The sequence below is a fragment of the Rhizobium sp. Root1203 genome, from assembly GCF_001424945.1.
In the GTDB taxonomy this organism is placed as follows: domain Bacteria; phylum Pseudomonadota; class Alphaproteobacteria; order Rhizobiales; family Rhizobiaceae; genus Rhizobium.
The window spans coordinates 334232-390460 of record NZ_LMCW01000001.1 but is presented as its reverse complement, the minus strand read 5'-3'; the positions used below and the strand labels follow the sequence as shown (position 1 = coordinate 390460).

The following is a 56229-nucleotide window of genomic DNA, read 5'->3' as shown; positions in this document are numbered from 1 at the left end:
GTCTGCACGTCGCCGGATTTCTCCAGCTGCGGCCCGGCAGGCATCTGCGTCGCCTGTGAAGGCACGAAGCCCGTCAGAAGCATCAGCGACGATGCAATCGCAATAACTGCCTTTTTAAATGATCTGACCATACAAACTCCCAATTCGGATCGGAATAAACGTAGCATGAAACGGACAGCGCGCGAGATTGTTCCGATTCGCTTTTTTTCGCGCCGGTGGGTGGCTTTCTATTTATGAGCAATGCCAGATTAACCGGACATTAACCAGTTTTCACCAGGCTCGTTTCATGAAGCGATACCGTGGAAATCTCATACTCCGCTTTCTGCTTCTGGCGCTCGCTGCCGGAGCGCCACGGTATGCCGGAGCCAACGACACGCTCCCCTGGAACAATCCCGCAAATGCCATCGTGGTCGATGCGTACGAGCTGAACGAGATCGACTGGCTATCGCTGCTATCCGACAAGCGGATCGGCGCCTTCATTTCGAAAGCCTCGGACGGGCTGCCGGAGAGCTTTGCCTGCACCGGCGATCATGCCGGCGATACCGTCGGCCACTGCAAGACCATGTGGCGCAAGTATGCCGTAAGCCGCGAACTGTTCCAGACTCGGCGGCTCGTTGCACGCGCAGCCGGTCTGCTCTGGGGTGCCTATCATCTGGCAAGGCCCGGCAATCCGATCGACCAGGCGAACCACTTTCTGGAATATGCCGATCCGAAACCCGACGAGATGATGATCCTCGACCTGGAGGGCGTCGATCCTCGGAAATACATGTCGCTGGAAGATGCGCAGATCTTCGTCGGCCACATCAAGGCGCGCACCGGCCGCTACCCCGTGCTCTACACCAACCATGACACGGCCCGCTACATCGCCGCCTACCGCAACGACTATCCGGTACTGGCGCGCCTGCCGCTCTGGTATGCGCGCTACAAGCCTGAGGTAAAGGGCGTCTTCCCGATGGGGAACTGGGACAACTACCTTCTCTGGCAATTCTCCTCCGGGATCAATTGCAGCAAGCGCCGCTGCCCCTACCGCGTTCCCGGCACGCTCACCGATATCGACGTCAACGTCGCCCCGATGGGCAAGGCGGAACTGGCGAAGATCTGGCCCCAGGGCAATCTTCTGCCCGCCCGCGAGCCGGATCCGCCGCTTATCCTGGCGAAAATCGAGATGGAGCCGCGGGAAACGCCGCCGGCGGCGGTGGCGTCGCTTTCTCCACAGCGGCCCCTGCCAGATGCAATGGTCACGTCGTCAGTCCCGCAACATGAAGTCAACGCGCTGAACTATCAGGATTTCTGAGCGAAGAGGCAAAAAACGACGCCGCCTTGCGAAGAAGACGGCGCCGCTTTTTCTGGATATCGGAGCAGGTCAGGCGACGACGGAAAGCTTGGCCTGGTCGCCCTGCAGGCGGTTGACCATGAAATTCCCGTACCATTCCAGGAACTGCATCACGCCGCCTTCGTGCAGCGCCGAATACGGACCGGGCTCATAGGCGGGCGAATGAATGCCGAAGGCGTTTTCCTCCACGATCCGGCGGTCCTGATCGTTGGTCTCGGTCCAGACGTGGGTGAGTTCCTCGAGATTGTAGTCGACGCCTTCCACTGCATCCTTGTGGACCAGCCACTTGGTCGTCACCGCGGTCTCGTTGGCGCTGAGGGGCAAGACGCGGAAGGAGATCGCGTGATCGCCGAGGATGTGGTTCCACGTCGTCGGATAGTGAAACAACAGCATGGCGCCGATCCGGTCGATCGTCACGTCGTCCGACAGGGGACGGCCGACAGCGCGCTTGCCGGACATGGTGTAGCTCTCCGCATCCTCGATCAGCGGCATGCGGGCAGTACGGAACTGGCCGTCCGGAGAGATCTGGAACTTGCTCGGAAGGCCGGCGGCCTCGCAGCGTGCCCAGTGGCCGGCGATTTCAGGGTCATCGGCGCCGCCATCGGTGCCGGTGACGCTCGGTGCTTCCGGGTATGTCCGGCACAGCTCCGGGTGATTGGCGGCACAGTGATAGCACTCGCGGTTGTTTTCCCAGACGAGCTTCCAGTTGCCCTTCTCGATGATCGTGCTCTGGAAGGCGACCTTCGCATCCTTCAGGTGATGCGGCATCATATAGGGAGATACCATGTCGCGAACGGGCTGGAAGTCGGGCGCCTTCTCTGCGAGGCAGATGAAGATATAGCCCGCGAAGCTCTCGCAATGGACAGGCTTCAGGCTATAGCCGCTCTTGTCGAAGTCATCGCCCATATGGCGGGCGAACGCGAGCTTGCCATCGAGATCGTAGGCCCACTGGTGATAGGGACAGACAAGGCGGACCGACGAGCCGTGGTCCTTGGTGCACACACGCGAACCGCGATGGCGACAGCTGTTGTGGAAGGCGCGGATGACATTGTCCCGGCCGCGAACGATGACAACCGGATACTGGCCGATCTGCACCGTGAAGTAGGCACCGGGCTTGGGGAGTTCGCAGTCATGGCCCATGAACAGCCAGTCGCGATAGTAGATCATCTCCATATCGAGCTTGAAATAATCCTCATCGATATAGAAGGGCTGCTCCAGGCTAAAACCTTCGCGGCGGTTCTTGAGCTGCCGCAAAACGTTGCTGCGAATATCCATCTGCACATCCTCGTCTATTCGGGCGGTCGCTTGCTGGAAGACGAAAGCCGCGGGAAGCCTATACTCCCTCCCGTCAGGAGACATTCTTCATGATTTGCATTTAACCACCGCCCACGCCGGTGCCTTGGTTTTAAAGCGACATCGGCTTCGAAAATGACGACAGGCACCGGACCACTGCAAAAAGGAGGCTCTACGCGCCCGCTGGCAAACGGTGCAGCGCAATTATCGCTGATCGCGACACGGCTAAAACCCAATGGCTTTATCAGTCTGCGAACGCTTCTCGGCATCCATATCCTGTTTGCGACATTCGCCGCTACAAGTTTTCATTCCGGTGCAACCACACCCGGCGCTTAATCGGTCCTTAAGCATGAACTGCCTATCCTTCTGTCATATTATCAGTATGCGGAATGCGAGACATGGCGAAACTTCGTTACTTCGACGCAAGCAAGGGTCCGGACGGACAGAACGCCGAGCCGATAGCCCCGCATTCCGAATTCTTGCGAACCGGCAAGATCACGCGGCATCGGGCCCATTGGCTCGCTGCCGAACGCCGCTACCTGACCCACGAGGAGGTGGCCGACAAAACCGGCCGCAAGCTGCAGTCCGCGGGGGAAAAGACGCATCACAACATCAACGCCTTTCACCGCACGATCCAGTTTCCGAAGATGCTGTTTCATCGGACGCTGAAGGACAGCCCGCATCTCGGCTACTGCCATGTCACCGCAGCGCGGACAAAGTTCGCGCATTACGAGGACGTCAGCTGGGCCTTCTACATCGCCAACTTCTACGCTGACATCGGCGACAACGACAACTTCTTCGAACGCATCGACGTGCAGTATTCGCGCATGTATTTCGCGGTGGCGATCAGGCCGGGCGAACACACGCCGGAGAAAATGACGATCGACCGGACGGTGCGCGGCAACGGCCTGCTGTTCCGCACTCACGACCCCCAGATCGCGATCAAGAACGTGCTGCTGCTTGGAGCGCGCAACGAACAGCTTCGCGAGATCATCCGTCAACTCTGATCGGATCACTGGCCAACTCTGATCGAGATCATGCTCGCCGCGATCGAGATCTTCCGGCAGCTCCGATATTGATCGGAGCGCGCGGAAGGCATAAGGACTGCCTGAAAGAAACCCGGGCGGGACATGGCTGAAATCATCGACATCACGAAGGACAGGCGGCGGGCGATCGAAGCCGGCTGCGCCGTGCTTGGCGACGGCTTCCCGATCGCCATTCCGACGGAGACCGTCTACGGACTTGCGGCCGACGCCACCAACCCGGCTGCCATCGCGCGAATCTACGAGACCAAGGGCAGGCCGCGCTTCAACCCGCTGATCTGCCATATGGCCGATCTCGAGATGGCCGAGGAGTATGCCGCGTTCGACCCGATCTCGCGCGCATTGGCAGAAGCCTTCTGGCCCGGTCCCCTGACCATCGTGGTGCCGCTGAGGCCGCACAGCGCGATCCACGGGCTTGCAACCGCCGGGCTGGATACGGTCGGCATCCGGCTGCCCAGGGGCTTTGCCGGCGACCTGATCCGTGCCTTCGGGCATCCGCTCGCAGCACCCAGCGCCAACACGTCCGGCAAGATCAGCGCCACGAGCGCGGCTCATGTCGAGGCCGATCTCGGCGACAAGATCAGGTTGATCCTCGATGCTGGGGCGAGCGCGGTCGGCGTGGAATCGACCATCGTCAAGGTCGAAGCCGGCCGGTTGAGGCTTCTGCGCCCGGGCGGGCTGGTTGCATCCGAGATCGAGCGCGTTGCCGGCCGCAGATTGCTGCGCTCCGGCAAGGCGTCTGCCGCGATCGAGGCGCCAGGAATGCTCGCCTCCCACTATGCGCCGGGTGCAGCGGTTCGCCTCGATGCGACCCACATCGATGAAGGCGAGGCATTGATCGCATTCGGCGCGGCTCCGATTGCCGGGTCGGAACATGCCCGGATCGTCCTCAATCTCAGCCGGAACGGCAATCTTGCCGAAGCGGCCGCCAATCTGTTCGACTACATGAAACAGGCCGACGCCAGCGGCGCTGCGACGATCGCGTTTTCCGCCGTTCCCGACGAGGGCCTCGGCGAAGCCATCAACGACCGGCTGCGGCGCGCCGCGGCACCACGAGAGTGATTTAAAAGGATCAAGGCTTCATGAGCAGCGTTTCACCCGAACTTCTCGACCGTTTCGCAGCCATTGTCGGCGACAAGTATGCCTTGCGTACCGAGGCCGACCTCGCGCCGCACCTGATCGAGAACCGCGGCCTCTATCATGGCGCCTCGCCGCTGCTGCTGAAGCCTGCGAATGTCGAGGAGGTGTCCGCCATCCTCAAGCTTGCCAGCGAGACCGGCACCGCTGTCGTACCGCAGACCGGCAACACCGGCCTTGTCGGCGGACAGACGCCGCGCGAAGGCCACTCCGATATCATCATTTCGCTCGAGCGCATGAACAAGATTCGCGATGTCGATCCCGTCGCAAACGTACTTGTGGCGGACGGCGGCGCGATCCTTGCCGAAGTCCAGAAGGCTGCGGAAGCCCATGGCAGACTCTTCCCGCTCTCGCTCGGCTCCGAAGGCTCGTGCCGGATCGGCGGGAATCTGTCGACGAATGCCGGCGGTACGGCCGTGCTGGCCTACGGCAACATGCGCCACCTCTGCCTCGGGCTCGAAGTGGTGTTGCCCACCGGCGAGATCTGGGATGGCCTGCGCCGCCTCAAGAAGGACAATACCGGCTACGACCTGCGCGATCTCTTCATCGGCGCGGAAGGCACGCTCGGCATCATCACCGGCGCCGTCCTGAAGCTTTATCCCCAGCCGCTCGGCAAGCAGGTCGCCTTTGCCGGCCTCAACTCGGTCGAAGAGGCGCTGGCGCTCTTCAACCTCGCCTCCAGTCTCTGCGGCACGTCGCTGACCGGGTTCGAACTGATGCCTCGTTTTGGCGTCGAGATCACTGCCCGCCACATCGACGGCGTTCGCGATCCGCTGGAATCGGAGCATCCCTGGTATCTGCTGATCGATATCTCGACGTCCGATTCGGCCGAGACGGCGGAGCGGATGATGACAGCCCTGCTGGAGCAGGGTTTCGAAGCCGGCCTGGTGCAGGACGCGGTGATCGCATCCTCCGTCGCCCAGCAGAAGGCGCTGTGGCATATGCGGGAAAGCATGTCGGAGGCACAGAAACCGGAAGGCGGGTCGATCAAGCACGATGTGTCCGTGCCGGTCTCGACGGTACCGCAGTTCATGCTGGAGGCCGGCGAAGCGGTGATGGCTGCCATGCCCGGCGCCCGCATCTGCGCCTTCGGCCACATGGGAGACGGGAACATCCACTACAACATCTCCCAACCGGTCGGGGCCGACAAGCAGGCATTTCTCGACCGCTGGCACGAGATGAACGCCATCGTTCACGGCCTGGTGCTGTCTCACGGCGGCTCGATCTCCGCAGAACACGGTATCGGACAGCTGAAACGCGACGAACTCGCCGCCATCCGGCCGCCGATCGAAATGGATCTGATGCGCAGGATCAAGCGTGCGTTCGATCCCGCCGGCATCATGAACCCTGGCAAGGTCGTCACCGTCGAATAGCCGCTGGTCCTCTTGTTTGACCGCTTTCGAAGAGCGCCTCGTTCCGGCAAGAGGCGCGCGTTTCCGCTTGTCCCCGCAATGCTATTGCAATGTTCGCGCTTGAGAAGGGTTCGCATCACGTGAGCGGAAAGAAGGCGGATGCGGAAAACTCCCATCCGCTTGTCTTAGGAGAGGACAGGCTTGATGCACCTAAAACTAATTGTCTTATTAGCTCATATCCCGCTTGCGGCAGTTCCGGCCTCGCCGACAGCATCGACAGCCACCGTAGCCTCGGGCGTGCATGCTCAATTGATTCGCGATCGATATGATCCCTGCACGGACGGACGGGTCACCGACGGGCGGCCCCACACTTGCGCCGAGGTGCGAGAATGGCTGGACGACGACTATGACGATTATTTGCGCTTTTCGAGCCGCCGTCGCTACACGCGCGAGCCATTTCCGTGCAACGATGGGCGATCTCGTCCATGCTGGCATCGTCGCCAATGGCTCGATGGCCGAGACCGGTATTGAATTTACATGATCCAACATTTCGTAACGAACGGAATGCAATCGCAAGCCGAGGCACCTCCCACCCATGAAATATCTAGCTTCACTAATCCTTTGGCCGGGCCTGTATTTCGGGGGACTATTGAGCACCTATTTTGCTCTGTCGACCTCGAGGCCGATCCTCTGGTTCAATGTCATCTATTTCGTGATTGTGGCGCTTCTGGCTGTCTTCGAGCGCCTCATGCCTCATTCGACCGACTGGCTTGAACCGGATGGCGAGACGATCAACAATATTGCTCACACCCTCCTGACCAAGGGCCTCGTACAGGCAGCGGCGATGATCGGCGCATCGTTCCCAATGGTGCTGGCTTTGGTCGCCTTGCCGCCCGTTCCGGATGCATCATCGCTTTGGCCGCACGCCTGGCCGATGCCGGTTCAGGTGTTGTTGGCACTCGTCATCGCCGAGTTCGGACTCTATTCCGCCCATCGGCTGGCGCATGAACACCTTGCTCTCTGGCGGTTCCACGCACTGCATCACAGCGTCACCCGACTATGGGTCGTCAACACCGGCCGGTTTCACTTTTTGGACTCGCTGTTCAAGATCGTGGTCAGTCAAGCGCCGCTCTATCTTCTCGGCGCCCCCCTCGACGTCTTTCTCTGGGTCGGCGCGGTCACGGCATTTACGGGGCTCTTGACTCACTGCAACGTGGAAATGCGGACGGGGATTCTAGACTATGTGGTGAGCACACCCCGCTTGCACCGATGGCACCACTCGATAAATCTTGAAGAGGGAAACAAGAATTACGGAGAAAATCTCGTCGTCTGGGATCTGTTGCTTGGCACCTATTTCAACCCAAACCGTCCTTCATCAACGACGATCGGCATAAGTGGCACCGTCGCAACCAACTTTTGGGGACAGTTGCGACAGCCCTTCACTCGGAAGGGAACGCGCGAACTCCTCGGCAAGCGACCCAAGGTCGAGCAAAAACGACGTGAACCAGAGGTATCAGGTGACGTGGGTCGCACGACCGCGACGGTGGGCAGCGGCAACCCGCTCGGCACCGTGAGCATCAAGCAGAACCCCTCCGGCTGAGGGGCTGCGCTTTTCGGTTCTTCCAAGCGCCCTGGAGTATCCGCTTCTCTTCGAATTGCGAAGACACTCCGTCTTTTTGATCTACGCAACTGCGGGCGGCAAAAGCCGCGACGCAGTTTGCTGGAGCTGTCAGGATGTCCCGCCATTGGTGAGGATGCTCAAGGCGGTCGAGGTGCCGCCATTGTTCGCGAGATCGTACATTGCGGTGAAGCGCTTCATCAGCTTGTCCACCTTTTTCGGATCCTGCAGATCGTCGAGGTTGACGAACTTCTTCAGCAGATCCACCTGCTTGTCGACATCCATGCTCGAAATACCCTTTGGCAGGCTGTAGGTGGTGGAGATCACCTCAAACAGCGCCTTGTCGCCAAGGATCGTGTAGAGCGAGGTGATATTCGGAGCCTTGCGGGAGAAATAGAGTGCGAGGCGAACACCATCGTTGCTTTGGCCCTCCTGCGTTTCGAGCGTCTGCTGGAGGAAGCTCTGCTGGGTGCGATCTTCGGCGCCGGTATTCTGGATCGTTCCGATCTTGGCGCGGGTGAGCTCGCCCTTCGTATCGAAGTTGAAGTCGGCGACGATTTCCTTGAACTTGGATTCCGCCTTCGTGTTCAGGTAGCTCTTCTTGTCTGCGGGATCCGAGGTGAAAATCTTCCTCAGCGTGTCCACGTCGTATTTCTTCGGGTCGAGGCCATTTGCCTTCAAGACGAGGCTCGTCAATTTGTCGTTCGACAGGAAGTCGTCGAGCGATTTCACTTCGGCCATGCCTTTTGCAAAGGCGTCGACGGCAGCGGTGGCATCCTTGGACGCCTTGTCCTTGAGGGCACCGTCGGTCATGCCCATCAACGCACGCGACTTATAGTCCGTCGCATACTTCGCTAGGACTGCCGGAGACAAAGCCTGGACTTCCGATGCTATCTTGCCATCGCTTCCGAAATTGAAAGCCCGGACGAGGTTGGTGATCCGCTCGTCCTTGAACGAGGCGACATAGCCTTTCGGGTCGTAGGGATCGCTCTGCAGGAGTTTGCGCATCACCGAGCGCGGCACGTCCTGTTCCGTCAGGCCATAGGCGCGGAGTGCGACCTGGTAGGGGTCGGGCAGCTTGTCGTTCTTCGTGTCGAGATCGGCGGTGGCGTTCGTGCGCAGAAAATCGTTGATCTTCTTGATGTTCCCGTCGGTCATCCGCTTCTTGTAGTTGGCGACCGTATCGTCGATTTCCTGCTGCTGCGCATCAGCGTAGCGCTTGTCGTAGAAGTTGACCGTATCCATGAGTTGCGGGCTCGTCTGCGGGCCGGAGGCCGGCACGGAAGAGCCATCGGCGGCGAAGCTGAACGCCGCGTTGACGTTGCTGAAGCCGTTTGCCGCGGCAAAGGTCGGATCGGTCAGGATGCTCTTCAGGTCCGCATCGCTGATATTGACCGGCATCCCATAAGTGGATTTGAGGAAGCTTGACAGCTTTTGATCCGAGATCAGCTGATCGACGTTCGAGACAGTGCTGATCGTGTTCTGGAAATAGTCCAGATTTGCGCTTGTCTGATAACCGGTGGTTCGGGCCTGGCTTGCCGACTGCGCGTTGACGTCAGCCGGAACGCTGCCGTCGGGAAGGAAATTGAAAGCCGCGTTGACGTCGTCATAGCCAAGAAGGGCGGCATAGCTCGAATCCGTCAGAATGCTTTTCAGGTCCGTGTCGCTCAAGGTCAGCGGCATGCCGAATGCGTTCTTGATATAGCTGGTGAGACCCGAATTTGCGATCAGGTCGTCGACATTGGTGATCTTGACGATGTTGGTCTGATAGTAGCTGTCAACTCCCTTGGCCCTGTCGGCCATCGCGGCCATCTGGTCGGAGGTCTGCGTGCCAAAGGAGGCGGCAAGCCCGCCCGTGGAAGTGAAGTTGAAAGCCTCGTGCAGGCTGCTGAAGCCCATCGTGGCGGCGGCGTTCGGATCCGTCAGGATCGTCTTCAGGTCGGCATCGCTCGTCGTGGACGACACGCCGTAGGCGTTTCGCAGATAGCTGTTGACGCGCGTGTCGGCGAGCAACTGGTCGACATTGCCGAAATCGCCCACGGCTGCGCTAAAATAGGATCCGTTCGAGCCCACCTTCACGATTGTCGCGTTGAGCTGCGTGTCCGACTGGACCTTCGGGCCGGTCAAGGTGCCATCCGCCTGGAAATTGAAGGCGGCGTTGATATCGCTGTGTCCGACGCTGGTCGCATAGGCCGCGTCCGTCAGGATGCTTTTCAGATCGGCATCGCTGAAATCAGGGGCCAGTCCATAGGCGTCCTTGATGAAGGCCGTGGTTTTCTTATCCGCGATGAGGTCGTCGACCGTTGTGATGGTTCCACCGGCGATCTTGTTGGCGTAGTCGCTTGACTTGCTCGTTCCCTGCGCGACAACCCTGTCTGTTTGAGCGGCTGTCTGGGGACGCGCCGTCGACCCGAGCGAGCCATCCGACTTGAAGTTGAACGCCTGGTAGACGGCGTCGAAATCCAGCGACTGGGCGGCGTAGGTCCGGTCCGTGAGCACTTCTTTCAGTGCAGCGTTGCTGAAATCCGCGCCCATGCTGAAAGCTGTCTTGATATAGGATGTCAGCCTCTTGTCGGCCAGCAGGTCGTCGACGCTGGTGACCGCTCCGATTTTGGACAGGTAGTAACTCTTGTTGTAATCGGCGGCAGCCTGCGTGACGACCGACGGAACAGTGAGCGTATACTGCTCCATGACCGCGTCCTTCTGCGTCGCAGTTTGAGCCGCACCCGTTACCGTGCCATCGGCGTTGAAGCTGAACTGTGCCGCCAGCGCCTTGTACTTGGCGTTTCCGTTGACGTTCACGAAGCTGGCGGGATCGTTGAGATCGCTGGTCAGCACCTGCGTCAGGAAATCCTTGGAAACATAGGTGGGATCGATGCCGTAGGCCTTCAGGACGAAGGTGCGAAGGCGGGTGTTACCGACGAGTTCGGCGACGTTCTGAACCTTGTCGATGGCGGTACCGTAGTATTTGGTCTCCGCATCGGCGTTCTTGCCCTCGTCGGCAAACGATTGCGTGTACAGGCCGATCAGATCGTCTTCCTGGGCATCGCTCTGCGCATCGGCGGCAGGCGTAGAGAAGTTGAAGGCAGCCGCGAATTCCTTGTAGCGCGAGTCCGACAGCTTGTTCGCGAAACTGTTGGCATCCGTCAGGTCGCTCTCGAGAACCTTTTTCATGAAGGCCTTGGCATAGGTCATGTCATCGAGACCATAGGCCGTCATGGCGTAGCTGTAGAGGCGATAGTTCCCGAGGAAGTCGTCTACGTCTTTGACCTTGTTGATGTTTTCTTCGTAATACTCGGCATCGCGCTTGACCGTGGCTTGGGAAGCGACGCGGTCGAGACTCTTCTGCATGTTCCCCGACACAATATTGTAGGCAATCGAAGCAGAGATCATAACACGCCCTTTTTCGGCAAATTCTTTAAAGAATGACAGACTGGCTCTGCGTCATTTTGCAATAAAAAGCTTACCCGAGACTTACCCGGGTTGTGTCGCACAATGGCACACCGCGCGTTCACCCTCCGGAAACCTTGCCGCGTTCGCTTTTGATAACCATCCACGCAGGCAAAGTTTTCTTAACCGCAATTTTTAAGCTGTCCGGAAGTGCCGGCGCCTATTGTCGAGCCATAGAGGGCGAAAAAGCCCCGAGGAGAAGACCGGAAACCGGCTCTCAGGTAAGACAAGGGTAGAATGAACATGAGCAACACCGTTATGAAGCCCGCATGGGCTGGAACGACACTGCGTCTCGATCCGTCGCGCTTTCCCCAGCAGGTCAGCTACGCCATCCACGACTCCACAGCTGACGTCAGCATAACGATCGACGAACGCGGCGCCATACTCCGCAAGATCCTTCCCTCAAGCGGCCTGCCGCTTTCGATTGCGTTGCCGAAGCGGGCCTTCAAAGGCGTCGCGGCACGTGCCATCGACCACGGCAACGGCGAAGTTACCGTCACGCTCGAACTGCACCATGAAGACCCCGAGCTCTGCGTGCCTTTGCTGGTCGCCCACGACCTCTCCGACATCGCCGCCGACTGGCGGGGCTGGTCGGAAGCTTTCCGCATTCCGATGCTGATGGTGGAGGCCGATGGCGTCGCACGTCCGCTGGAAGAACATCTCGGCGATCTGCGCACAAGCTCGCTTAAGCCGCGCCGCCGCCATTCCTACTTCGCCAATCGCCGCCCGCGCTTTCTGGTGCGCCGCTCCACGGGCACCCTCGGCGTGGCGATGAAGATCGAGGGCAAGGAAATCATCGCCCGCAAATAGCGCGCGAACGTTTGCTGACGAAGAGCCCGGCCACGCGCCGGGCTTTTCCGTTTCAGCCTACGGCAGGACGAAAAGCAGGGAGAGGAAGAGACCGGCGAAAATGATCAGGCCGACGCGATTGTTCGACTTGAACAGTGCAAGGCACTGATCTGCATCGTCAATATCGAGCGTCACGATCTGCCATGCGAACATGCCGGCGGCCACGAGCAGCCCGAGATAGGCCAGCAGGCCGACGCCCGCCGCCAGAAAGGCGCAGAACGCGAGGACAAGGGTGAGCCCATAGAGCCCGACCAGCCACTGCCGTGTCTTGTCGCCGAACAATCGTGCGGTCGAACGGACGCCGATCAGCTCGTCGTCCTCCTTGTCCTGGTGCGCGTAAAGCGTGTCGTAACCGATCGTCCAGACCACCGAGGCAAGGTAGAGGGAAACCGGGGCAATGGAGAGGCTGCCGAAGACCGCGGCCCAGCCCATCAGCGCACCCCAGGAGAAGGCAAGGCCCAGGAAGAACTGCGGCCAGTCGGTGAAGCGCTTGGCAAAGGGATAAACGACCACGATGCCCAGCGACACGACGCCCAGGAAGACCGTGAACCAATTGAACTGGAGAACGACCAACAGCCCGACCAACGCCTGCAGAACAATGAATATCTTTGCCTGCATCCGGGTCACCCGGCCGGACGGAAGCGGGCGCGAGCGAGTGCGGGCAACTTCCATATCGATCTGGTGATCGACCAGATCGTTGTAGGTGCAGCCTGCGCCGCGCATGGCAACGGCGCCGACGAAGTAGAGCAGCAGATGAAAGACGAGCTGCGTGCCGGAAAACTGGCCGACATGGGCAGCCGCATTTGCCGCCATCGCCGCCGACCAGAAGCAGGGCCACATCAGAAGCTGCCAGCCGATCGGCCTGTCCCAGCGTGCAAGCTGCGCATAAGGCCAAAGCCACGGGGGCAATACCCGGTAAACCCAGTTGTTCGAAGGCGCATCCGCAACGCGCCCGTTCATTCCGCCGATCTGCTCCATGCAACCATCTAGCGACGAGCCGAGGGGCGGGTCAAGGTGTCACGCCATCGCCCGGCCAAACTCCTGCGAATCCCGTTCCCCGGAAATGTATACGCGTGCAAGGACAACCGCGACATAGCTGACGCTGGCGGCCTGCAGGAATACGGCGGCCGCCGAGACGGCAAGCATGAGGATGTTCGGATTGCCATCGACCAACAGGAGTGCCGAGGTCTCAAACTGAGACACGACCAGAATGAGCAGCACCGCAAGGACCAATGGCAAAACAATGGCCACAAAGAGCCGACCGAACGTTGGGAAAAAGCGGACCGTGCCCCGCCGGAGTGCATCGACGAGCGATGTCCCTTGTCCCGTGATGTTGGATGTCGGCCAGGTTCCCAACAGAGACAGAACCAGGACATAGGCGATCAGCGCAGTGGCAACGAAGACGAACACGCCGGCCGACATCCCTTTCGCCACCGGAAAGACCAGGAAAACAGGCAGCGAGATGACGATAGCCGCCAGAAGAAGCGCCGCCGTCTTGAGGAAATAAGGAAAGCTTCTCGCGAAACCCGAGCGCTTTCCTGCTTCACTGAAGGTTTCGGAGTGGATGACTGCGCCCTGGACGCACATCGCGATATAGCTCCATACGAAGGATGTCGCTCCGCCGGACGTCGTTCTGCCCGAGTGTTCATCGAATATCGCAAGCGCGATCAAAACAACCACCACCGTCAAATAGACAGTCCAGTTTCTGCAAATAATAACGAAAGTCTCGCGCAGCATCCCGCTCTCCTTGGCACAGGCTTGCATCCTGTCCGATTCGATACTGCGCGTCAAAGTAGTGTTTCTGCTAGGTGACATTCCACCTACGGATGACCGTCTCCGTCAGATCATGCTCGTATCCGAGCACGCTGACGCTCGCGGTGTCCAAGATGAAACGCGCGCCGTCTTCGGGCGGCAGTCCGAGCCATCGCGCGGCGAGGACGCGCAGGAAATGCGAGCTGGAGAAGATCAGGATAGGGCTGTCGGCTTGGCGCAACTCGGCAACGATGTTGTCGGCCCGGGCGCCGACGTCGGCCGCCGCTTCCCCATTCGGGCATCCGTCCCGGAAGAGATGCCAGCCGGGACGCCCGGCCAGGATCTCCTTCGTGGTGATGCCCTCGTAGGCGCCGTAGTCCCACTCCGCCAGATCGGCCTTGACCAAGGCGCCGGCGTCGAAGCCCGCGAGCCTGCAGGTGCTCCTGGCGCGTTGCGAAGGGCTCGACCAGACTGCCGAAAAGGATCGGGCCTCGAGGCGTGGCGCAAGTTTGCGGGCGGCCTCCTCGCCGTTCGGCGTCAATGGAATGTCGCTGCGTCCGGTGTGCCGGCCGGAAAGGCTCCATTCCGTTTCGCCGTGCCGGACGAGCCAGATCTCGGGGAATGCACTGCCCATGACGATGCCTTTCCAGAATGAAGAAGACGCGGTCGATGCCGCGCCCTCCTTTTTGCCGGTCAGAGTATGACCTTGTCCAGCGGTGGACGCGTCGCTTCGAATTCCTTCAGCTTCGCCTCGTTCTGCGCAATGTAGTTGCGATTGTCCGGGGTCGAAAACTGGTTCTTGGAAATCTGGATCTGCATGACGAAAAGCTCGTCCCAGCGGAAACCGATTTCCGACCCAGCCAGATAGAATTCCCACATACGGAAGAAGCGCTCGTCGTAAAGTGCCACCGCTGCGGCCTTGTTCGCCACGAAGCGCTCACGCCAGTGGCGAAGCGTATGGGCGTAATGCAGCGGCAGGATTTCGACATCCCTGACGAGCAGGCCGGCCCTCTCGATCGGCGGAAGCGCCTCCCCGATCGACGGAACATAGCCCTGCGGGAAAATATACTTCTCGATGAAGGCATTCGTTGCAAAGCTCGGTTTCGGCCGGGCGATGGAATGCAGGAGCATCACGCCGTCGTCGGCCAGCAACTCGTGCACCTTCTTGAAATATTTGTCGAAATTGCCGATACCGACATGCTCGAACATGCCGACGGAGACGATGCGGTCGAACGTCCTGCCGGTCATCGTCCGGTAGTCCTGCAGCTCGAAGCGGACGCGGTCGGCAAGGCCACGCTTGCGGGCCCGCTCGCGCGCGATCTTCAGCTGCTCTTCGCTCAGCGTGATGCCGGTGAACTCGAGACCCGGCGTCGCTTCCGCCAGATACATGCCCATTCCGCCCCAGCCGGAGCCGATTTCGAGAACCCTCTGGTTCGGCTCCAGCAGAAGCTTGGCCGCGATGTGGCGCTTCTTGGCAAGCTGTGCCTCCTCCAGGCTGATGCCAGGCGGATTGTAATAGGCGCAGGAATATTGCCAGTCCTCGTCGAGAAAGAGCTCGAACAGGCGCTCCGACAGATCGTAGTGGTGAGCGACGTTGCGCTTGTTGCGATTGACGGGCAAGCGGCTTTTGACTTGCTGAATGGCGATGCGTCCGATCAGCAGTGCCGCCATCGGGATGTCGAAAATCTCGTTGATGGTGTTCTGCTTCACCGTCTCGAGGAAATCGTAGATGTTGCCCTGTTCAAGAATGAACCGGCCTTCCATGTACATTTCGCCGAGCTTCAGTGTGGGATCGCGGCGGATAAGCCTCTCGGCCTCCTCGTCGGCAATGCGCACGACGACGAGCTCGCCGGTGCCGTCGCCGATCGTATGAGTCTCGCCATCGGCTAGCGTAAGTTTCAGATTACCCTTGCGGATGATCTTTCGTACAAGCGACAAGAAGGTCGACGCCATACCGAGGCCTCGCAATGTGACAGGATAGCTCATTCAACTTAGTCGCTATCAGTCGCCTTACAAGCGCCGTATTTCGCACCTCGGCAACAAGGCTGCCAAAGTGTGACATTTCTGCAATTTCGGCCTCTAAGCCGTTATTTTCGTTTCATGGCCTCGGCCAGAGCCGCGCCAAACGCCCCCTGCGCTTCCTGCTTGGCAGGAGCGGGCCGACGGTCCGCCTGGGCGCGAGGCGGCGGATTGCCGCGCGATTCGCCGCGAGGCGCCGGCGCGGACGAGCCATCGTCCTTGCGCATCGACAGCGCGATGCGCTTGCGCTTTGCATCGACCTCGACCACGCGCACCTTCACGACATCGCCCGCCTTCACAACTTCGTGCGGGTCTTTGACAAAGCGATCGGCAAGCTGGGAGACGTGAACCAGTCCGTCCTGGTGCACGCCGATATCGACGAACGCGCCGAAGGCGGCGACGTTGGTGACCGTGCCTTCAAGCATCATGCCCGGGGTGAGATCCGAGATTTCGTTGACGCCTTCGGCGAAGGTTGCGGTCTTGAAGCTGGGGCGCGGATCGCGGCCGGGCTTTTCAAGCTCCGAGAGAATGTCCCTGACGGTCGGCAGACCGAACTTCTCGTCGATGAACTGGCGCGGATCGACAGCCTTCAGCGCAACGCTGTCGCCCATCAGCGAGCGAAGGTCGCGGCCGCAGGCGGCCACGATTTTCTTGGCGACGCCGTAGGCTTCGGGATGCACCGACGAGGCATCGAGCGGTTCCTTGCCGTCGCGGATGCGCAGGAAGCCGGCACATTGCTCGAATGTGCGCTGGCCGAGCCGGGCAACCTTCAGGAGATCGCGGCGGGTCTGGAAGCGTCCCTCTTCGTCGCGATGCTTGACGATCGCCTCGGCAATCGACGCGCCGAGACCTGAGACGCGCGACAGCAGCGGTGCCGAGGCGGTGTTCAGATCGACGCCGACGGCGTTCACCGCGTCCTCGACGACGGCATCGAGCGAGCGCGACAGCTTCTGCTGGTCGACGTCGTGCTGATACTGGCCGACGCCGATCGACTTCGGCTCGATCTTCACGAGTTCGGCCAGCGGATCCTGCAGGCGGCGGGCGATTGAAACCGCACCGCGCAGCGACACGTCAAGGTTCGGGAACTCGGCGGCAGCGGCAGCCGACGCCGAATAGACCGAAGCACCGGCTTCCGAGACGATCACCTTGGTCGGCTTGGCGCCCGGCAGATCGGCCAGCATGTCGGCGACCAGCTTTTCCGTCTCGCGGCTGCCGGTGCCGTTGCCGATCGAGATCAGCTCGACATTGTGCTTGCGGATCAGCGAGGCAAGCTCCACCTGCGCGCCGCGCACGTCGTTCCTGGGCTGGAACGGATAGACGGTGGAGGTGGCGACCACCTTCCCGGTGGCATCGGTGACGGCAACCTTGACGCCGGTGCGGATGCCCGGATCGAGGCCCATCGTGGCGCGCGAGCCGGCGGGTGCTGCGAGCAGCAGGTCCTTGAGATTGCGCGCGAAGACATGGATCGCCTCTTCCTCGGCGCGTTCACGCAGTTCGCGCATCAGGTCGAGCGAGAGCGACATCGAGAGCTTCACGCGCCAGGTCCACGTCGCGACGTCCATCAGCCAGCGGTCGCCGGGGCGGCTGTTGCCGATCTCGCAGGCGGCGGCGATCATGCGTTCGACGGGCTTGTTCGGAGAAGCGGTCTCGGCATCAGCCTCGATGGTCAGTGTCAGCACTTCCTCGTTCCAGCCGCGCAGCATGGCCAGCGCGCGATGACCCGGCGCCGTTGCCCAGCGTTCCGAGTGATCGAAATAGTCGGAGAACTTCTCGCCTGTCGCCTGCTTGCCATCGACGACCCTGGCCTTGAGAAGGGCGGCGCCGCGCATATGGGCGCGCAGCCTGCCAAGCAGGTCGGCATTTTCGGCGATACCTTCCGCAACGATGTCGCGTGCGCCTTCCAGCGCCGTCTTCACATCGGGCACGTCGGCGGCGATGTAGCCTTCCGCCAGCGTCGCGGGCTCCTTCGAGCGGTCGGCAAGGATCGCCTCGGCGAGCGGCGCAAGGCCACGTTCGCGGGCGATTTCAGCGCGCGTGCGGCGCTTCGGCTTGTAGGGAAGATAGAGATCCTCGAGCTCGGCCTTGGTGGCAGCACCGGTAATCTTGCCCAGCAGCTCGTCGGTCATCTTGCCCTGGGTCTTGATGGATTCGACGATCGTGTCGCGGCGGGCTTCGAGCTCGCGCAGGTAGACGAGGCGTTCGGCCAGATTTCGCAGTTGCGTGTCATCGAGCCCGCCGGTCGCTTCCTTGCGGTAGCGGGCGATGAACGGCACCGTCGCGCCCTCGTCGAGCAGCTCGATCGCAGCCTTGGCCTGATCGGGCCTGGCGCTGATTTCGGAAGCGATGACGGCGGCAAGCGAACGAAGATCGGCGGCCATGGGAATTCCTGCGTTTCACAAAAGTTGGCGGACAATAGCGGCGAAAAGCGGCATGGCAATGCCCAAGCCGGCTATCGACTGTGGAAGCTGGGGATTTCGTCGATGTTGTACCGGGCGTCCCCTCATCAGGCTGCCGCCACCCTCTCCCCGAGCGGAGAGATGAATCGCCGCGCCCGCCCGCTCTCTCAACCCTCAATGCTTCAGATGACGCAAAACCGCGCCGCACGTCTCTTCCCCCCGGGGAAACGGTGCCGGCAGGCGGATGCGGGGGCGGCACGGCACACCACCAACCGCATTGCGCCACTTCCACCCCTCCATCCGCTTTTTGCGGTTGTGCAGATGCGTCATTCTTTGCTAGCAGAGGCGACCGTTTTCAGACCCGCCTTGGTGGCGCCTTCCCCGGAGAAGGCAAGGAAAGTGACATGCCAGACCTGCTCCTAGAACTCCGCTCCGAAGAGATCCCGGCCCGCTTGCAGCGCAAGGCCGCCGGCGACCTGAAGAAGCTCGTCACCGACGCGCTTGTGGAGGCAGGACTTTCCTACGAGGGTGCCCGCGAATACTGGACGCCGCGCCGCCTGACGCTCGATATCCGCGGCCTGACGGCCCGCTCCGCCGACGTGCGCGAGGAGCGCAAGGGACCGCGGACCGACGCCAACGAAAAGGCGATCGAAGGCTTCCTGCGCGGTGCCGGCCTTTCCTCGATTGCGGAGGCGCAGGTTCAGAGCGACCCGAAGAAAGGCGACTTCTACGTTGCCGTCATCTCCAGGCCCGGCCGCAGCGCCGAAGAGATCATCGCCGCCGCCCTGCCCGGCATCATCCGCGATTTTCCGTGGCCGAAGCCGATGCGCTGGGGCAAGGCGTCATCGCAGCCAGGCTCGCTGCGCTGGGTCCGCCCGCTGCAATCGATCGTCTGCGTATTCGGCACCGAGCATGAGGAAACGACGGTCATTCCGTTCGAGATCGGCGGCATCGTCGCCTCCAACGTGACCTATGGCCACCGTTTCCACGCGCCTGCCGCCATCACCGTGAAGCGCTTCGACGACTATGTCGCCAGCCTCGAAAAGGCCAGGGTGATCCTCGACGCCGAGCGCCGCAAGGACATCATCCTGCACGACGCCCGCGACATCGCCTTTGCCAACGGCCTGGAACTGGTCGAGGACGAAGGGCTTCTCGAGGAGGTCTCCGGCCTCGTCGAATGGCCGCAGGTGCTGATGGGGAGCTTCGAGGAGGACTACCTTTCGATCCCGTCCGAGATCATCCGGCTGACGATCAAGACGAACCAGAAGTGCTTCGTGACCCGCAAACAGGGCGACGAGACGCTTTCCAACAATTTCATCCTCATCTCCAACACAGAAGCCAGCGACGGCGGCAAGGAGATCATCCACGGCAACGGCAAGGTGGTGCGCGCCCGTCTTTCCGACGCGCTGCATTTCTGGAAGCGCGACCAGGGCGATCTGCCTGATCTCGAGACCCTCAAGGCTTCCGCCGTCAAATTCGGTCTCGACCTGAAGAAGCCGCTCGACCAGCGCATGGCCAAGCTCGACGCGCTTGGCGTGACATTCCATGCCAAACTCGGCACGCAGGGCGAGCGCGTGGAGCGCATCCGCGCCATGGCTGCGAAGGTCGCCTTCCCGGTCGGCGCCGATTACAAGCTGGTCGATCGTGCCGTCGTGCTTGCGAAGGCTGACCTGCGCACCGAGGCTGTCGGCGAGTTTCCGGAACTCCAGGGCGTCATGGGACGCAAGTATGCGGCTCTGCAGGGCGAAGAGGCTGCGGTCTCAACCGCTATAGAGGATCACTACAAGCCACAGGGGCCATCCGACCAGTTGCCTGAGGACAAGATCGCGATCACTGTCGCATTGGCCGACAAGCTGGACACGCTGATCGGCTTCTGGGCCGTCGACGAGAAGCCGACCGGCTCGAAGGATCCGTTTGCGCTGCGTCGCGCGGCCCTCGGCGTCATCCGCATCCTCCTTGAGCGGCGCGTTCGCCTGACGCTGCTGCCGCGCATCGAAAGCCACATGGGCCGCATCGATGCAGACATCGCAGAAAAACAGAACGGCGAAAAGGCAAGGCAAGGCGGAGACTATCTCACCTCTCACAGCCAAGCCGGCGATGACCTGTCGCGTCAGCTCGACCTCCTCTCCTTCTTCCACGACCGCCTGAAGGTCTATCTGCGCGACCAGGGTGCGCGCCACGACCTCATCGATGCCGTGCTGACGCCCGAGACCGACGACCTGCTGATGGTTGCGCGCCGCGTCGAGGCCCTGACGGCGTTCATCACCTCGGAGGACGGCAAGAACCTCCTGGCCGGCACCAAGCGCGCGACGCAGTTGCTGGCTGCCGAGGAGAAGAAGGGCACCGTGGTCGCGGATGGCGTTTCGGCAGCCCTCTTGAAGCTCGATGCCGAAAAGGAGCTCTTCGCGGCGATCACCAAGGCGTCCGCCGAGGCTTCGGAGGCGATTGCAAAGGAGGACTTCCGTTCGGCGATGGAAGCGCTGTCCAAGCTGCGTGCCCCAGTCGATCGCTTCTTCACCGACGTTCTCGTCAACGACGAGGATGCGGCGATCCGCGCCAACCGCCTGGCCCTGCTGCGCCTCATTCGCGAGGCGACGGGCACCGTCGCGGACTTCTCGAAGATCTCCGGCTGATCGACATCGGGCCGGCCGGACGTCAGCCCACAACGCCTGCGGTCGCGGTCGCCAGAACCGCGTAGCGCGCGGTCTTGGCGATGGTGACAAGCAGCAGGAAGGTCGCAAACGGCTCCTTGAGCACGCCCGCCACGACAGTGATGGGATCGCCGATGATGGGCACCCAGCTTGCCAGCAGCGACCACTTGCCGTAGCGGCGATACCAGCCCTGCGCCCTGTCGAGCGCATCGGCGCGAATCGGAAACCACCGCTTCCCGCGGAAGCGCTCGATGCCGCGACCCAGCAGCCAGTTCAGCACCGAACCCAGCACATTTCCCGCGCTGGCGACGGCAACCAGCAGCACGGTGGAATATTCCCCACTGAGGATGAGGCCGACCAGTCCGGCCTCCGACTGCATCGGGAATATCGTGGCCGCCGCAAACGCCACCATGAAGAGCCCCGCATAGGCCGCAAGATCCGCCATTCTATGTTCTGTTCTCGATGATCGGCATCACAGGAGCTCTCGAGGGGCGCAATGGCGCGGATTGTCCGATGCCACCCCATGACCATGATCATGCTGCCGGCGCAAGTGTCTTTCAGGGGGATTGACATGCGATATCAGAGGACGAGAGACCGGCAACGTACGATGCGCTCGGTGCTGCTTCCGGATGAGGAGACGTGCGCCCGTCTGGCGGTTGCGGCCATCTGAGCTGGAAACCCGCGCTCCGACACGCTATTCCGAGCACATGAAGAAGATTCTCGTCAGCGCCTGCCTCATGGGCCATGCCGTTCGGTATGACGGCAGGTCCAGGCCGCTCGTGCATCCGGCCATCGACCGGTGGCGCGAGGAAGGGCGGCTGGTGACGATCTGTCCGGAGATGTCGGCCGGCATGCCTGTGCCGCGACCGCCTGCGGAAATCGCCGGCGGCGCAACAGGCAAGGACGTGCTCTCGGGCGGCGCCCGGGTTATCGAGATCACCGGCGGCGACGTGACTCACGCCTTCCGGCAGGCGGCGGAGAACGCGTTGCGGCTCGCCACCGAAACCGATTGCGGCTTCGCGCTCCTGATCGACGGCAGCCCTTCCTGCGGGTCCGGCTTCATCCATGACGGCTCGTTTTCGGGAACGCGGCGGAGCGGGCGCGGCGTCACGGCCGCGCTGCTGAGGCAGGCCGGCATAACGGTCTATTCCGACAAGGAGATCGACGCATTGGCGGCACGGCTTTCGGCGTGCGACGGGATTTCGGAATAGCCCGCGCTCGCTGCAGGCACCATGTCCGCGAAACGTAACGAATACGGCCGCCGGATTGCTCCGGCGGCCGTATTCGTTGTCCCGGCTGTCGGAGCTTACGCGGCGCGGCGTTGCTGGCCTGCCGTATGATCCGAGCCGCTGACGCGGAAGCCGCGGATCAGGTTCAGCAGTTCATCGGTATCGCTCGCGAGCGATTCCGCCGAAGCCGTGGTTTCCTCGGCCATGGCGGCGTTCTGCTGCGTCGCGGCGTCGAGCTGGTTGATCGAGGTCGAAATCGAGCGCAGCGTCGAATCCTGTTCCGCCGCGCCGTGGGCGATCTTCGAAACGATGTCGTTGGCAGCCTTGATCTGATCGGAAATCCGCTTCAGCGCTTCGCCTGCTTCTCCGACGAGGCGAACACCCTGATCGACCTGACCGGACGAGCGGGCAATCTGGTCCTTGATCTCCTTGGCGGCAGCGGCGGAGCGCTGTGCCAGTTCACGGACTTCCTGCGCGACGACGGCGAAGCCCTTGCCGGAGTCGCCGGCGCGGGCGGCTTCAACGCCGGCATTCAGCGCCAGCAGGTTGGTCTGGAAGGCGATGTCGTCGATGACGCCGATGATCTTGCCGATCTCGTCGGACGACTTCTCGATACCGCTCATGGCCTCGATCGCCTGGGTCACGACGGCATCGCTGCGCGTGGCCTCCGTGCTGACGGCATGAACGCGCTTGCTGGCCTCATGCGCGCCTTCGGCGGTATGGCGGACAGCGACGCTCAGCTGGTCGATGGCGGCGGAGGTTTCCTCCAGGCTGGCCGCCTGGCGCTCGGTGCGCTGCGACAGGTCGTTGGACGCACGACGGATCTCGTCCTTGCTGACGCTGATATCACCACCCTTGGCGCTCACCTTAGACATCGCCGCCTCGAGATGAGAGAGGGCGTCGTTGAAGTTGTCGCGCAGGGCCGCATAGGTCTGGCCGAGATCAGCGCAGCGAACCGTGAGGTCGCCGCGGGCGATCTGCTCGAGCGCCTGGCCGATGGTCGAGACGACCCGTGTCTGCACAGCGGCTTCGTCGCGCTGCATGCGCTGACTGCTTTCGCGTTCGCCGTCGAGCGCCATCTGTTGGGCGACTTCGCGCTCGGACATGGCGTGCCGCTCCCTGACCTTGTCCTGCAGCGACTTGGTCGCCTTTGCCATCATGCCGATTTCGTTGCTCAGCTCGGTATTCGGAATAATGGTCGTGACATTTTCGTCGGCAACCGCTTCCAACGCGCGATGGACGTCCTGCAGAGGCCTGGTGATGCTGCGGATGAAATAGAGGCCTGCGGCGATACCGGCGGCGGCAATGATACCGCAGGCGATAAGGGCCTCCCAGATGGCCGTATTGATCTGCTTGTCGAGGTCATCGAGATAGACGCCGCTCGACACGACGAGCTGCCATGGTTCGAAAGCAGCCGAATAGGAGCCCTTATGGAAGCGCTGATCTTCCGGCTGGCCGGGCTTGCTCCAATAGTAGATGGTGCGACCGCCGCCGGCCCTGCCCTTCTCGACCATATCCTTGCTGAAATAGGTTCCCGCCTGGTCGACCTGACCGCTCATGTCCTTGCCGATATTGACAGGGCTCGGGTGGAACCTTTGGACAACGTTGTAGTCATAGCCAAAGACATAGCCGCTCGGTTCGAACTTGACCTTGGACAGGATCTTGAATGCTTCGGCCTGAGCCGCCTCATGCGTCATTTCACCAGCCTTTTCGCGCTGGTTGTAGGCATCCAGTATGGAGATCGCGGACTCGACCTGGGTGCGTAGAAGGTCGAAGCGATCGTCATAGATCGCCTGCGATGTGGTGCGGATCTGGAAATAGGTGGCGACGGCGAATGCAACCATCAGCACCCCGACAAGGGCAAAGAGCTGATGCGCGATCTTGAGCTTTTTCATGGATGTCTCGCAAGTAGGAGTGAAAGGGTAACTCCGCATCGGGGGACTCCCGACCTGCGCGCTGTCGTGCGCGTTGCGACCGCAATCATGCGCCCACCGGCATACTGCGAAAATTATAGGGAATGGCTGAACGATCTTTTAACACTTTGGCCAAAGAAAGCGCGACCCGGCTACGAGATGTAACCGGTATATTCTTGTAAACTCTGGAATATTTGCGTTTTTGACGAGAGTGATTCGTGCGCGTGCGCGCAAAAATAGAAAATGCGCCCCTGCTTCTCTTCAGGGGCGCATTTTGTCCACCTCAGGGGTGGAACCCCATTCGACCGAAACCTCGGAGGCAGGGGCAGGGAACTTTGGATCAGGGTCTCAACTTGAAAGAAGAAACGTCCAGCGGCGCGATTGGTTCCACTGAGGGGGCGGCAACGCCGGCGGCGACCGGCTTGGCATCGCCGGCGATGGAGGTGGTCGCCGCGAGGTCGATTCCGTCCATCGCGGGAGCTGACGGTGCCGATGCGGTCATGGATTCGGTCGGGGCTTTGGTCACGAACACGATGGGCGACCCGCCCATCCAGCCTTCCGTGCGGTAGAGTTTCTTTTCGCCGCCGACGTCGCGGACCTGCGACTGCTGCAAGGCGCCGTCGGCAAGCGTGGGAACCACGTATTCCTTCTTGGCTTGCACGGCCTGAAGCGGCGGGCAAGTCTGGCACTGCTTGACGATGATGCTGCCATTGTCGGCCTGCGCATCGGACCCGATCACCTCGAGCGAGGATGCCAGCGCCGCGCTCGCCGCGAACACGCCGATTGCACCGAGAAAGATTTGACGCATGGAACCACTCCGTCTCACGATGAGAGCAGAATTAGCGTGCTTTTGTTTCCATCCCGTCAGGGGAAAGGGTAAAAATTTAGAGAACTGACCCGATTTCGATCCGGATCAGGCTTTTTCGCGCTCGACCGCGCGCCAGCCGATGTCGCGGCGGCAGAAACCATTCTCCCAATCCACCTTGTCCAGCAGGGCATAGGCGTGGCTCTGTGCCTCGCCGACGGTCTTTCCCGTAGCCGTCACGTTCAGAACGCGCCCGCCGGTGGCAACAAGTGCGCCGTCCTGCAAAGCCGTGCCGGCATGGAACACCTTGGCGCCCTTTCCGGCATCCGGGACGTGGCGGATCGGCGTGTTCTTGTCATAGGAGCCGGGATATCCCTTCGACGCCATCACGACGGTCAGGGCCGGATCGTCGCTCCATTCGGCGGCGACCTGATCCAGCGTGCCGTTGGCGGTGGCAAGCAGCATCGGCAAAAGATCGCTCTTCAACCGCATCATCAACACCTGGCATTCAGGATCGCCGAAGCGAACGTTGTATTCGATGAGCTCGGGGCCCTTCTCGGTGATCATCAGGCCGGCAAAGAAGACGCCGGAGAAGGGAAACCCACTGTCGGCCATGCCGCGCATGGTCGGCTCGATGATATCCTTCATCGTGCGCTCCACCATCTCCGGCGTCATGACGGGTGCCGGCGAATAGGCGCCCATGCCGCCGGTATTCGGACCTGTATCGCCCTCGCCCACCCGCTTGTGATCCTGGGCGGTTGCGAGCGCCAGCGCGTGCTTGCCGTCGCAGAGGCAGAAGAAGCTTGCTTCCTCGCCATCGAGATAGGCCTCGACCACGACTTCGGCGCCGGCAGCGCCGAATGCACCTTCGAAGCAGTCGTCAACCGCGGCAAGTGCCTCGTCGACGGTCATCGCCACGGTGACGCCTTTGCCGGCAGCCAGGCCATCTGCCTTGACGACGATCGGGGCGCCCTGCTCCCGGATGTAAGCCTTGGCCTTGGGCGCATTGTTGAAGCGCTGGTAGGCGCCGGTCGGAATATCGTAGCGGGCACAGATGTCCTTGGTGAAACCCTTGGAGCCTTCCAGCTGGGCAGCAGCTGCGGAGGGACCGAAGACCGCAAAGCCTGCCGTACGCAGACGGTCGGCGACGCCGGCGACGAGCGGGGCTTCCGGCCCGACAACGATGAAGTCGATCGCCTTTTCCTCGCAGAAAGCGATGACGGCGTCATGGTCCTCGACATCGACAGCGACCAGCGTCGCATGCTCGGCGATACCGGGATTGCCGGGCGCGGCATAGAATTCAGTCATCAACGGCGACTGCGCCAGTTTCCACGCGAGAGCATGTTCGCGTCCGCCCGATCCGATCAACAGAACCTTCATAGCCGTCCCTTTCGCGTTTCCGTCTGGCGGTTAAGGGGAGAGAGGCGAAAGGTCAAGCAAGAATGCTTGCCCGGGGTCGAGCGGGAATGCTTGACCGAGGTCGAGCGGGATCCTTGCCCGGGGTCAAGCAAGAAGTCTCACCAGCCCCCGCCGCCGCCGCCGCCGCCCCCACCGCCGGAGAAGCCGCCACCGCCGCCGCTGCTCCCGGAAAAGCCGGAGGATGAACTGGGTGGCGGGCTCGGAAGCGTGGAAGCGATGGTCGACGCCATCGAGGACGAGAAGCCGCCGATGCGATCGGAGAAATTGCCGCCGCTGAAGTTTCCGGAATACCAGCCCGGATGATAGGCCGCGGCACCGGCCACACCTGCCGCCGCTGCCGCGAGCCAGACTTCGAACGTCCGGCTCCAGGGTTTCTCGACACCGAGCGCGACGGCATAGGGCAGGAGCTTCTCGAAATGCTGCGGCGACATTTCGGGCGCACCCGCCGTGTTCATGCGGTCCTTCTCGGCGAGCGTCAGATACTGGCGGAGGCCGTCTATGCCATCCGTCAGCTTCGCGCCCAGCGGCGTCGGGGCTCCCATGATGAACACGTAGAGCACGTTCAGGAGCACGATACCGCCGATCGCAAACAGCATCGGCGTCTCATGAACCTCCACCAGCGACGAGAAAAGCGCCAGAGCCAGCGACGAGAGGATGCTGAAGCCGACGAAGGCCGCAATTGCGATCGCAATCACCGCCACGATCTTGCCGCCCAGCGATCGGCCCGGACGGAACGACTTGGCAAAGCCTCCAACGAAGACGGAGATGAAGACAGTCACCACGATCGGAACGATCATCAGGGCAATCGTATCGGGTTCCAAAGTTCCGAAGACGAACAGGGCGACGAGCGCAACCGCGCTGAGGACAAGGCCGCCTGCGGTGTAGCCGGAATTGGAATTGTAGTACTTGCCGCGATGCTCGCGCTCGATGGCAGAGCGGAAACTGTCGCCCACCGACTTCACGCGCTCGCCGTTCGCCTTGTCGATCGCCAGCGAGCCCTTGCTGCCCACGGCGTTGAGCAGGCTTGCTTCGCCGGCCTCGAGCTTCTCCTTGCCTGTCGGCTTGTCGGTCCGGCGGATGACGATCGATTGCTTGAGGTCTTCCAGAACGACATAGCCGCGCACGGCAAGATTGAGCGCCGTGGCCGACAGTGCCGTCCACCCCTGTCCGGAGAAGCCGCGATTGTCGATATAATTCACCAGCGCCGGCGAAATGCCTTCGGGGGGATCCCAACGCGGCACGACAACGCCACGGGCCGGATCGCGGCCGACCTTCAGCCAGGAGCGGGTGTAGTAGAGAAAAACGAGAATCAGCCCGCCGAAGCCGATGAAATAGTCGCGGTTGTCGCTCAGCCACCAACGCTGCGCGTCGCTCGAGCTCGGCGGCTCGATCGAGCCCTTCGGCATCTTGACCGCGATCGTCAGCCCCTCGCCGGCATCGAGCGCCTGCGTGGTGGAAAACAGCAGGCGATCGCCGTTTGTCGAAACGCGTGCATTCTTATCGGCCGCGCCGAGTGGCCCGGTGAAGACGGCAGTGTCGATCGCACTGACGCCCTCGGGCAATTTTACCGCCGCGGTCGCCGACATGATCGGAAAGATCCAGCCGTTGCCCGTGACGTTCCAATAGAGTTCGTCGTGCTCCGGGAAATAGCGGACCTGCCGGTTGGTCCGGTAGGTGAAGACGTATTGATGCCGGCCATAGCTCAGCATCACGTCTTCCGCGCCGGCATAGATGCGAATGCCGCCGGAAATGGACTCGGTGCGCCACGGCTCGTCGCGGCCGTCGCGCGTGACCGAGACGACGTCGAAATCGACGCGGATGGTGCGGCCGTCGGCATCTTTCAGCGTCAGCGGAAAATCGCGGAAGATGCCGCGCCGGATGCGGTTGCCCTCGGCATTGACGGTGATCGTTTCCCGCACCGTCATCGAACCGTTTCTATCCAGCGCGATGTCCGAGGCGAAGGAATCGATGACCTCCGCCGCAAAGGACGAGCCTGCGGCAAGCGCCAGAAACAGAACGAAGCACAGGCCGAAAAGCCGCCGGATCATCTTACTCCCCCGCCTGCGGCGCCCGGCCGCGTCAGATAGTGTTAGGCCTCGTCCGCATAGCTCACACCCAGTCCCGACAGCGTGCGCCAATAGGCCGGGAAGGTCTTGCCGACGCAATCCGGATCCAGAATGGTGATGCCGTCGATCTTCAGGCCGGCGAGCGCGAAGCTCATGGCGATGCGGTGATCGGCAAAGGTGTCGATCCCGGCGGGCAGATGCTGGCCGGCCAGCGACGGATCGGACTGCACGATGAGGTCGTCGCCCTCCTCGCGCGCCAGATCGGCGCGGATCTGCGTCAGGCCGGTCGACAGCGCCCGGATGCGGTCGCATTCCTTGACGCGGAGATTGGCGATGCCGACGAAACGGACGGGCGTGTTGTTGAAGGCAGCGAGGACGGCCAGCGTCGGCACCGCGTCCTGCATCTGCGAACCGTCGATTTCGGCCGGCAGGTTCGGGAACCTGGCGATCATGTCGTAGGCACGTGCATCCGGCTGGGTGAAATCGCCGGCGGCCACGCCGAGGTCGATCTTGCCTGAGGTCAACACTTCTGCGGCCCAGAGATAGGTCGCAGCAGAGGCGTCGGGCTCGACGACGAAATCGGTGGCGACGTAGCCTGTCGGCTCAATCAGCCAGGAGGACGGCGTGGGCTGGGTGACCTTGGCGCCGAAAGCCCGCATGACGGCAAGCGTCAGGTCGATGTAACCGCGCGCGCCGATATCGGCGCCGGCAAGCTCGATCTCGAACGGCTCGGACCCGCAGGCCCCCGCCATCTGCAGGGCGGAGACATACTGGCTGGAGAGGCCGGCGTCGATGACGACCTTGTTGCGATCAAAACGGCCAGTGGCGTCGATCGTGACCGGCGGGCAGCCGGTCGGCGCCTCGATGGCGACGCCCAACGATTTCAATGCTTCGACCAGCGGCTTGATCGGCCGCTTGCGCATATGCTCATCACCGTCCACGACATAGCGACCGTGGCCGAGCGCCAGCGCCGCCGTCAAAAAGCGGGTCGCGGTGCCGGCATTGCCGAGGAAGAGCGGTGCCGCCGGGGCTTTCAGTTCGCCGGAGCTGGTGACGACGAAGGTGGTCTCATCGGGTTCATCCACCGTCACGCCCATGGCGCGCAGGGCGTCCGCCATGTAGCGCGTATCGTCGCTTTTCAGCGCGCCGGTGAGACGGCTCGTGCCCTTGGCAAGGCCGGCCAGCAGCAGCGCGCGGTTGGTGATCGACTTTGAACCGGGCGGCACGGCACGGCCGGAAAGCGGCTTGCCAGGCGGGATGATGGTGAGCTTGTCTTTACTCATTGCCTTGTCTTTTCCGTCTTTGCGCGAGGGCAGCTTCCGGCCACGATCTTTCCCTGCTCATAGCAGCTTTTGCGCAAAGGCAAATGGCGGATGTCAGAACTTTACGGACGGAACGGCGCGATCGGCCTCGTTGGTGATTTCGAAATATTCCCGCTTCTGGAAGCCGAACTGGCCGGCAACGAGATTGGAGGGGAAGCTCTCGACCTTGACGTTGAGATCGCGCGCAGCGCCGTTGTAATAGCGGCGGGCCATCTGGATTTCGCTTTCCATCGTTTCAAGCGAGGTCTGCAGTTCGCGGAAGTTCTCGTTGGCCTTCAGGTCCGGATAGGCTTCGGCGAGCGCCAGAACGCGGCCAAGCGCCTGTCCGAGCAGGCCTTCCGCCTGGGCTCTTCCGGCGACATCGCCCGCTGGAACCGCCTGCGCCTTGTTGCGCAGCGCAACGACTTCCTCGAGCGTGGTCTTTTCGTGAGAGGCGTAGCCTTTGACCGTCTCGATCAGATTGGGAATGAGATCTGCGCGGCGCTTCAGCTGTACATCGATGCCGGACCAGGCCTCTTCGGCCATCTGGCGGGCACGAACGAGACCATTGTAGATGAAGACAATATAGAGCGCGATCAAGACGATGACGCCAAGAGCAATTAACATCGAGAATCCCCCGCAACGACGTAAAGTTCAAAACGGACACTATGCAGGTTTGCCGATAGCGTCAAACCGCGAGGCGTGCTCGATTTTCCGCCTAGCGACGTTTAGGGAGAAGGAGGCCGTTGCGGCCTCCTATCACGCGGCAGCCCTTGCGATATTCGCACCGCCGGCGTCCGTCAGCAGGAAGGCTTCGCCGCAGGCCTTGGCGAGCGTGCGCACCCGAAGGATGTAGCTCTGCCTTTCGGTCACCGAGATCACGCCGCGCGCATCCAGGAGATTGAACACGTGGCTGGCCTTGATGCACTGGTCGTAGGCCGGGAAGACACACTTGTGCAGCTTCTGATTATCGCTGTCGCCCGGCGCGCCGGCGGCGAGCAGCGCCTGGCATTCCTTTTCGGCATCGATGAAGTGCCGGTGCAGCATTTCGGTATTGGCGAATTCGAAGTTATGGCGCGAATACTCCTGCTCGGCCTGCAGGAAGACGTCGCCGTAGCTGATCTTCTCGTCGCCCTCGCGGCCGTTGAAGTTCAGGTCGTAGACATTGTCCACGCCCTGGACATACATCGCAAGGCGCTCGAGACCGTAGGTCAGCTCGCCGGCAACAGGCGAACACTCGAGGCCGCAGACCTGCTGGAAATAGGTGAACTGCGAGACCTCCATGCCGTCGCACCAGCACTCCCACCCAAGCCCCCACGCGCCGAGCGTCGGGCTTTCCCAGTCGTCCTCGACGAAGCGGATATCGTGCAGCAGCGGATCGAGGCCGATAGCCTCCAGCGAACCGAGATATAGTTCCTGCAGGTTCGGCGGGTTCGGCTTCAGGATGACCTGATACTGATAGTAGTGCTGCAGGCGGTTCGGGTTTTCGCCATAGCGGCCGTCGGACGGACGGCGCGAGGGCTGCACGTAGGCGGCCTTCCAGGGCTTGGGGCCGAGGGCGCGCAGGGTCGTGGCGGGATGGAACGTGCCGGCGCCGACTTCCATGTCGTATGGCTGCAGCACCGCACAACCCTTGTCCGCCCAATAGCTGTGAAGCGTCAGGATCAGCGCCTGGAACGAGCGCTTGGGGTTCATGTGGTCGGGGATCGCAGCTGCAGACATGGGAAGGTTGCCGTTCAATTGATCTGTTGCCGGGACTGGTGCCACGAACACACCGTGAGGGTCAAGGCTTAGCGAAATGGATTGACAACGGTCAGCCCCGCATCGATCACCAAGCCGGCATTCAAGTCTTCGGAATAGAAGCGTTCGCAATCAGCTGAGCACGCTGCGGCAACCATCAAAGCGTCGTTGAATGCGAGATTGTAGCGCTGTGCCAAGTCGAGCGCCGACGCGGTGATCTGTTCGTCGAGCGGAACAATGGACGACGACATGGTGATCAGGTTCGCAACGGCATATTCGATATCGCTCCAACTCATGCCCAGCTTCTTGCGACCGACATTGGAGAATTCATTCAAAGCCTGAACGCTCAGGATGAACGGCTCGACCAACAACGACTGCGCGACCTCCGCCCGGGCGCCCTCGGAAAAAGCGTAGACGAGAATATTCGTGTCGAGAAAGCTGCGCGCCGGCGGCATCAGCGAGAGTTCGCGTCGTTGCGATCAAACATCCAATCAGGAGGAAGCCTGAGCCTGAACGCTTTTATTCTTTCAAATGCCTTCTGCCGGGCATCGTTTCGTTCGATCTCAAATGCCCGATCTTCGGCGATACGAACGACCACGTCGTCGCCTTCCTTCAGCTCCAGAGCATCGACGACGACGCTCGGGATCCGGATTGCCAGGCTATTTCCCCACTTTGCAACTTGCATGGGTCACCTCATGATATACGCACACCATATGTATATCATAAAGCGGACGATCGGCAACGCCCTACTCGTCCTCGTCCTTCTTCAGGTGGTATTCGCCCGTCACCGGGTCCTTGACGAGGGTGCCGATCGCACCGGTCTGTCGCTCCTTCTCCGCGCGGCGCGATTTTTCGGAGAGCCGCGTCGCCTCGGCAACGAAGCGGCGGTAGAGAAGCCAGGCGCCCACCACGAGCAGACCCAAGATTATAAGCTGTGGCATGTCGCCTGTCTTTCACTCCCTCAGAAGCCGTATCGGCTCCACAATGCCTTTTCTTCGGCGGTCTCGACAAGTCCGGCGGCGAAACCGGACGCCACGCCTTCAAGCGATGCCGATGATACGCCCGGAATGCGCCGTCCGAAAAGACCCCGGGCGGGGGTGACCAGCGTCAGCTTCGTTTTGGAGCCGTAGCGTTTCTTCAATTCCTGGCGCATGTCTCCGAGACCGTCGACCAGGCCGAGTTCCAGCCCGCGCGTGCCTGTCCAGAAGAGGCCGGAAAAGACTGTCTCGTCGTCCCTGAGCTTGCCAGCGCGGCGCTCCCGGACCATCGAGATAAACACCTGATGGATCTCCAGCTGCAGCGTCTTCAGGTATTCGATGTCCTTTTCCTTTTCCGGCTGGAAGGGATCGAGGATCACCTTGTTCTCGCCGGCGGTGTAGACACGGCGTTCCACGCCGATCTTCTTCAGAAGCTCCGGAAAGCCGAACCCGCCGGAAACGACGCCGATCGAACCGACGATGGAGGTCGGATCGGCAATGATCTCATCGCCAGCCAGCGCTATCATGTAGCCGCCTGACGCTGCGACGTCCTCCACGAAGACAAGGACCTTCTTCTGCTTCTCGCGGGCGAGTTCGCGAATGCGGGTAAAGATCAGGCGCGACTGAACCGGCGATCCGCCAGGCGAATTGATCGAGATTGCGACTGCGGGCGCTTCCTTGAAGCCGAATGCCTTTTCGAGAACCTGGGCCGTGGACGCAAGATTGAGGGCGGGCCTGAACTGGCTGCCGCCGCTCATGATCGCGCCCTGAAGCCGGACCACAGGGATCTCGATACCCTCCTTGCGAAACCGCTTGGGCATCAGCTTTCTCAAAAATCCGGCCATTTCCAATCCTTTGCATCGTCTTGAGCGAACGCAATTCATGTATGCAACGCAACGGCAAACGCAATGGCTTTCGCTTAAAACACGCATCGTTTGCTTTTCTTATTGCGAATGACTTGCATTATCATTCCAATCAGACATATTGGGCGCATCCTTCAACAGGCAGGCGTTTCATGGACATTGTAAATCCGAAGACTAAGAGGGGCTGGCGATCGGACGTCGGCGAGGCATCGTTGTCCGATGTATACCGAACGGTAGAGGCCCCCCGGAACGGATCGCGCTGGCGGCGGATCGCCGCGTTCGTCGGCCCCGGCTACATGGTCGCCGTCGGCTACATGGACCCCGGCAACTGGTCGACATCGCTCGCCGGCGGATCGAAGTTCGGTTATGCGCTGCTGACCGTTGCCCTGTTGTCCAACCTGATGGCGATCGTCCTGCAATCGCTGTGCGCCCGCCTTGCCATCGCATCGGGCCGCGATCTGGCGCAGGCCTGTCGCGATGCCTTCCCGAAATACGTGTCGATTCCGCTCTGGGCCTTTGCCGAGATCGCGATCATCGCCACCGATATCGCCGAGGTCATCGGCACCGCGATCGGTCTCAATCTTCTCTTCGGCATCCCGCTCGAACTTGGCGTCCTGATCACCGCGCTCGATGTCTTCCTCATTCTCTATCTGCAGAAGATCGGGTTCCGCTGGGTGGAAGCCTTCGTGATTGCGCTGCTCGGCATCATCACCGTGTGTTTCAGCGTGCAGATCTTCCTTGCCGACCCCGAATGGGGCGCGGTGATCCGCGGCTTCTTCCCGACGACAGAAATCGTTTCCAATCCGGAGATGCTCTATCTGGCACTCGGCATTCTCGGAGCAACCGTGATGCCGCATAACCTCTACCTTCATTCCGGAATCGTGCAGACCCGCGCCTACGGCCATTCCGTGCCCGAGAAGCGCGAGGCACTGACCTTCGCGACGATCGACTCGACGGTCGCGCTTTGCTTCGCGCTGCTGATCAACGCCTCGATCCTGATCCTTGCAGCCGCGGCATTCCATGCCAATGGAAAGACCGACGTCGTGGAACTCGGCGAGGCATCGTCGCTGCTCGCGCCACTGCTCGGCCTGGCGATCGCTCCGACGCTGTTCGGCATCGCACTTCTATGCTGCGGCTTGAATTCGACCGTTACGGCAACGCTTGCCGGCCAGATCATCATGGAAGGGTTCCTGAAGATCCGGCTGCAGCCGTGGATGCGACGGCTGATCACCCGTGCGATCGCAATCGTTCCCGCCGCCTTCGTGACCATCTGGTACGGCGACGCGGGAACGGCGGAGCTCCTCATCCTGACGCAGGTCGTTCTCAGCCTGCAGCTGTCCTTCGCGGTCTTCCCGCTGGTGATGTTCACCGCAAACAAGGCAAAGATGGGGGAGCTCGTCGCACCGCGCTGGCTCAGCGCGGTCGCCTATGCGATTGCGGTCGTGATCGCCGGCCTGAACATCAAGCTGCTTTTCGACTTCGTCATAGGTTAGCGCCTAGAAGGGCCTAGCGGCGGGAATAGGCCGCGCGGCCATTGTTCAGATCGTCCACGAAGGGGGAGAATTTATGCGTACCCTCTTCGTGCATGATGAGAGGCGCGCGCAGCGAAAGCCGCGCGCGCGACCCTTTTATCGCCGTCACCAGAATGCGCACCGCGTTTTCACCCCCGCGCGGATGGATCGCGGTGATCTCGATGCCGCCGAAACGCCTGCCGCAGGCGTCGACGATCTCGGCGATCGACTCCGGTCTCGCGATCAGCGACAGCTGCCCGCCGGGGATCATGATCGCGCCCGCCGTTCGCACCCAGCTTTCGAACAATCCCTCGGTCATCGCGTGCGCTTCCGCTTTCAGGGCGTCCGGCGTGCGGCGGTCGCCCGCATCGTTGAAGGGCGGGTTCATGATGACGTGATGAAAGCTCTCGTCGACGAGGCCCGCCGCGTTGCGCGCCTTGGCCTTCAGGGTCACATCCGCCTCGACGACGGACACCCGCCCCGCGATACGAGCGTTTTCGGGAAGCACGATGCTGCGGCGCGCGTAGCCGGCCATCTCCCCGGAACGCTCGAACAGGACGACATCGGCGGCAGGCAGCCGGGATGCGACTGCAAGCCCTGCAGCGCCGGCGCCGGCCCCGAGATCAGCAAGCCTGATCGGGCGCTCGTCGTCGACCAGTGCCGCGAGCAGCATGGCATCCATGCCGGCACGATGGCCCCTGCCCTTCGGCTGCACCACATGGAACAGGCCGCGATGGAATGCATCGATGGTTTCTGCAACACCCGGCGTCATCGGACGCTCACCTGGAATTGCGCAGTTCGTCGCCAAGCCCTGCATCGATCAAGATGCGGCGCGCCTGGTCGGCCCGGTCCTCGTCGACCAGAAGGCGGCGCGGCAGCATGCCGAGCGAGCCCTCCAATATGCTCATGCCCTGATCGGCAATGAAGCAGTGGATTCCGGCATCCTTCATGAGGCTCTCGGCAAAGGAGAGCAACACGGGATCGTTGGCGCGGATAAGTTCATGCATTTGCCGTGGAATCCCTTTCAATTTTGCGCGACGCGACCAATTCGCCTCTTGCCGCGCCTATCGCCCCTTTCTATTGTCAAACTCAATGAGTGAACAGGAGTCCGGGTCGTTGGGCGTGGTCATACCGCTTGAAGAAAGCAAAAACAAACTGGCATCCGTCAAGCCGCTGGTCGATTTAACCAAGGCGGATATGGAGCGGGTCAACCAGCTTATCCTTTCAAAGGCAGGTTCCGACGTCCAGATGATTCCGGAGGTGGCGAACCACCTGATCTCCTCCGGCGGAAAGCGGCTGCGTCCGATGCTGACGCTGGCGTCGTCGGCGCTGTTCGGCTACGCGGGCGAAAATCATATCAAGCTCGCGACGAGCGTGGAGTTCATGCATACGGCAACGCTACTGCACGACGACGTCGTCGATGAAAGCGATCTTCGCCGCGGCAAGTCCACCGCGCGCATGATCTGGGGCAACCAGGCAAGCGTTCTCGTCGGCGACTTCCTGCTCGGCCAGGCCTTCCGCATGATGGTCGATGTCGGCTCGCTGGATGCGCTGGACGTTTTGTCCTCGGCTGCTTGCGTCATCGCCGAAGGCGAAGTCCTGCAGCTCTCCGTCGCCAAGAACATGGAAACGACGGAAGACGATTACCTCTCGGTCATCCGCGCAAAGACTGCCGCCCTGTTTGCCGCGGCCGCCGAAGTCGGCCCGATCGTCGCCGATGCCGGCAAGTCCGGCCGCAACGCGATGAAGTCCTACGGCATGAACCTCGGGCTCGCCTTCCAGTTGGTCGACGACGCACTCGACTATGGCGGCAAGGCAGCCGACCTCGGCAAGAATGTCGGCGACGATTTCCGCGAGGGCAAGATCACGCTGCCGGTGATACTGGCCTATCGGCGCGGCACCGAGGACGAGCGCGCCTTCTGGCGAAAGGCCATCGAAGGCGGCGAGAGCACCGATCATAACCTGGAAAAGGCGCTTGGCCTGATCACCAAGTACGGAACGCTGAACGATACGATTGCCCGTGCGGTCCACTACGGGACGATAGCGCGAGATGCCCTCGCGCCGCTTCCCGATACACCATGGAAATCAGCACTGATGGAAGTCATCGACTTCTGCATCGAGCGCGTCAATTAATCGACGGTCATTGATCGCGGGCTGAATTTCTTGCGGGGCCGCTTCAAAAAAGCCATCCTGCCGTGAATCAGTCTTTTCAACTGATTTGCAGCCGGACCGAGGTTGGCTGCCCTGGAAGAGAGGTTTTCTAATGCGTCTGAAATTTGCCATTCGTCTTCTTTCGAGCGCGGCCCTGGCGGCGGTCCTGTCGCTCAGCGCGCTTGGCGGCGCCAACGCCGAAGACGCGGCCAAGAAGGACGAAGCCGGCACCAGCGCGATCTTTGACCCCGACACCGTCAACACGTTTGCCGGAGCGCTGCTTGCTGCCCGCACTGCCGATGTCGATCACGATTACGAAACCGCGATCGCGCTCTACAAGAAGGCGCTGCAGATCGAGCCCGGCAATCCGGAGATCCGCCAGCGCCTGATGATCTCGCTCCTGCTCAACGGCGACATCAAGGACAGCGTCAAGTATGCGAACGATCTGAAGAACGATCCGACCATCGAGCGTCTGGCGACGATCGTGCGGGGCGCGGATGCGATCCGTCGCGGCGAATACAAGACCGCCGAGACGGCGCTGCGGACAACGGGCCCGACGGATCTCGACCGCGTGATGAATGACCTCATGGCCGCCTGGGCGCGACTGGGCTCCGGCAAGGGCAAGGAAGCCCTGGCCCAGGTCGAGAAGATGAAGGGCCCGGACTGGCTAGGCATTTTCCAAGCCTACAATGCGGGCGCGATCGCGATCGTCAACGGCGACGTAAGATCGGCACGCCGGCATCTGAACGATGCGGTCCTCGACAAGGACGGCGCGGCAACGGCTCCGGATACGTTCATGCGCGCCGTTATCGCGCTGGCACGCCTGGAAGCAACGCAGGGCAACAAGCAGAAGGCGCTCGACACGATTTCCGTCGGCGACAATCTGCTGCCGAACTATGCGCCCCTCAACGCGCTGCGCCAGAGCATTACCAACAACGAGAAGCAGCAACAGCAGGTTGAAACTGCCAAGCAGGGCGCGGCCGGCGTGCTGTTCTCCTTCGCCGGCGCACTCAATCGCGACGGAGCGGAAGACATCGTCTCGCTTTATCTGCAGATCGCCAAAAGCCTCGACCCGGATAGCGCCGACGCTCTCGTGATGCTTGGCGGCATCGCCGAAAAGCAGAACCAGCTGGATCGTGCCATTGCCATCTACAAGCAGGTTCCAGACAATTCGCCGATGAGCCGCATCTCCGAGCTGCAGCTCGGCCTGGCGCTCGCCGAGGGCGGCAAGGTCGAGGAGGCCCGCAAGCACCTGCAGGGCCTGATTGCCTCCGACCCCAAGGATATCCGCAGCTACCTCGCCTATGGCAGCGTCCTGTCCGACGCCAAGGACTATGCGGCAATGGCCGAGAACTACGACAAGGCCGTCGAGGTCATCGGACCGCTGCCAGGGAAGAACACCTGGACTGTGTTCTTCCAGCGCGGCATTGCCTATGAACGGCTGAAGCAGTGGGACAAGGCCGAGCCGAGCTTCCGCAAGGCCCTGGAACTCAACCCCAACCAGCCGCAGGTGCTGAACTATCTCGGCTACTCCTGGATCGACATGAACCGGAACCTCGACGAGGGGCTGGCGATGATCAAGAAGGCTGTCGATCTGCGCCCCGACGACGGATACATCATCGATTCTCTCGGCTGGGCCTATTTCCGCCTCAACAAGTTCGACGATGCCGTAAACGAGCTCGAACGAGCCGCCCAGATCAAGGCTGGCGACGCGACGATCAACGATCACCTGGGCGACGCCTACTGGCGCGTCGGGCGCAAGCTGGAAGCGGTCTACCAGTGGAACCGGGCCCTTGCCTCGGAGCCGGAAGCTGCCGAGATTCCGAAGATCAAGGAAAAGATCGCCAACGGCCTGCCCTCGGACGGGGAGAATTCCAAGGCCGCGGACAAGAAGCAGCCGGATCCGGCGCCTGTCGATCCGAAGCCTGCGGACAAGAAGTCCTGATAACCGATGCCTGAGAAGGGTATCGGCGGCGACGCGATCATCCGCGAGGACGCGTTTGCAAAAATCAATCTGGCCCTGCATGTGACGGGCCAGAGAAGCGATGGCTATCATCTGCTCGAAATGCTGGTGACCTTCGCACGTTGCGGCGACAGGCTGGACCTTGCGGCGGCGCCGTCCGACGCGTTCGTCATGAGCGGTCGCTTCTGCGACACGCTGAAGGAGGATGGCGGCACCAACCTGGTTCTAAAGGCGCGCGATGCGCTGCGCGCTGCCGTGCTTCGAGCAGGCGGTTCCGCCGGCCCGGTCCGCATTCATCTGCAAAAGAACCTGCCTGTCGCCTCCGGTATCGGCGGCGGCTCGGCGGATGCGGCTGCGGCACTGCGCGGGCTCATGCGGCTGTGGCGAACCTCACTGCCGGAAGAGACGCTGGACGAAATTGCCATCGGGCTCGGTGCCGATGTGCCGATGTGCCTGACGAGCCGGCCGCTGATTGCGCGCGGCATCGGCGAACGGATCGAGGAGGTCGGCGACATGCCGGCGTTTGCGATGGTGCTTGCAAACCCGCTGAAGGGCGTGTCGACGCCCGAGGTTTTCCGGCGGCTCGCGACCAAGACCAATGCGCCGCTTGAAACGGGGATAGGACCATCCTGGCTCGACAGCCTGAAGGGGATGCGCAACGACCTCGAACCGCCTGCCCGCGCCCTGCTGCCGGAGATCGGCGAAATCTCGGCGATGCTCGAGGCGCACGGAGCCGCATTCGTGCGGATGTCGGGGTCCGGCGCGACATGCTTCGGCATATTCGAGACAGCGGCTGCTGCGGAGAATGCGGCCCGCGCGCTTCACAGCAAGCGTCCCGACTGGTACTTCGAAGCGACGGAAACACTGGCGGGAGACGGCCATGGCAGGACTTGACGAAAACCGCCCCTTCATTCCCCTCGGCATTGCCGTCCTCACCGTTTCGGACACGCGGACGCCGGCCGACGACCGCTCCGGCGACACGCTGGCGGCACGGATCGTTGAGGCCGGTCACAGGCTGATCGAACGCGCCATCGTGCCCGACGAAACGCGGGCGATCGCCGCGCAGGTCAAGGCCTGGACCAGCCGCAAGGAGATCGATGTGGTGATCACGACAGGTGGAACCGGCTTCACCGGCCGCGATGTCACCCCGGAAGCCCTGGAGCCGCTGTTCGAGAAGAAGATGGATGGATTCTCGCAGGTGTTCCATCGTATTTCCTTCGACAAGATCGGCACATCGACCATTCAGTCGCGGGCGACGGCCGGCGTTGCCGGCGCGACCTTCATCTTCGCGTTGCCCGGCTCGCCCGGCGCCTGCAAGGATGCCTGGGACGGTATTTTGAAAGCGCAGCTCGACTACCGCCATATGCCCTGCAATTTCGTTGAGATCATGCCCCGCCTTGACGAGCACTTGAAGCGCGGCGCGGGTAAATGATGCATCATTGGCGATCTAGGTTCCTATGCCAGGCAGAGCCGGCATTGTCTCCCAACTGTCACCCGACAGCAGGATGCAGCTGACACCGCCCACATTCGTGATGAGCAATGTCCACGTGCCGCTCTGGGCGGCATAGACCTCCAGCATGGCGTTCTCGTTGATCAGTCCGACAGCGGTCAGCTTCTCGGCAAAGGTCTTATCCAGGAAATTGACGACCTCGGATCGCCCTGCGCAACTGCGCATCATCTGCGATGCCGCCGGATGCGGATGCGCGATCATCGATGTCGCCAATACGACGGCCGATAGCAGGCCGCGGATCATATTGCGTTTCATGACGCACCTCCTTTTGCCGGAAACCGGCAGAAGAGGGAACTTCCGCTGACCTGTTCTGCCGTCTGCCGGCATTCATGGTCGACCGTCACGAAGCGTGGCGCTCGGACGGCGCCATGCAGGAATTATAGCGCAAAATCCTATCGGGCGCCATCGTTTGCGGAACAAGCGACCCGGCCGCCGGCGCCTATCGCGCCGCGCGAGCGACCCAGGAGGGAATCAGTTCGCTCGAGAGCTTGCGCAGCTTCTGGCCCTTGACGAATTCAGAAAGGCGCATGCCGCTTCGCGCCGCCGCCAGTGCATGGTTTTTCGGCATGAGCAGCCCGAGTTCCAGGGGCGGCTTGGAACGTCCGAACCGCTTGTAGAAGGGCTGGCGATAGCCGCGCGAGGCGGTGAAGCGCGCCGGCAGCTTGTTGAGGGAGACGTATTCTGCGATCTCGTCGATCCACCCCGTCTGCGGCCTCGCCCCCGGCTCCACGAAGAGCAGCCACTCGCCCCGGGCAGATCGCAGTATGTCCTTGATGTCCCATTGAGAATGGAAGCGGCAACCGGCCGCATCCGCCACCTTCGACGAACCGTCGCGCGAGCCATGGTCGAGCACCACCACATCGCTGACAAGCCCTTCGACCGCGCCTGCAACCAACACCGATAAAGTTTGCGCCAGTTCAGGTTCCTGATCCCGGCATTCCAGTAGGACTGTCAACATTGCCTATTTATAGAGCGCCGCACAAAACTTTGCCAGCACCACTTTTCCAATTTTGTTCTTGCATTGTTCTCTTTTTGCCGATAGGAATTTAATCATCAAAACAGACGGAAGCAAAGCCCTCCGTCGACGGAGAACCCGATGAACGAACAGTCCCTTGCAGGGCAGGCCGCATTCGCGCCTGCCAATACGGCGGATATTGCCGACGCAATGATCGTTTCTTCCGGTCTGCGGATCGAGATCGACCGCCGCCGCGGCCGCGCGGCCGGCCTGAACCCGAGCGGGCGCTTCGAACCCCTGCGGCGCGAGACCGTCGACGACGGCTGGCGGACACTGGAAGAGCTGCCACCGTTCAAGACCGAGGTGCAGATCGAGAAGCCGCGCACGGCAATCACCCGCAACGAGTCGCCTGACATCCCTTTCGATCGCTCGATCAATCCCTATCGCGGTTGCGAACATGGGTGCATCTACTGCTTTGCGAGGCCGACCCATGCCTATATGGGGCTCTCCGCCGGGCTGGACTTCGAGGCGAAGCTTTTTGCCAAACCGGATGTTGCCAAGCTTCTGGAGCGCGAACTGGCAAAACCCGGCTACAAGCCGCGGGCGATCGCGATCGGTACCAACACCGACCCCTATCAGCCGATCGAGAAAGAATGGCGCATCATGCGTCAGATACTCGAGGTGCTCGAGAAGGCGAACCATCCGGTTTCCATCGTCACCAAGTCGGCGCTGATCCTGCGGGATATCGACATCCTCGAGCGGATGGCCGCAAAGAACCTTGTGCGCGTCTCGCTGTCGATAACGACGCTCGACCGCAAGCTGGCGCGCACGATGGAGCCACGGGCTGCAACGCCGGCGCGTCGGCTCGAGGCGATCCGGACGCTGAGCGAAGCAGGCATTCCGACTTCGGTGATGGCTGCGCCGATGATACCGGCTCTCAACGATCACGAGCTGGAGCGCATCCTGGATTCGGCGAAGGCAGCCGGCGCACTGGAGGCAGGCTATGTCATTCTGCGCCTTCCGCTGGAGGTTTCGCCGCTCTTTCGGGACTGGCTGCTGCAGAATTACCCCGACCGTTATCGCCATGTGATGTCCCTGGTGCGCTCGATGCGCGGCGGCAAGGACTACGATGCCGATTTCGGCAAGCGGATGAAGGGAGCCGGGCCCTATGCCTGGCAGATCGCCCGCCGGTTCGAAATGGCGACGAAGCGTCTTGGAATGACACGGCGCAGCATGCCGTTGCGTGACGACCTGTTCGTGCCGCCGGATGGCAGCGGCGTGCAGCTGTCGCTGCTTTGATATCAAGCTTGCGGATGGCTGCCCTGCCCGTCCGCATTCAAGTCCCCGGCCCGCCGCCCTGATCCGGGGACTTGCAGGAAATCGGGTTGGCGTGCGAAGTTCAGCCGCATGAAACGTCGCACGCCACCCGATTCTCCTATGCTTTTCGAAGATGTCCCGCTCGTGCCTGATTTCCGGCTGGAGCTGAAGGCCCGAAAGGCCGGCCATTGGCCGGTTGCCGGTGCCGATGAAGCCGGGCGGGGGCCGCTCGCCGGGCCGGTCGTTGCCGCCGCGGTCATTCTCGATCCGAAGCGGATTCCGGAAGGCCTGAATGATTCCAAGCAGCTCTCGGCCATGAAACGGGAGGAGCTTTTCGAGCAGATTCTGGCCACCGCAACGGTCGCCATTGCATCGTCGAGTTCCCGGCGTATCGATGAGACGGATATCCGCAAGGCAAGCCTCGATGCCATGCGACGGGCCATTTGCAGCCTGGCGATCCTGCCGAGCTACGTGCTGACGGACGGACTGGATGTTCCGCCCGGGCTCCACTGCCCCGGCCAGGCCGTCGTCAAGGGCGATGCACGTTCGGTCTCGATCGCAGCCGCGTCCATCGTCGCCAAGGTCACGCGCGACCGCATGATGACTCGGGCCGACCTGATCTTTCCGCTCTACGGCTTTGCTTCCCATGCCGGATACGGAACGACACAGCATCGCGCCGGCATCGAGGCGCATGGCCCCTGCTCGTTGCACAGGATGACCTTTCGTCCGCTGAAACTGACCGGGGTCGTGGAGAGCGAGTAGGCGGAGGTCAGGTCGGCATCAGGCCGTCAGTGATCCGCTTGCGGTGAAGACCGAGATAATCGATATCCGCGCGATAGAGCCGATCGTGTCCTTCTTCAAGATTGGCACGGTATTTCACCGAGCCGTTTGCCGCCTGTTCCAGCATGAAGGAGACAAGGCGCTCGAGCCGCTCGATGAGCGTGTCGACAACGCCGGCCCGCAATCGCCCGTGCAGCCCGTATTCGTCGAGGAAGAGCCGGGCTCGGTCGACCTGCCGATCGATACCCGCAAGCGGCGCGCCGACGCCGGCGCCGAGTGGCGCCCATCTGTAGACGGCATAGGCAAGATCCCATGCGCGGGGGCCGGGATGCGCAGTCTCGAAGTCGATAATGCCGCTGACCTCGCCATCCCGCAGGACGACGTTATAGGGTGCGAAATCGCCGTGACAGACCGTTTCGAACGGCGCGATCGGCGGCAGCTGCCACTCCCGGCTCGCCCATTCGGCAGCGATCGGTGCGGCACAATCGTGGTATCGGCGGAGCAACCGCGCGGCAGACGCCAGCGCCACGGCGGATTGCATCTCCGGGTCCGTTTCAATCTCGCCGGTCCTGCCATCGAGAAAGGTGACGCGCTCCCACGTCCTGTCGACGCCGGCAGCACGCGGCGCGGCGTCGAAGCCATTGGCGTGCAGATGGCTCAGCAGCGCCTGCACGCCAGCGCTCCACGGGGCAACCCGCCGCCAGACCAGGCCGTCGGACAGGAAGGGGCCTTCACCGCTCTCCGCAATCATCATCCGCCCTCCTCTCATGGCCCGATATAGCGCACAAACGAAAAAAGGCCCCACGAGGGGGCCTTTGGAAAGCTGCTGCTCAACTCAGTTGAGGCGGCTCTTCACTTCACCGACAGCGGTACCGAAGAGTTCGGACTGAACCTTCGCATCGGCCTTTTTCGCCAAAACGGTTTCGGCAGCGGCAATCGCCAGGTCGACGGCGGCGGAACGAACCGCCTTCATCGCGTCGGCTTCTGCCTGCTTGATCTTCTGCTCGGAAACCGCCGTGCGGTTCGCGACGAATTCCTCCGTCTTCTTCTTGGCTTCAGCGGTCAGCATTTCGGCTTCGCGTTCGGCGGCTGCCACGATGTGGGCGGCCTCCGCTTCGGCTTCCTTGCGCTTGCGCTGGTATTCCGCCAGCAGGTGCTGGGCTTCCTCGCGCAGTCGCTTGGCTTCCGCCAGCTCGTTGCGGATCTGGTCGGCGCGGTCGTCAAGCGACTTTGCCATCATGCCCGGAACCTTCAGGTATACGACCAGCGCCAGGAACAGGACGAGACCGACAAACGCGAAGAATGTTGCGTCCAATGCAAATTCCATCGATCAAGCCCCCTTCTTTGCCGCTGCGACCGCAGCGGTGACGTCAGCCTTGGCAGCTTTGCCGCCGATCAACTGCTCGACGACGGCAGTCGCAGTTTCTTCGGCGATGGTGCCGACGTCGGCAAAAACCTTCGCCTTGATGTCGGCGATGCGGCCTTCCGCAGCCTTGAGCTTTTCAGAAAGGCCGGCCTCGACCGTACGGCGGTCGGCTTCAGCCTTCGCCTTGGCAGCGTCGCGAGCGGCGGAACCGATCGCGTTCGACTTGGCCCGAGCCGTTGCCAGCTCGGCTTCGTATGCGGCAACATCCGCGTCGGCCTCCGCCTTCAGGCGGCCGGCCTCGTCAAGATCCTGCGCAATGCGGTCGTGACGCTGATCGAGGATGCCGCTGATGCGCGGTGCGATGACCTTTTGCATGAGCACGAAGAAGACGCCAAACGTAATCGCCAGCCACAGGAGCTGGGACGCGAAAGTCGTCGAATCGAAAGGCGGAAAGACACCGCCATGGTGTTCGGCTGGCACGCCGGTTTCGGTGTGGACCTCGCCTGCTGCCGGGGCGGCATGCGCGTCTGTACCGGTAGCTGCACCAGTTTCTGCGGTTCCCGCCGGGGCTTCTTCAGCGTAAGCCGGGGTCACAAAAAACATGCTCACCTCCAGGTGTACTGCAAATACAAAGAATCACGGCTTGCGGTTCGCAGGCCGTGATCCTTCAGTTCGCCTGTCTTAGACGGCGAAGAGCAGGAGGAGAGCGACGAGCAGCGAGAAGATGCCCAGAGCTTCCGTAACGGCGAAGCCGAATACCAGACGGCCGAACTGGCTGTCAGCAGCAGACGGGTTGCGCAGAGCGCCGGACAGGTAGCTGCCGAAGATGTTGCCGAGGCCGAGAGCCGTACCGGCCATACCAAAGCAAGCCAGGCCTGCACCGATGAACTTTGCTGCTTCCGCTTCCATGTTGAACTCCTTTGAAATGGTTGTGTTGCGGCGAATTGACTGACGCACTCCGGCGTCAATGTCGGTATCCCTTAGTGGCCACCCGGATGGATCGCGTCGTTGAGGTACATGCAAGTCAGCACCGCAAAGACGTAAGCCTGGAGGAAGGCGACGAGGAACTCGAGACCGGTCAGGGCGACCGTCATGATGAGAGGAAGAACGGCGCCGCCGATGCCCATCGCACCAAGCGCTCCAAGCGAGGCAACGAAGCCCGCGAACACTTTCAGCGTGATGTGGCCGGCGAGCATGTTCGCGAAGAGACGAACAGAGAGCGAAATCGGCCGGGACAGGAAGGAGATGATTTCAATGGAAACCACCAGCGGCAGGAGCAATCCGGGCACCCCTTGCGGGATGAAGACGTTCAGGAAGCGGAAGCCATGCTGATAGAAGCCGTAGACGAGCACCGTGCCGATGACCAGCAGAGCCAGCGCGAAGGTGACGATGATCTGGCTGGTGATCGTGAAGAAGTAAGGGAACATGCCGAGCAGGTTCGCCGTCAGGACGAACATGAAAAGCGAAAAGACCAGGGGGAAGAACTTCATCCCCTTGGTGCCGGCGCCTTCCTTCAGCATTCCGGCGATGAACTCGTAGGACATCTCGGCAACGGACTGCGAGCGGCCCGGCACGATCGCGCGGTTCGACGTGGAGAAATACAGGAAGCCGGCAGCGACGGCTGCGGATGCGACCATGAAAAGCGATGCATTCGTAAACGAGAAATCAATTCCGCCGACTTCGATCGGCACAATCTTCTGGATCAGGAACTGATGGGTCGGATCGTTAGACACCGCTTGTTCTCTCTATCTTTGGCCCGCATGACACGGGATTTCTGCACTGGGCGAACCGCCGGAGCGTCCGCCCTATTTCTTTTCGTTGTCGCGCTCGGCCGGGCTCGGTGTCGCCACCTTTCCAGCCGCCCGCATAACGTTCAGCACGCCGGCACCGAATCCGAGAAGAAGAAGAATCATCAATCCCCAAGGCGCCGTGCCGACAAAACGGTCGAAGACATAGCCAAGAACAGCGCCGACGACGATTGCGGAAATGAACTCGCTCGAAAGCTTCATCGCCTGGGCGTAGCCCTTGCGGCTCACCTCGGCGCGGGCTTCGTCAGCCTCGTCCTTCCCCGCCTCTGTGCGCTTGGTAGCGAGTTTCGCTCCCAATTGCGCGCGGCGCTTCTCAAGACTTTCCTCACGGTCATCCGCCATGTTGCTCTCCTCCGCTTGCCGCTGTCCGCGATCCCGCTACCCCGGTCTTCAGGACAACGACCCCAAGGTTTGAGAACCTTCCGGCCCGTTTTGAAGTCGCGCGCAACATAGTTTTAGCAAAAAGCATAGTCAAGGCGTCGGCGACTTATGTCCAGCCATAAAATAATCGATTGAAAACATATGCTTAGACCGCGTTTGGAGCCATAACGCAAATTCGACCGAAAGAATCCGCTTTGGGGAGCGTTTATCCGGCCGAAAATCGGTGCCGGATCGGCGATTTGTCAGCTCCAGCCTCCGCCATAGGTGCGGTAAAAGACGTGCAGACCGATACGACCGACCTTTTCCATCGTCCTTGCCCATGTCGGACGCACGTAGACGGCATGATAGTGAGTCGCCGAGCCGACCTGAGGCAGCCAGATCTTGCCCGCAGTGACGGCCATCGCCACTTCGCGGGCAATTCTCCAATGATACTGCGAATTCACCCGATCCTTGATGTTGTCGCAGGCGAAGGAAAACTGGCAGCGATTGCGCCAGTCCTCGTTCTGGTAAACGACGCCGCAGATCGTTTTCGGATAGGTCGGATTGCGCACGCGATTGAGAATGACCTGTGCGACGGCGGCCTGCCCCTTCACGGTTTCGCCCCGGGCCTCGAAATAGATGCCGGATGCGAGGCACTGCTGTTCGGTCGCGGAAAAAACGGATGGCGGAAGCACGCTCGCCGCCCAGGCGTGATCGCGGGGACCGATCTGCGGGACGAACCGGCCATTGTCGGCCTTGTCGGTCAGAATGGAATCGAACGGCGATTGGCGTGCGTAATCGGGCGCCGCGGGGGCGTAGGCGACGGCCAGAACGTCGGCCTTCTCGCTTGTCACAAGACCCGCCAGCATCGGCGAGACGCCACGCTCCTGCTTCGGCGGCTCTTTCTTATAGAAGTTCGTGGCGATCTGGATTTCCTTGCCCATGATCTTCGGCTTCACGAAGGCGGACCTGTCCTTGAGATCGAAGGTCGGCTGGAAGAGAAGCCGGGTGCGCTGCAGGATCGAACCCGCGGAGAAGTCCTTTGGGGGCTGCATCTGTTCGACGGCGACCACCCTGCCCTTCTTCGCGCGGCGATTGACACGGTCTTCATCGGGCGTCGTTTCGTGCCCCCTGTCCTTTGCCATGAAGGCGACCTTGCGGCCATCCGGCAAAACCATTCCTGCGCCTGATGCAATCGTGCTCGTGACGATCGGATCGGAAAAGGCGAGTTCAGCCTGATGGATCGATCCGGCCGGGGAATTGGTCAGCACCATGCGCCAGTTTTCGTGCCCCTGATCGAGGCCGGCCAGCAACGCCGCGAGGTCGGCGTGCGATGCCATGGTCGGGGACATCAGCCATCCGCAGACACCGAAGAGAGCGGGTGAGCTCCAGTTTTGAAGCAAGAGACGCAGCTTGCCACGGGAACGGCTATTTGGACGCAACACCAGACTCCGGCATGGGACGCATGAACATGCCATTGAAAATGTCTCATTAACCTTGATGCTTGGTTAATGCAGAGGTCCTAATCGATCCGGCAGTGTTCCAAGCGGCCGCAAAAACGCAACGAGCCCGGCGCGATGGCCGGGCTCGTCGAATGATGGACCGTTCGGAAGCGCCTCAGAGCATTTCCGCTTTTCTTCGAATCGCGAAAAGGCTCTGTCTTCTTGTCTTACGCAATTCCAGACGCAAAACCGCTACGCACTTTTGCTGGAATTGCTCAGATGATGACGTGCGAGCCGAGTTCGACCACACGGTTTGCCGGCAGGCGGAAATAGTCGGACGGATTGGCTGCGGCGTTGGCGAGCGCGATGTAGAGGCGGTCCTGCCAATAGGGCATGCCCGACTTTGCATCCGGCACCAGTTTGCGGCGGCCGAGATAGAAAGAGGTCGACATGATGTCGAACTTCAGCCCGGTCTTCCGCAGGGTCGCGAGTGCCTGCGACACGTTCTGCGATTCCATGAAGCCGAACAACAGTTCGACGCGCGAGAAGCGCTCGGAAATCTGCTCGACCTTGTATCGGTCGGCGCTGGGGACGCGCGGCTTGTTGACCGTGCGGATCGTCAGGATGACATTCTTATCGTGAAGCACATGGTTATGCTTCAGATTGTGCAGCAATGCGGCCGGCGCGGACTCCGGATCGCTGGTCAGAAAGATCGCAGTGCCGGGAACGTGTGCAGGCGAATGATCGCTCTTGCGCTCGATCGAGCTCACGAACGATGCCAGCGGGATATCCGTGTGACGCGTCTTCTCCATGAGGAGCGCGGAACCGCGGCGCCAGGTCCACATGATGATCGTGAACGCTGTCGCGATCAGGACCGGAATGTAGCCGCCGTCGTGGATCTTCAAGAGGTTCGCACCGAGGAAGATCATTTCAAGCGCAAGCAACGGTGCAAGGGCGATCGTCGCGACCGGGATCGACCAGTTCCAGCGCACGCGCACGAACTCGAAGGCCATGATCGAGGTGACGACCATCGCGCCCGTCACCGAGATGCCGTAGGCCGTTGCCAGAGCGTCGGATGTGCCGAAGCTGATGACGAGGAAGATGACGCCGAAGAAGAGAACGGTGTTGACCGACGGCAGAAAGATCTGCCCGGTGTTCGTTTCGGACGTGAAGAGAATTTCCATCCGCGGCAGGAAGCCGAGGTTGATGCCCTGGCGAACGAGCGAGAAGGCGCCTGTTATGACGGCCTGGCTGGCGATGATGGTCGCGGCGGTCGCGAGAATGACGACCGGCAACAGCGCCCATTTCGGGTACATCAGATAGAACGGATCGGACATCGCCTCGGGATTGCCGAGGACGAGCGCGCCCTGCCCGAGATAATTGAGCGTCAGCGCGGGAAAAACGAGCGCGAACCAGGCCCACTGGATGGGCCGGCGACCGAAATGCCCAAGGTCGGCATAAAGCGCTTCGGCTCCGGTCACGGTCAGGAAGACGGCGCCGAGCACGACCACGCCGTAAAAGCCCTCGTGCAGGAGGAAGCTCACCGCATAATAGGGGTTGAACGCGGCAAGGATCTCAAAATCGTCGGAGATATGCGAAATCCCGGCTGCAGCCATGACCAGAAACCACAGCGCGGTGATGGGGCCGAAATATCGAGCCATGGTGCCGGTTCCGCGCGATTGCACGGCAAACAGAACGGCCAGGATACACACGGAGATCGGCACGATATAGCCGCTCATGCTGGGGGCCACGAGCTTCAGGCCTTCGACAGCCGACAGAACCGACAGCGCCGGCGTGATCATCGCATCGCCGAGGAAAAGGGCGGCACCAACCAGGCCGAGCAGCATCAGGAATGCCGTGTGCCCGTTGGCCGTCTTCATCAGCAACGCAAGCAGCGACAGGGTTCCGCCTTCGCCTTCGTTGTCGGCGCGCAGCAGGAAGAGTACGTACTTGATGGTGACGATGATGGTCAGAGCCCAGATCATGAGCGAGATCAGGCTGATGACCTCAAACCGCGTCAGCCCGTCGATCGCCACTGGTTTCAGGGCTTCTCGAAAGGCGTACAGGGGGCTGGTGCCGATATCGCCGTAGACGACGCCGACCGAGCCGAGCGCAAGATAAAAGAGCTTGCGCGGCCTCATTTTTTGATCGTGAGAATGGCTGCCTTCGGACATGAAATGAAAACAGGCTCTTCAGAGCCAGCCTTTCCATCGGAAAAAGAAAAAGGGGATGATGGCGGAAATCAGCATGAGTCCGAGCGAATAGGGATAGCCCTGGACCCAGTGCAGTTCCGGCATGAGTTCGAAATTCATGCCATAGATGGAAGCGACGAGCGTCGGCGGCAAGAACACCACCGATGCAATCGAGAAAATCTTGATGATCGAGTTCTGTTCGATGTTGATCAGACCAAGGGACGCATCGAGAAGGAAGGTGATGTTGCCTGCGATGAACGACGAATGCTCGGAAAGCGACTGGATGTCGCGCGAAACCGTGCGGCAAAGTTCTTTCGTGTCGCGGTCCTGCTGAACCCCGGAAATATTGTAGAAGAAGGTCATGAGGCGGGACAGCGACGCCAGGCTGTCACGCACCTTACTGACAAGGCGATGATGGCCGGCGATATCGCGCAGCTTTTCCTCAAGATAGTTCGAGGGCTTGCGGACCTGCTTTGCACGCTCCCCGAACACATGCATCGACAGGATATCGATCCGCGCGACCGATATTTCCAGGATTTCGGCCGTGCGGTCGACGATCGTTTCGAAGAGCTTGGCAAGCAGCGCAGCACCGCTGCGCCATTGCTCCGGCACGCGGTGAAGCGCTGCAATGAACAAGGCGAACGACTTCGGCTGCGCATAGCGAATGGTCACCAGCCGCTTGCCCGCCAGGATGAAGGCGACGTCTGTCAGCGTCGGCGCCCCGGTTTCGACTTTCCAGACGAGCGAGGCCGTCATGAAGACGGCGTCGCCTTCAACATACAGCCGCGCCGAAGGCTCGATGTCCTTGAGATCGTCGCGCGTCGGCACCTCGATGGAAAGCGCCTTCTCGACATAGAGCTCTTCCTCATGCGTCGGCTCGATCATGTCGATCCAGACGACGTCCTTCGGCAAAGCGGGGGCCTGCGACAGGTCACCGAGTTCGATCGACTTGCAATTGGAACAGTATGCCGTGATCACCGGGAGCTTCTCCGGCAATCAGGCCAACGCACGGCCATCGCCCTTTCCATCAAAAGCCCTTCCGCTGCGCGCCAGCCAAGAGGGCACGCGGGTTATCGGTCTTCGATCCTAACGAAAGCACCTGAAAGCTCATATCGTTCCTGTCATATCCCGGCCGGGCCTGGATATGCCTTGTGCTCAACCGCATCGCAGTCACCAATCCTTCGACCGACAAGAGAACTCCGAACACGCAGGCGGTACAACAGCCGGCAACGCCGGATGTCATCGAGCATTCGCAAAACGCCATCATGGCGACGGCGCGCCATATGACGTAAACCCACACAAGAATCAAGACATCTTGCGTGAACTGCGCCGTTTGACCACATTTCCTCCTCAATTGGGAGTCTAGCGGCGCGCGGTGTTCTCACTCGAAAACGATCGCCGGTGCCGGGCGCTGCGGCTGTATGCCGAGCTGTTCCCACACCCTGGCGGCGATATCGCGATAGATACCTGCGACAACTCCATTCGGTTCGGAAGCGACCAGAGGCGTGCCGGCATCGGATGTCTCGCGGATGCCGATCGTCAGCGGTACTTCGCCAAGGAACGGAACGCCGATGCGTTCCGCTTCCTTGCGGGCCCCGCCATGACCGAAAATGTCATATCTCGTGCCGGTGTCGGGTGCGATGAAAAAGCTCATATTCTCGATGATACCGAGAACTGGAACCTCGACCTTCCTGAACATATTCAACCCCTTGCGGGCATCGATCAGGGCGAGGTCCTGGGGTGTGGAAACGATGACTGCGCCAGCCAGCGGCACCTGCTGCGCCATGGTCAGCTGCGCGTCACCGGTACCGGGCGGCATATCGACCACCAGAACGTCGAGTTCGCCCCAGGCGACTTCGCGCAGCATCTGCATCAGCGCCGACTGCACCATCGGGCCACGCCAGATCATCGCCGTTTCCTCGTCGACGAGGAAACCCATGGACATCACCTTGAGGCCGTAGTTTTCCATGGGGTTGATGATGCGGCCATCGATCTGCGTCGGCCGGCCGGAGATCTGCAGGAGCCGGGGCATCGACGGGCCATAAATATCCGCGTCGAGAATACCGACGCGCAGTCCGTTCGCCTGCAGGCCAAGTGCAAGATTGACCGCCGTCGTCGATTTGCCGACGCCGCCCTTGCCCGAGGCCACCGCGATGATGGCGTTGATGCCGGGCACGCCGATCTTGCCTGCACGCTGTTGCGGCTGGGGGGCGTGGGAGTGACCATGATGATCATGGCCCGCATGCGCCTGCGGACGCGAAACGGGCGCTGCCGCAGAACCTGCCTTCTTGTCGGCGGTCAGGGCCACCAATGCGCCCTTCACTCCCGGCATTTCCTTGATGACGCGCTCGGCAGCCAGCCTCAGCGGCTCCAGTGCCGTAGCCTGATCCGCCGGGACGGTGACAGAGAAGTAGACCTTGCCGTCGGAAATGAAGACGTCGGAAACCATGCCGAGCTCGACGATATTGTGTTCGAGATCGGGTCCACGCACCGTCTTCAGCGTTTCTAGAACTTGTTCCTTGGTAACGCCGGTCATCCCATCCTCATTGCCTGTTTCGGCAAACTAGATAGAGGAGTGCCGCGTCTTCGCCAAACAAAATCGGCGCCAAACAAAATCGACGCGTCGTTGGATCGGACGGATTGGGGGGGACGCATGCCGGCAGCGGATCCCGTCGCGCCATCAAGTCCGCCGGGCTTTCGCCCTGATGGCGCAACGGGCATGCTGCGAAGCATCAGGGATTTCTAGGGCAGGTTCCTCAAAATGCCAGCCGCGAGGCTCAGATTGTGAACGCCGGCCGCCCACTGCATCAAAAGGCGTATCCAAAATACAACAAACCGCCGCCCGATATCGTCTCGCCAAAAAGGGAGCCAACATCGAACGGCGGTGTGTAGGTCGCGCCGTTTATACGGCGTCGTTACCAGTCCCCTCTGGACCGCTGGAAATAGAGAAGCAGAAAACATGCCAGTTGGGAAGACGTCGTGAAAGCTGAAAAGTGCCCAGTGCGCAACGTCAGGTACAGACGCCGAATGGCTTAATTTTGGGCTCGGCGCTCCATCTCGCCCGCAATTTAAGCAGATCTCACTTTATCAATCCGATGCGAAGCGCCTTTGCCACGGCCTGCGTACGATTGACGGTGTCCAGCTTCTTCGTCGCGCGGTTGAGGTAGTGATTGATCGTATGCTCCGACAGGCCGAGGATCTCCGCGATCTCGACGCTGGTCTTGCCTGCGGCAGTCCAGTTGAGACAATCGATCTCGCGATCGGTCAGGGCATCGACCACGCGATTGTCGAGCGTCCGGATCTCGGCCAGCCTGTCGAAAACATGGATGGCGATATAGTTCAGCTCGCGCATCTCTTCGGCGCAAAAGGCCTCCCGATCACCCGAAAACGAAATCGCGCCGCGGCAACCGGACGAGTCATGGGTCGGGAAATAGGCACAGCAGGTCATCCGGAAGCGCTCGAACATGGCGGCGACGATCCCGGCTTTACCGTCTGAACGCTCCAGTTTGGCTTTCGACAGGTCGTTGAAGAAAGGCAGCGTCGAGGTGCGCAGCCGCCGCATGACCGGGCTGTTCGTCACCAGGCCTTCGTGATCGTAGGCCGACAGCAGCTCCACCGGCCAATTGGTGATAACCGTATTGCTCTGCAGATCACGTGCTGTCGCAGACGGAAGATTGAACACCATGAACGCACGCGTCCGATACGCTTCGGTCACTCTCTTCATGAATCGAAAAATATCGAACTGGGTATTCAGTCCGGCGACTTCGCTTACGTAGACGTCTACGGAAGACGGTTGCGGCACATAGGTCATTGGTACATTTAACTCAGGTTTCTCGGGGATTGCTAAGGGGCCGGTACGCTGTATCTTCGTCTGCGGATGCATCTCCGGCCGCAAGCGGACGGCAGATACACCCCAGTACGGGGGATTGACAACCGTCAATTGTGATGATTCGTCACAAAACTACAATATCAGAATACTCTTATTTTGGGGCAAATGATGGCAATGCCGCTCAGCGGCGCGGGCCGAGCCCGCTGCGCATGCCGCTCATGATCCTTGCGGCCGTCTGCCGGACAGGATCGGCCCACTCGTTCAGCCGCTCCATCGTCAGCCGATAGGCCGGGCCGGTGACGGAGACGCCCCCGACGAAGGACAGGTCTTCCGACCAGATCGGCGCTGCGACACAGCGAATTCCGACTTCGTGCTCCTCGCGATCGAATGCGGCGCCGGTGCTCCTGATCTCCTCCATCTCCGCCAGCAGCATTTCGGCCGTTCGGGTATTCGGCGTGAACCGCTGAAACGCCACTTCGGCGATCAGCGCGTTCAAGCGCTCGTCCGGCAATACCGACAGCGCTGCCTTGCCGACGCCGGTACAATAGACCGGCGAAGCGTTGCCGATCTGCGAGTACATCCTGACCGGCTGGCGGCCCTCCACCTTGTCGAGATAGATGACCGATGCGCCACGAAGAACGCCGAGATGCACGGTTTCGCCCGTCAGTTGCTGGAGGGCATTCAGATGCGGCTCGGCGATCAATCTGAATTCGTTGCGAGCCCAGCTGCGCGATGCAAGCTCGAGAAGGCGCAGGCCGGGGGAATAACGGCCATCGCCATCAATCTCCAGAAGCCCTTCCTCGACAAGGTGGCCGAGCTGACGATGGAGCGTGCCGCGGGGCTGTTCGCCAGCGGCCAGGATGTCGGTGAAGCGCAGCGGCCGGTCTGCGTGCGTCACGAGATCGAGAAGCACCATCAGCTTGCCGAGGGTGCCCGTCTCCCGCTGCTGCGTCATTTCGTTGCTTCCGTCGATCATAAATGTTCCGATGCCTTGACAGGAGGTGCACCGTAATCCGATAATTCCACATAGTCAAATTCGGTTCCACATAATGGAACTTCTGCCCCCCCGGGAGGAAACGGTGACGAGCTTGAGTGCATCTTTTCCGGAATTCCGGGATCGCAGCGTGCTGGTAACGGGTGGCGGCTCCGGCATCGGCGCAGCGATTGTCGAGGGTTTCGCCACACAAGGCGCCAAGGTTTCCTTCATCGATATCGCCGAAACGGAAAGCCGGGCGCTCGCCGACCGGCTTTCCCGCGACAGCCTGCATCCCGTGCGGTTTCACAAAGCGGACCTGCGCGACATCGGCGCCGTGCGCGGCGCAGTCGAGGCGATCGTCGCCCATTCCGGTCCGATCGGCGTGCTCGTCAACAATGCAGCGCGCGACGACCGCCACGATTTCGAGACGGTGACGGAAGAGTACTGGGACGACAACCAGGCGACCAATCTGCGCCATGTCTTCTTCGCAGCCCAGGCGGTCGCCCCATCGATGCGGGCGGCGGGCGGCGGCGCGATTATCAATATGTCGTCGATCGCATTTCTCCTGAACATGCCTGAGTTCCCTGGCTATTCGGCAGCGAAGGCGGGCGTGATCGGGCTGACGAAGAGCCTGGCCGGCAAGCTCGGGCCGGACAATATCCGCGTCAACTGCATCCTTCCGGGAATGATCGTCACCGATCGCCAGATGAAGCTCTGGCTGACCGACGAAGGTATCGCGCGGACCGTCGAGCGCCAGTGTATCAAGAAGGTCCTGCATGCCGATGCAATCGTCGGCCCCTGCCTGTTTCTAGCATCCGACTGTGCGTCCGCGGTGACTGCGCAGTCCCTTATCGTCGATGGAG

Annotated in this window: 54 protein-coding genes (2 of these 54 only partly in view); 18 read left to right on the top strand and 36 right to left on the bottom strand. The window is 61.4% G+C overall.

Features of this window, described 5'->3' with window-relative positions; genetic code table 11:
• Positions 1–131 carry the 5' end (the start) of a BA14K family protein gene (locus ASC97_RS01930; RefSeq protein WP_057466662.1) on the bottom strand. Its footprint begins 385 nt before the window's first position, so the window shows 131 of its 516 coding nt (coding positions 1–131); its start codon is at positions 129–131; its stop codon lies beyond the left edge, outside the window.
• A gap of 155 nt (positions 132–286) precedes the next feature.
• Here ASC97_RS01930 and ASC97_RS01925 point away from each other — a divergent pair, with 155 nt between their 5' ends.
• On the top strand, positions 287–1294 hold the full coding sequence (locus tag ASC97_RS01925; RefSeq protein ID WP_057466661.1) for a glycoside hydrolase family 25 protein: 1008 nt from the start codon (positions 287–289) through the stop codon (positions 1292–1294).
• 69 nt (positions 1295–1363) lie between these two features.
• Here ASC97_RS01925 and ASC97_RS01920 read toward each other — a convergent pair whose 3' ends face one another.
• Positions 1364–2608, bottom strand: coding sequence for an aromatic ring-hydroxylating oxygenase subunit alpha (locus ASC97_RS01920; protein ID WP_057466660.1), 1245 nt, complete (start codon positions 2606–2608; stop codon positions 1364–1366).
• Between the two features lie 416 nt (positions 2609–3024).
• On the opposite strand from ASC97_RS01920, the gene ASC97_RS01915 reads away from it, so the two are divergent.
• The 5 genes from ASC97_RS01915 to ASC97_RS01900 all read left to right on the top strand — a co-directional run bounded on the left by ASC97_RS01915 (position 3025) and on the right by ASC97_RS01900 (position 7758).
• Positions 3025–3633, top strand: a complete 609-nt coding sequence (locus ASC97_RS01915; protein WP_057466659.1) for a DUF6656 family protein — start codon at positions 3025–3027, stop codon at positions 3631–3633.
• A 123-nt stretch (positions 3634–3756) separates the two neighbouring features.
• Entirely contained in the window at positions 3757–4731 is a 975-nt protein-coding gene (locus tag ASC97_RS01910) for an L-threonylcarbamoyladenylate synthase (protein WP_057466658.1), read from the top strand.
• 20 nt (positions 4732–4751) lie between these two features.
• Complete coding sequence (locus tag ASC97_RS01905; RefSeq protein WP_057466657.1) at positions 4752–6179, top strand: FAD-binding oxidoreductase; 1428 nt, start codon at positions 4752–4754, stop codon at positions 6177–6179.
• 385 nt (positions 6180–6564) lie between these two features.
• A complete protein-coding gene (locus ASC97_RS35880; RefSeq protein WP_274534133.1) occupies positions 6565–6699 on the top strand; it encodes a hypothetical protein in 135 nt (44 codons plus the stop codon).
• Between the two features lie 54 nt (positions 6700–6753).
• Positions 6754–7758: a sterol desaturase family protein gene (locus ASC97_RS01900; protein ID WP_057466656.1), complete on the top strand. Its 1005-nt coding sequence runs from the start codon at positions 6754–6756 to the stop codon at positions 7756–7758.
• 129 nt (positions 7759–7887) lie between these two features.
• Here ASC97_RS01900 and ASC97_RS01895 read toward each other — a convergent pair whose 3' ends face one another.
• Positions 7888–11169 (bottom strand): DUF1217 domain-containing protein, encoded by a 3282-nt coding sequence (locus ASC97_RS01895; protein ID WP_057466655.1) that lies wholly within the window; start codon positions 11167–11169, stop codon positions 7888–7890.
• A gap of 300 nt (positions 11170–11469) precedes the next feature.
• Between ASC97_RS01895 and ASC97_RS01890 the strand changes: the two genes are divergently transcribed.
• Complete coding sequence (locus ASC97_RS01890; RefSeq protein WP_057466970.1) at positions 11470–12036, top strand: DUF6101 family protein; 567 nt, start codon at positions 11470–11472, stop codon at positions 12034–12036.
• A 57-nt stretch (positions 12037–12093) separates the two neighbouring features.
• On the opposite strand, the gene ubiA is transcribed toward ASC97_RS01890, so the two are convergent.
• The 5 genes from ubiA to ASC97_RS01865 form a co-directional block, all read right to left on the bottom strand.
• Positions 12094–13053 carry a 4-hydroxybenzoate octaprenyltransferase gene (ubiA, locus tag ASC97_RS01885; RefSeq protein WP_057466654.1) on the bottom strand — a complete coding sequence of 320 codons (960 nt, stop codon included), beginning with the start codon at positions 13051–13053 and terminating at the stop codon, positions 12094–12096.
• 39 nt (positions 13054–13092) lie between these two features.
• On the bottom strand, positions 13093–13812 hold the full coding sequence (locus tag ASC97_RS01880) for a hypothetical protein (protein WP_057466653.1): 720 nt from the start codon (positions 13810–13812) through the stop codon (positions 13093–13095).
• A gap of 67 nt (positions 13813–13879) precedes the next feature.
• On the bottom strand, positions 13880–14461 hold the full coding sequence (locus ASC97_RS01875; protein ID WP_057466652.1) for a histidine phosphatase family protein: 582 nt from the start codon (positions 14459–14461) through the stop codon (positions 13880–13882).
• 59 nt (positions 14462–14520) lie between these two features.
• The gene (locus tag ASC97_RS01870; RefSeq protein WP_057466651.1) at positions 14521–15780 is read right to left on the bottom strand and encodes an SAM-dependent methyltransferase; all 1260 of its coding nucleotides are present in this window, start codon (positions 15778–15780) and stop codon (positions 14521–14523) included.
• A gap of 134 nt (positions 15781–15914) precedes the next feature.
• Positions 15915–18224: a Tex family protein gene (locus ASC97_RS01865; RefSeq protein WP_057466650.1), complete on the bottom strand. Its 2310-nt coding sequence runs from the start codon at positions 18222–18224 to the stop codon at positions 15915–15917.
• Positions 18225–18646: 422 nt separating this feature from the next.
• Here ASC97_RS01865 and glyS point away from each other — a divergent pair, with 422 nt between their 5' ends.
• Positions 18647–20875 (top strand): glycine--tRNA ligase subunit beta, encoded by a 2229-nt coding sequence (glyS, locus tag ASC97_RS01860; protein WP_057466649.1) that lies wholly within the window; start codon positions 18647–18649, stop codon positions 20873–20875.
• Positions 20876–20897: 22 nt separating this feature from the next.
• Here glyS and ASC97_RS01855 read toward each other — a convergent pair whose 3' ends face one another.
• On the bottom strand, positions 20898–21338 hold the full coding sequence (locus ASC97_RS01855; RefSeq protein WP_057466648.1) for a YqaA family protein: 441 nt from the start codon (positions 21336–21338) through the stop codon (positions 20898–20900).
• 262 nt (positions 21339–21600) lie between these two features.
• Between ASC97_RS01855 and ASC97_RS01850 the strand changes: the two genes are divergently transcribed.
• Positions 21601–22104 (top strand): DUF523 domain-containing protein, encoded by a 504-nt coding sequence (locus ASC97_RS01850; RefSeq protein WP_057466647.1) that lies wholly within the window; start codon positions 21601–21603, stop codon positions 22102–22104.
• A 95-nt stretch (positions 22105–22199) separates the two neighbouring features.
• On the opposite strand, the gene ASC97_RS01845 is transcribed toward ASC97_RS01850, so the two are convergent.
• The 11 genes from ASC97_RS01845 to ASC97_RS01795 form a co-directional block, all read right to left on the bottom strand.
• A complete protein-coding gene (locus tag ASC97_RS01845) occupies positions 22200–24017 on the bottom strand; it encodes a methyl-accepting chemotaxis protein (protein WP_057466646.1) in 1818 nt (605 codons plus the stop codon).
• 358 nt (positions 24018–24375) lie between these two features.
• Positions 24376–24843 (bottom strand): plant virulence effector HPE1-like domain-containing protein, encoded by a 468-nt coding sequence (locus tag ASC97_RS01840; RefSeq protein ID WP_057466645.1) that lies wholly within the window; start codon positions 24841–24843, stop codon positions 24376–24378.
• Between the two features lie 105 nt (positions 24844–24948).
• Entirely contained in the window at positions 24949–26220 is a 1272-nt protein-coding gene (gene purD, locus ASC97_RS01835; RefSeq protein ID WP_057466644.1) for a phosphoribosylamine--glycine ligase, read from the bottom strand.
• 137 nt (positions 26221–26357) lie between these two features.
• Positions 26358–28307 (bottom strand): DUF2207 domain-containing protein, encoded by a 1950-nt coding sequence (locus tag ASC97_RS01830; RefSeq protein WP_057466643.1) that lies wholly within the window; start codon positions 28305–28307, stop codon positions 26358–26360.
• A 41-nt stretch (positions 28308–28348) separates the two neighbouring features.
• Complete coding sequence (locus ASC97_RS01825; protein WP_057466642.1) at positions 28349–29608, bottom strand: 3-phosphoshikimate 1-carboxyvinyltransferase; 1260 nt, start codon at positions 29606–29608, stop codon at positions 28349–28351.
• A gap of 93 nt (positions 29609–29701) precedes the next feature.
• On the bottom strand, positions 29702–30253 hold the full coding sequence (locus ASC97_RS01820; protein WP_057466641.1) for a LemA family protein: 552 nt from the start codon (positions 30251–30253) through the stop codon (positions 29702–29704).
• 132 nt (positions 30254–30385) lie between these two features.
• Positions 30386–31348 (bottom strand): glycine--tRNA ligase subunit alpha, encoded by a 963-nt coding sequence (locus tag ASC97_RS01815; RefSeq protein ID WP_057466969.1) that lies wholly within the window; start codon positions 31346–31348, stop codon positions 30386–30388.
• A 68-nt stretch (positions 31349–31416) separates the two neighbouring features.
• The gene (locus tag ASC97_RS01810) at positions 31417–31821 is read right to left on the bottom strand and encodes a PIN domain-containing protein (RefSeq protein WP_057466640.1); all 405 of its coding nucleotides are present in this window, start codon (positions 31819–31821) and stop codon (positions 31417–31419) included.
• Positions 31821–32051 carry an AbrB/MazE/SpoVT family DNA-binding domain-containing protein gene (locus tag ASC97_RS01805; protein WP_057466639.1) on the bottom strand — a complete coding sequence of 77 codons (231 nt, stop codon included), beginning with the start codon at positions 32049–32051 and terminating at the stop codon, positions 31821–31823. Before ASC97_RS01805 ends, ASC97_RS01810 begins: the two co-directional genes overlap by 1 nt.
• A gap of 61 nt (positions 32052–32112) precedes the next feature.
• Positions 32113–32307, bottom strand: coding sequence for a hypothetical protein (locus ASC97_RS01800; RefSeq protein WP_057466638.1), 195 nt, complete (start codon positions 32305–32307; stop codon positions 32113–32115).
• A 20-nt stretch (positions 32308–32327) separates the two neighbouring features.
• Positions 32328–33188, bottom strand: a complete 861-nt coding sequence (locus ASC97_RS01795) for a S49 family peptidase (RefSeq protein WP_057466637.1) — start codon at positions 33186–33188, stop codon at positions 32328–32330.
• A gap of 170 nt (positions 33189–33358) precedes the next feature.
• Between ASC97_RS01795 and ASC97_RS01790 the strand changes: the two genes are divergently transcribed.
• Positions 33359–34699 (top strand): Nramp family divalent metal transporter, encoded by a 1341-nt coding sequence (locus ASC97_RS01790; protein ID WP_057466968.1) that lies wholly within the window; start codon positions 33359–33361, stop codon positions 34697–34699.
• 13 nt (positions 34700–34712) lie between these two features.
• Here ASC97_RS01790 and ASC97_RS01785 read toward each other — a convergent pair whose 3' ends face one another.
• Together ASC97_RS01785 and ASC97_RS01780 are read right to left on the bottom strand one after the other, a co-directional pair.
• Positions 34713–35489 carry a tRNA1(Val) (adenine(37)-N6)-methyltransferase gene (locus ASC97_RS01785; RefSeq protein WP_057466636.1) on the bottom strand — a complete coding sequence of 259 codons (777 nt, stop codon included), beginning with the start codon at positions 35487–35489 and terminating at the stop codon, positions 34713–34715.
• A 7-nt stretch (positions 35490–35496) separates the two neighbouring features.
• On the bottom strand, positions 35497–35724 hold the full coding sequence (locus ASC97_RS01780; protein WP_057466635.1) for a putative signal transducing protein: 228 nt from the start codon (positions 35722–35724) through the stop codon (positions 35497–35499).
• Between the two features lie 109 nt (positions 35725–35833).
• On the opposite strand from ASC97_RS01780, the gene ASC97_RS01775 reads away from it, so the two are divergent.
• The 4 genes from ASC97_RS01775 to moaB all read left to right on the top strand — a co-directional run bounded on the left by ASC97_RS01775 (position 35834) and on the right by moaB (position 40263).
• The gene (locus ASC97_RS01775; RefSeq protein WP_057466634.1) at positions 35834–36850 is read left to right on the top strand and encodes a polyprenyl synthetase family protein; all 1017 of its coding nucleotides are present in this window, start codon (positions 35834–35836) and stop codon (positions 36848–36850) included.
• Between the two features lie 130 nt (positions 36851–36980).
• Complete coding sequence (locus tag ASC97_RS01770; protein ID WP_057466633.1) at positions 36981–38813, top strand: tetratricopeptide repeat protein; 1833 nt, start codon at positions 36981–36983, stop codon at positions 38811–38813.
• Positions 38814–38819: 6 nt separating this feature from the next.
• Positions 38820–39725 carry a 4-(cytidine 5'-diphospho)-2-C-methyl-D-erythritol kinase gene (locus ASC97_RS01765; protein ID WP_057466632.1) on the top strand — a complete coding sequence of 302 codons (906 nt, stop codon included), beginning with the start codon at positions 38820–38822 and terminating at the stop codon, positions 39723–39725.
• Positions 39712–40263 carry a molybdenum cofactor biosynthesis protein B gene (gene moaB / locus ASC97_RS01760; protein ID WP_057466631.1) on the top strand — a complete coding sequence of 184 codons (552 nt, stop codon included), beginning with the start codon at positions 39712–39714 and terminating at the stop codon, positions 40261–40263. The genes ASC97_RS01765 and moaB overlap by 14 nt, the downstream gene beginning before the upstream one ends.
• A 15-nt stretch (positions 40264–40278) precedes the next feature.
• On the opposite strand, the gene ASC97_RS01755 is transcribed toward moaB, so the two are convergent.
• Positions 40279–40596: a hypothetical protein gene (locus ASC97_RS01755; protein WP_057466630.1), complete on the bottom strand. Its 318-nt coding sequence runs from the start codon at positions 40594–40596 to the stop codon at positions 40279–40281.
• Positions 40597–40780: 184 nt separating this feature from the next.
• Positions 40781–41299, bottom strand: a complete 519-nt coding sequence (locus tag ASC97_RS01750) for a hypothetical protein (protein ID WP_057466629.1) — start codon at positions 41297–41299, stop codon at positions 40781–40783.
• A 138-nt stretch (positions 41300–41437) separates the two neighbouring features.
• On the opposite strand from ASC97_RS01750, the gene ASC97_RS01745 reads away from it, so the two are divergent.
• Positions 41438–42595 (top strand): PA0069 family radical SAM protein, encoded by a 1158-nt coding sequence (locus ASC97_RS01745; protein ID WP_057466628.1) that lies wholly within the window; start codon positions 41438–41440, stop codon positions 42593–42595.
• A 108-nt stretch (positions 42596–42703) separates the two neighbouring features.
• The gene (locus tag ASC97_RS01740) at positions 42704–43375 is read left to right on the top strand and encodes a ribonuclease HII (protein WP_057466627.1); all 672 of its coding nucleotides are present in this window, start codon (positions 42704–42706) and stop codon (positions 43373–43375) included.
• Positions 43376–43382: 7 nt separating this feature from the next.
• On the opposite strand, the gene ASC97_RS01735 is transcribed toward ASC97_RS01740, so the two are convergent.
• From ASC97_RS01735 to ASC97_RS01695, 9 genes are all read right to left on the bottom strand, one after another.
• Entirely contained in the window at positions 43383–44147 is a 765-nt protein-coding gene (locus tag ASC97_RS01735; protein WP_244481380.1) for an aminoglycoside phosphotransferase family protein, read from the bottom strand.
• 81 nt (positions 44148–44228) lie between these two features.
• Positions 44229–44720, bottom strand: a complete 492-nt coding sequence (locus ASC97_RS01730; protein ID WP_057466626.1) for a F0F1 ATP synthase subunit B — start codon at positions 44718–44720, stop codon at positions 44229–44231.
• A gap of 3 nt (positions 44721–44723) precedes the next feature.
• Positions 44724–45362 (bottom strand): F0F1 ATP synthase subunit B, encoded by a 639-nt coding sequence (locus ASC97_RS01725; protein ID WP_057466625.1) that lies wholly within the window; start codon positions 45360–45362, stop codon positions 44724–44726.
• A gap of 78 nt (positions 45363–45440) precedes the next feature.
• Positions 45441–45668: a F0F1 ATP synthase subunit C gene (locus ASC97_RS01720; protein WP_003588243.1), complete on the bottom strand. Its 228-nt coding sequence runs from the start codon at positions 45666–45668 to the stop codon at positions 45441–45443.
• 71 nt (positions 45669–45739) lie between these two features.
• Entirely contained in the window at positions 45740–46492 is a 753-nt protein-coding gene (locus tag ASC97_RS01715; protein ID WP_057466624.1) for a F0F1 ATP synthase subunit A, read from the bottom strand.
• Positions 46493–46564: 72 nt separating this feature from the next.
• Positions 46565–46909: an AtpZ/AtpI family protein gene (locus ASC97_RS01710; RefSeq protein ID WP_057466623.1), complete on the bottom strand. Its 345-nt coding sequence runs from the start codon at positions 46907–46909 to the stop codon at positions 46565–46567.
• Positions 46910–47190: 281 nt separating this feature from the next.
• Positions 47191–48405, bottom strand: a complete 1215-nt coding sequence (locus ASC97_RS01705) for a cell wall hydrolase (RefSeq protein ID WP_200959427.1) — start codon at positions 48403–48405, stop codon at positions 47191–47193.
• A gap of 239 nt (positions 48406–48644) precedes the next feature.
• Positions 48645–50543, bottom strand: a complete 1899-nt coding sequence (locus ASC97_RS01700) for a potassium transporter Kup (protein ID WP_057466621.1) — start codon at positions 50541–50543, stop codon at positions 48645–48647.
• Positions 50544–50561: 18 nt separating this feature from the next.
• Positions 50562–51539, bottom strand: coding sequence for a magnesium transporter CorA family protein (locus tag ASC97_RS01695; RefSeq protein ID WP_057466620.1), 978 nt, complete (start codon positions 51537–51539; stop codon positions 50562–50564).
• A gap of 173 nt (positions 51540–51712) precedes the next feature.
• Here ASC97_RS01695 and ASC97_RS34415 point away from each other — a divergent pair, with 173 nt between their 5' ends.
• Complete coding sequence (locus ASC97_RS34415) at positions 51713–51853, top strand: hypothetical protein (protein ID WP_162246674.1); 141 nt, start codon at positions 51713–51715, stop codon at positions 51851–51853.
• An 89-nt stretch (positions 51854–51942) separates the two neighbouring features.
• On the opposite strand, the gene apbC is transcribed toward ASC97_RS34415, so the two are convergent.
• From apbC to ASC97_RS01680, 3 genes are all read right to left on the bottom strand, one after another.
• Positions 51943–53097: an iron-sulfur cluster carrier protein ApbC gene (gene apbC / locus ASC97_RS01690; protein WP_057466619.1), complete on the bottom strand. Its 1155-nt coding sequence runs from the start codon at positions 53095–53097 to the stop codon at positions 51943–51945.
• 543 nt (positions 53098–53640) lie between these two features.
• Positions 53641–54372, bottom strand: a complete 732-nt coding sequence (locus ASC97_RS01685) for a helix-turn-helix transcriptional regulator (RefSeq protein ID WP_057466618.1) — start codon at positions 54370–54372, stop codon at positions 53641–53643.
• A gap of 199 nt (positions 54373–54571) precedes the next feature.
• Entirely contained in the window at positions 54572–55366 is a 795-nt protein-coding gene (locus ASC97_RS01680) for an IclR family transcriptional regulator (RefSeq protein WP_057466617.1), read from the bottom strand.
• 73 nt (positions 55367–55439) lie between these two features.
• On the opposite strand from ASC97_RS01680, the gene ASC97_RS01675 reads away from it, so the two are divergent.
• Positions 55440–56229, top strand: the 5' portion of a protein-coding gene (locus tag ASC97_RS01675) for an SDR family NAD(P)-dependent oxidoreductase (protein ID WP_200959426.1). It continues 11 nt past the right edge of the window; only the first 790 of its 801 coding nucleotides appear in the window; the start codon lies at positions 55440–55442; its stop codon lies off the right edge, out of view.

Bases quoted from the DNA above. Each gene is read 5' to 3' on its own strand.
- ASC97_RS01905 (WP_057466657.1), top strand. From the start codon at position 4,752: ATGAGCAGCGTTTCACCCGAACTTCTCGACCGTTTCGCAGCCATTGTC.
- ASC97_RS01750 (WP_057466629.1), bottom strand. From the start codon at position 41,299: ATGTTGACAGTCCTACTGGAATGCCGGGATCAGGAACCTGAACTGGCG.
- ASC97_RS01730 (WP_057466626.1), bottom strand. From the start codon at position 44,720: ATGGAATTTGCATTGGACGCAACATTCTTCGCGTTTGTCGGTCTCGTC.
- ASC97_RS01870 (WP_057466651.1), bottom strand. From the start codon at position 15,780: ATGGCGTCGACCTTCTTGTCGCTTGTACGAAAGATCATCCGCAAGGGT.
- ASC97_RS01900 (WP_057466656.1), top strand. From the start codon at position 6,754: ATGAAATATCTAGCTTCACTAATCCTTTGGCCGGGCCTGTATTTCGGG.
- ASC97_RS01785 (WP_057466636.1), bottom strand. From the start codon at position 35,489: ATGACGCCGGGTGTTGCAGAAACCATCGATGCATTCCATCGCGGCCTG.
- ASC97_RS01815 (WP_057466969.1), bottom strand. From the start codon at position 31,348: ATGTCTGCAGCTGCGATCCCCGACCACATGAACCCCAAGCGCTCGTTC.
- ASC97_RS01825 (WP_057466642.1), bottom strand. From the start codon at position 29,608: ATGAGTAAAGACAAGCTCACCATCATCCCGCCTGGCAAGCCGCTTTCC.
- ASC97_RS01880 (WP_057466653.1), bottom strand. From the start codon at position 13,812: ATGCTGCGCGAGACTTTCGTTATTATTTGCAGAAACTGGACTGTCTAT.
- glyS (WP_057466649.1), top strand. From the start codon at position 18,647: ATGCCAGACCTGCTCCTAGAACTCCGCTCCGAAGAGATCCCGGCCCGC.
- ASC97_RS35880 (WP_274534133.1), top strand. From the start codon at position 6,565: ATGACGATTATTTGCGCTTTTCGAGCCGCCGTCGCTACACGCGCGAGC.
- ASC97_RS01850 (WP_057466647.1), top strand. From the start codon at position 21,601: ATGAAGAAGATTCTCGTCAGCGCCTGCCTCATGGGCCATGCCGTTCGG.
- ASC97_RS01925 (WP_057466661.1), top strand. From the start codon at position 287: ATGAAGCGATACCGTGGAAATCTCATACTCCGCTTTCTGCTTCTGGCG.
- ASC97_RS01910 (WP_057466658.1), top strand. From the start codon at position 3,757: ATGGCTGAAATCATCGACATCACGAAGGACAGGCGGCGGGCGATCGAA.
- ASC97_RS01710 (WP_057466623.1), bottom strand. From the start codon at position 46,909: ATGGCGGATGACCGTGAGGAAAGTCTTGAGAAGCGCCGCGCGCAATTG.
- ASC97_RS01685 (WP_057466618.1), bottom strand. From the start codon at position 54,372: ATGACCTATGTGCCGCAACCGTCTTCCGTAGACGTCTACGTAAGCGAA.
- ASC97_RS01720 (WP_003588243.1), bottom strand. From the start codon at position 45,668: ATGGAAGCGGAAGCAGCAAAGTTCATCGGTGCAGGCCTGGCTTGCTTT.
- ASC97_RS01725 (WP_057466625.1), bottom strand. From the start codon at position 45,362: ATGTTTTTTGTGACCCCGGCTTACGCTGAAGAAGCCCCGGCGGGAACC.
- purD (WP_057466644.1), bottom strand. From the start codon at position 26,220: ATGAAGGTTCTGTTGATCGGATCGGGCGGACGCGAACATGCTCTCGCG.
- ASC97_RS01780 (WP_057466635.1), bottom strand. From the start codon at position 35,724: ATGCATGAACTTATCCGCGCCAACGATCCCGTGTTGCTCTCCTTTGCC.
- ASC97_RS01795 (WP_057466637.1), bottom strand. From the start codon at position 33,188: ATGGCCGGATTTTTGAGAAAGCTGATGCCCAAGCGGTTTCGCAAGGAG.
- ASC97_RS01875 (WP_057466652.1), bottom strand. From the start codon at position 14,461: ATGGGCAGTGCATTCCCCGAGATCTGGCTCGTCCGGCACGGCGAAACG.
- ASC97_RS01770 (WP_057466633.1), top strand. From the start codon at position 36,981: ATGCGTCTGAAATTTGCCATTCGTCTTCTTTCGAGCGCGGCCCTGGCG.
- ASC97_RS01920 (WP_057466660.1), bottom strand. From the start codon at position 2,608: ATGGATATTCGCAGCAACGTTTTGCGGCAGCTCAAGAACCGCCGCGAA.
- ASC97_RS01895 (WP_057466655.1), bottom strand. From the start codon at position 11,169: ATGATCTCTGCTTCGATTGCCTACAATATTGTGTCGGGGAACATGCAG.
- ASC97_RS01790 (WP_057466968.1), top strand. From the start codon at position 33,359: ATGGACATTGTAAATCCGAAGACTAAGAGGGGCTGGCGATCGGACGTC.
- ASC97_RS01745 (WP_057466628.1), top strand. From the start codon at position 41,438: ATGAACGAACAGTCCCTTGCAGGGCAGGCCGCATTCGCGCCTGCCAAT.
- moaB (WP_057466631.1), top strand. From the start codon at position 39,712: ATGGCAGGACTTGACGAAAACCGCCCCTTCATTCCCCTCGGCATTGCC.
- ASC97_RS01890 (WP_057466970.1), top strand. From the start codon at position 11,470: ATGAGCAACACCGTTATGAAGCCCGCATGGGCTGGAACGACACTGCGT.
- ASC97_RS01830 (WP_057466643.1), bottom strand. From the start codon at position 28,307: ATGATCCGGCGGCTTTTCGGCCTGTGCTTCGTTCTGTTTCTGGCGCTT.
- ubiA (WP_057466654.1), bottom strand. From the start codon at position 13,053: ATGGAGCAGATCGGCGGAATGAACGGGCGCGTTGCGGATGCGCCTTCG.
- ASC97_RS01855 (WP_057466648.1), bottom strand. From the start codon at position 21,338: ATGGCGGATCTTGCGGCCTATGCGGGGCTCTTCATGGTGGCGTTTGCG.
- ASC97_RS01840 (WP_057466645.1), bottom strand. From the start codon at position 24,843: ATGCGTCAAATCTTTCTCGGTGCAATCGGCGTGTTCGCGGCGAGCGCG.
- ASC97_RS01810 (WP_057466640.1), bottom strand. From the start codon at position 31,821: ATGCCGCCGGCGCGCAGCTTTCTCGACACGAATATTCTCGTCTACGCT.
- ASC97_RS01765 (WP_057466632.1), top strand. From the start codon at position 38,820: ATGCCTGAGAAGGGTATCGGCGGCGACGCGATCATCCGCGAGGACGCG.
- ASC97_RS01845 (WP_057466646.1), bottom strand. From the start codon at position 24,017: ATGAAAAAGCTCAAGATCGCGCATCAGCTCTTTGCCCTTGTCGGGGTG.
- ASC97_RS01680 (WP_057466617.1), bottom strand. From the start codon at position 55,366: ATGATCGACGGAAGCAACGAAATGACGCAGCAGCGGGAGACGGGCACC.
- ASC97_RS01755 (WP_057466630.1), bottom strand. From the start codon at position 40,596: ATGAAACGCAATATGATCCGCGGCCTGCTATCGGCCGTCGTATTGGCG.
- ASC97_RS01820 (WP_057466641.1), bottom strand. From the start codon at position 30,253: ATGTTAATTGCTCTTGGCGTCATCGTCTTGATCGCGCTCTATATTGTC.
- ASC97_RS01800 (WP_057466638.1), bottom strand. From the start codon at position 32,307: ATGCCACAGCTTATAATCTTGGGTCTGCTCGTGGTGGGCGCCTGGCTT.
- ASC97_RS01805 (WP_057466639.1), bottom strand. From the start codon at position 32,051: ATGCAAGTTGCAAAGTGGGGAAATAGCCTGGCAATCCGGATCCCGAGC.
- ASC97_RS01700 (WP_057466621.1), bottom strand. From the start codon at position 50,543: ATGTCCGAAGGCAGCCATTCTCACGATCAAAAAATGAGGCCGCGCAAG.
- ASC97_RS01735 (WP_244481380.1), bottom strand. From the start codon at position 44,147: ATGATGATTGCGGAGAGCGGTGAAGGCCCCTTCCTGTCCGACGGCCTG.
- apbC (WP_057466619.1), bottom strand. From the start codon at position 53,097: ATGACCGGCGTTACCAAGGAACAAGTTCTAGAAACGCTGAAGACGGTG.
- ASC97_RS01705 (WP_200959427.1), bottom strand. From the start codon at position 48,405: ATGGCATGTTCATGCGTCCCATGCCGGAGTCTGGTGTTGCGTCCAAAT.
- ASC97_RS01865 (WP_057466650.1), bottom strand. From the start codon at position 18,224: ATGGCCGCCGATCTTCGTTCGCTTGCCGCCGTCATCGCTTCCGAAATC.
- ASC97_RS01740 (WP_057466627.1), top strand. From the start codon at position 42,704: ATGAAACGTCGCACGCCACCCGATTCTCCTATGCTTTTCGAAGATGTC.
- ASC97_RS01915 (WP_057466659.1), top strand. From the start codon at position 3,025: ATGGCGAAACTTCGTTACTTCGACGCAAGCAAGGGTCCGGACGGACAG.